Source organism: Thiothrix sp. UBA5583 (assembly GCA_002425225.1).
In the GTDB taxonomy this organism is placed as follows: Bacteria; Pseudomonadota; Gammaproteobacteria; order Thiotrichales; family Thiotrichaceae; genus Thiothrix; species Thiothrix moscowensis.
Genome location: DILV01000026.1, coordinates 1 through 55609 on the forward strand (window position 1 = coordinate 1; position 55609 = coordinate 55609).

The window sequence follows — 55609 nt, forward strand, 5'->3', positions numbered from 1 at the left end:
CCGAAACACATAATGAGCCAAAATGGAATATAAGAAGTCATTCCACTAGAAAAAGTTACTGCCTTAATGAACCATAAAGATAGTAACCAAATAGTTAGCACACCGCCAGCAACCGCAAGCGGCATAATAAATATTCCACTAAAATAAACCTTATCAACCACGTTAATGGAAATAGAGAGCGTCCAAATTATTGTACATGTAACAAACAAGTACTTATTTGGCATGATCTTCCATAAACGTCCTACACTAGCCATGATAGTCCTTATTTGTCATGCCCCGATGGATCATATCCCTTCAAGAAACTACCCGCTTTTCTAGGCAGGATGCAACGATCTCATCCAGCCTTTCCACCAGATACACCGGCATGGATAGTAGCCGGTAATGCACATCCCTGGTGGTATCGCCCTTACGGATGGTGGTGCTAACCTCAAAATCGTCCGGCAAGTTGGCATCAAAACGGATTGCCAGTGATTGCCCCTTTTCCCCCATAAACTGATGCAGGGATTTCATGCTGCCGGTAGCACCCGCCTTGATTTCTACCGGTAAAATCTGCCCTTGCAAGGCAATCACAAAGTCCACTTCCGCATTGCACGCACGGCCTTCCCGCAGCCAGTAGGTCAGTTCACGGTTCGGTGTATCCGCCAGAATGCCTTGCAGGTGCTGACCGATAAACTGCTCGGCAATAGCCCCTTCATTGATCAGTTTCATTTCATCCAGTTGGGAAAGCACGCGCCAGTTCAGGCCGCTGATGGCGTTCATCAAACCCACATCCAGAAACAGTAGTTTGAAAACTTTTTCTTCAATATCAGCCTGTAACGGCAAACCAGAACAATGGCTGTGCACGACTTTGCTGATAACCCGTGCCATCGCTAATAACTCTAGGTCTTTTTTCAGGGTTGCGCTCTGATCCTGCGCCGAAATATTGGCATACTTAACCTTCACGCCCACATTTCTGGCAGCGAAATTGAAGACGTTCAACATGCGCACAAGATTGCGCGAGCCTGCATATTTGGGGAAGTCTTCCCGATAGGTATCAATGATGGAATTATGCACATCGCTGACCTCACGATAACTCTTGGTATCGGCAAATACCGCGACCGCCTCAGGCATTCCACCGACAAAATAGTAGCTACGCAGCAGTTCCAGCAAGCGTTTGTGGGCGATGTCAGCCACGCTGTCGCCGTATTGATAATTCAGGATGAATTCGGCCAGTTTGGCTTCCCCAATAGCCAACAGAAATTCACTAAAGCGCATTGGCCCCATATGCAGGTACTGAACACGCCCAACCGGCATGGAAAACTGATGCTCACTCAGGGCAAATTCCAGCAGTGACCCCGCGCTGACAACGGGAAGCTCAGGCATATCCTCATAAAAATAGCGCAAGGCTGGAATAGCCTGTGGTACTGCCTGAATCTCATCCAGAAACAGTAATGGCTTTTCATTGACCAAAGGCATACCGGGTAAAAATTCGATCTGCGCCATGATCTGTTCCGGGTTCTTGCCAGCGAATACGTCAGCCAGTTCCGGGAAACGCTCCAGGTTGACGTTATGCAGATTATGTCCACCCTGTCTAGCAAACAGCTCAACCAGAGTTGATTTTCCGACTTGGCGAGCACCTCTGATAATCAGCGGTTTTCTGTTTTTCTTCTGTAACCAGTTTTCAAGGAAGTGGAGCTGATGACGTTGCATGATCGAGCCTGATCCATTGTTACCTATACAGGAATATAACATGGATTATTATTTTATGGGTGTGTTTCAATAATATGGCAATGATTATAATGGTGTGTTTTGCTGTTTAACTTGGCAACCAACCCCGGCAACGCCTGCGCTTTGGTGCAAAAATACGGCACGGTGGAGGTGTGGATCAACCCGCCGCCGATCCCGCTGACCACGCCGGAAATGGATTTCGTGTTCGGGTTGCCTTACGCCCGCCTGCCGCACACGTCGTACAACGGCGGACGCATCCCCGCGTATGAGATGATCCGTTTCTCGGTCAACATCATATGCGGCTGCTTCGGCGGCTGCACCTTCTATTCCATCACTGAACACGAAGGGCGCATTATCCAGAACCGTTCGCAGGAATCCATCATCCGCGAAGTCGAAGAAATCCGCGACAAAGTGCCGGGTTTCACCGGGGTGATTTCCGACCTCGGCGGCCCCACCGCCAATATGTACCGCCTCGCCTGCAAAGACCCGAAGATCGAAGCCACCTGCCGCAAACCCGCCTGCGTTTACCCCGATATTTGCCAAAACCTCAACACCGACCACGCCGCGTTAAAAGAACTGTACCGCACTGCACGTAATTTACCGGGCATTAAAAAGGTCTTGATTGGTTAGGGCTTGCGTTACGATTTGGCGGTCAAAGACCCCGGATACATCAAGGAGTTGGTCACGCACCACGTCGGCGGCTATTTAAAAATCGCGCCGGAACAGAAACCTGTCGCGGTTGCCAAACCGAATGCGGGTAAGTTGCAGGGTGGGAAAATCCTCACGCAGCATACGGGGTTGCCGCCGAAGCCACGGGCAGGCATAGGAGGAAAACCTAAGCCAGCCAGCAAACCCAAGCGTGGATGTTAAATGGCTAATCATCCAACAAGCGTAGTATTATCGTCCTGACAACAATTCATCAGGGCTGTTATGAGCGTAGACAATTACCTCCAATTGCTGAACGACCGTAAGAAAATCAGTGATGTAAAAGAAAAAATCATCCGGCGACTGTGGGGTAATGAATCTGACAGTTTCCCAAAACCTTGGGTATCTTCTGCCGAACTACTGGAACTGACAGGACAGAAATACTTTGACCGTCGCACCAGAGAACTCCGCGACCAACTGGGATGCGATATTGAAACGACTTACCTTGACGCATTTTCCGGTCACGCATGGCGCATCCGTTCTCCAAAACTGGCTGATGCGCAAGACCGTGAGTATTTGACCCAAAGTCAGAAACACAAGCTATTTCAAGACAATGGTTTCACCTGCGTCACCTGTGGCGTGCATATCCAACCCGGTGTCAGAGGTTTGCAAGCCGATCACAAAGTACCGCTCTCGCGTGGTGGCGGCAACGAACTCCATAACTGGCAACCCATGTGCAATAACTGCAATGTTGGCAAACGCCGAGCGTGTGAGGGGTGTTCGCTGGATTGCCAAACCTGTTCTTGGGCTTTCCCTGAAAAACATGGGGTACGAGCCATGTTTTCGATCAGTGAACAAACCCTAAAAAGAGTGACCAGATACGCAAACCGGACGGGCAAAAGCTGCGACCAAATCATAGAGTCTGCGGCTAATGAGTATCTGGACAAGTGGGAAAAAAACTAAGCGGCCAAGCGGCTGCTATTCGCCATATCAAGCGCATAAATAATTTGTCTGCCAACCGCTTCCGCCACAGGTGGTGGCAAAGCATTACCTACTTGTCTATAAGCTGGCGTTTTCTTGCCGTAAAACTCCCACCAATCAGGGAAACCTTGGATTCTGGCAGCCATCCTCACTGTCAATAACGGCATGTATTCGTAGCCAACCTTATTTTTGTAGCCGACAAAACCCTTTTCTGGTGGATGTTCCCCGACAAGATTACCGTTTACGTGCAAAGCCTGCCATGCGCGTCTGGCACGGGTTGGGCCGAGATCAGGTCCACCATGTTTTTTAGAGCCACCAACCAGAGTAGGGGCAATCTTGTTAGCCTTTTGTTTCCACTCTGCCGCATATTCCCAGCCTTGTGAGGCCATCAAGTCATACAGGGCTTCACCAACTGTCGGAGGAGTAATACTGCCATCAGGCCACGCAAAGTACCCCGCAAACTCCGCTTTTAACGCCACCAGAATGACCCGTGGACGCAATTGAGGTACGCCAAAATTACAAGCATTGAGCAATTTCCAGAAAATTTTATACCCCATGCGCTCCAATCGGGATTCAATTTCAGCGCGATAGGTATCAAATTTTACATCCAGCAAACCAGCCACATTTTCCAACATGACAGCTTTTGGCTGAGTGTTTTTCACAATATTTAATGCAGCAGGAAACAAATCCCGTTCATCCTGCTTGCCAAGTTGCTTACCTGCTGTTGAAAAAGGTGGGCAAGGGACGCCACCCGCAACCAGATCAATGCCCTTGTATTGGTGAGAGGAATATGTGGCGAATTCTTCTATGCAGCCTTCGACGATTTCACCCCAACCCAAGCCATGTAAGGCATTGTTATGTTTGAGTGTCTGACACGCTGGCTTGTCTATATCCATCAAAAGCTGATGCTGGAAACCTGCCAAGTGTAAACCAAGTGCCTGTCCACCTGCTCCGGCGCACAATTCGATAGAGGTATATTCGCTTTTCATCGTTCGGGCGTTCACTCCCAATCCTCCAACAACAACCCCTGTACCCGCTCAAACTCGCGGACATTATGCGTCACCAACGTCGCATTCACCGAACGGGCATGAGCGGCAATCAAGGTATCATAATGCCCAATCGGTTGCCCCAACTGCATTAATTCACAGCGCACCAACGCCGCTTCTTGCGATTGCTCTTCGCCCCAATCCAGCACTTGAATGTATTTGAGGAAATTATTGAGGTTGTCGCGGTTACGTCGCTGATGCTGTGAACGGCAGATACCGTATTCCAGTTCATACAATACCATCTGCGAAATGGCGACCTGCTCAACCGCGACCTGAAACAGCTTTTGCCGCAATTGTGCTGGCTTGTTGTTGATAATGCCGATGCAGGCGTTGGTATCCGGCATGTACAGCATCAGTAAAACCCACAGCGTTCAACATCGGCGGGCAATGCGTCACTGTTGATACTGAAATCATCGCTGAACCCCGTGCAACCTTGCATGAAACCTTCCCACGAATCCGGGTGAGGCATGATAAGAAGGTTATTGCCACTCCAGCGAATAAATACCTCTTTGACATCCAGCCTGAATTGTTTAGGCAAACGGATGGCTTGGCTGTTACCGCTGGTGAAAACTTTAGCGAGAGTGGCTTGCATCATGGTGAAGCTCCTTTACGAGACCTGTATATACATAAATATAAACGCCGTTTGTCATACCGTAAAGCCTTGAATCTCTGCATATACTTTGCGGCAGGAGAGTTGGGTGTAATTTCTCCATCTTCTTCAAGGATCTGTCCCATCCTCACCGACCGTTTTCTCCCTGAGTTGCAACTCCCACATCCGATGATACTGTCCGCCCAACGTGAGCAATTCTGCATGAGTCCCCTGTTCCACCACCTTGCCGCCATCCATCACCAGAATCCGGTCAGCATCAACAATGGTGGAAAGCCGGTGGGCAATCATCAGGGTGGTGTGATGTCCTGCGACTTCGTGCAGGGTTTGCTGGATGGCCTGTTCAGTAGCACTGTCCAGTGAAGACGTGGCTTCATCGAAAATCAGGATCGGGGGTTGCTTGAGGATAGCACGGGCAATCGCTACCCGCTGTTTTTCCCCACCCGACAGTTTCAGGCCGCGTTCGCCGACCATGGTATCCCAGCCATCCGGCAGGCTGTCGATGAAATGACGGATGTGTGCCATGTCCGCTGCCCGTTCCAGCTCGGCCTGAGTCGCGTGCGGGTTGCCGTATTGCAGGTTGTAACGGATGCTGTCATTGAACAGCACGGTATCCTGCGGCACGATGCCAATCGTCTTGCGCAAACTGGCTTGGGTAGCTTGGGCAATATCCTGCCCATCAATCAGGATGCGTCCCCCCGTCACTTCGTAGAATCGGTACAGCAAGCGCGACAGGGTGGATTTGCCCGCGCCGCTATGCCCCACCACCGCCACTTTCGCCCCGGCAGGTACGCTGAAACTGACCCCGTGCAAAATCGGGCGCTCTGGCTGATAGGCGAAATCAACGTTCTCGAAATGGATTACGCCCTGTTTGACCTGCAATTCCAGCGCATCCGGTGCATCCCTGACCTCCTGCGGGGTTTCTAGCAGGCGGAACACCATGTCCATGTCTGCCAGCGTGTATTTCACCTGTCGGTAGACAATGCCCAGTGTCCCCAAGGGCAGAAACAGTTGCAGCAGGAAGGCATTCACCATCACCAGATCGCCGATGCTCATTTCCCCCGTGACCACAGCATTCGCGGCAAAAAACATGATGAGGGTAACGCCAACCGCAATGATCGACGATTGCCCGAAATTCAGGATCGACATCGAAGTCTGGCTTTTGACGGCGGATTCTTCCCATTGTCCCAGCGTGCTGTTGTAGCGTTCCAGTTCCAGCTTTTCATTATTGAAATATTTGACAGTTTCGTAATTGATCAGGCTATCCACCGCCTGATTGCTGGCTTGCGAATCGAAACGGTTCATGGCGTGGCGGTGATCCATGCGCCATTCGGTAATCTTGACGGTGAAAATGACATACACCGCTACGGTAGCAAAGGTAATCAGCGCGAATACCGGCGAATAATTGCCAAGCAGAATCACAGCGACCAACCCGAATTCCACCGCAATCGGGATAATGCTGAACACCATGAAATTCATCAGGGTACTCACCGATGATGTGCCACGTTCCAGATCGCGGCTGATTGCGCCGGTTTTGCGTTCGAGGTGGAAACGCAGCGACAGGTTGTGCAAATGTTCCAGCACCCGCACCGACAGCTTGCGCATCGCGTGGTAACGTACCCGCGCGAACACTGTGTCGCGTAATTCGTTGAACAGCGCACTCGCCAGCCGTAACAAGCCGTAGCCCAGCAGCAGGATCACCGGCAGTACCAGCAACTGTTCCGGTTTGCCTTGCAAATTGTCCACGATGTCTTTTAGTACCACGGGAACGCTGACATTCGCCACTTTCGACAAAATCAGGCAAGCCAGCGCAAATAACGCACGCCCACGGTATTCCCACAGGAAGGGCAGCATGGATTTGAGGTTGTGCCAGTCGCGGCGGTCGCCGGTCGGGCGTTCGGTGCGTGAGACCATCATGTTAGCGGGCGCATCCTTTTTTACTGAGGTCGTGATAATATCCCATTCATGAAAGAACGCATCCAGAAAATCCTCTCGCGTGCCGGTTACGGTTCACGCCGCGAAATCGAGCGCCTGGTGGAAGCAGGCGAAATCCTTGTTAACGGGCGGCCTGCCGAAGCCGGACAATCGGTCGACGAACGCGACCAGATCAGCTTGCGCGGGCAACGCCTGTATCTTGGTTCCCGCTTGAATGCCACCCCAAAAGTGCTGATGTACAACAAGCCTGCGGGTGAAGTCTGTACCCAAAGCGATACCGAAGGCCGCAAGACCGTGTTTGAAGCCTTACCCAGCATCCGTGCCGGGCGCTGGATCATGGTGGGGCGGCTCGACATCAATACCGACGGTCTGCTGCTGTTCACCACCGATGGCGAGCTTGCCAACAAGCTGATGCATCCGTCTTCCGAAGTGGAACGTGAATACGCGGTGCGGGTGCTGGGTAAGGTCGAGCCAGAAATGCTGATCGCCTTGCAGGAAGGGGTGGAGTTGGAAGACGGCAAAGCCAATTTCCTGCGCATCAAGGATGCCGGTGGTGAAGGAGCCAACCACTGGTATCACGTGGTACTGGCGGAGGGCCGCAACCGCGAAGTGCGCCGTCTGTGGGAATCGCAAGGGGTGAAAGTCAGCCGCCTGATCCGTATCCGGTACGGCACGGTGGAACTGCCGCGCTTCCTGCGCACCGGGCATCACAAGGAACTGGATGTAAGGGAGCTGCGCAAGCTGTATGCTACCGTGGGCATGACGTTTGACGATGGTTCCGACTTCAAGCCGAACTTGGCACGCAAGCCAGCATCACGGTCTGCAACTGCGGTACATCGGCAGAAGCCGTCGCTGGGTAGCAAGCCTGAGCCACGTCCTGCTGGAAAGACAGCGCGTCCGGCAGGTGCAGGAAAGCGTCCACCACCGAGAGGGCGGACACGCTAACCTCAATATCGGGTGGGAAAACAAAATCTGGCGATGGCAGGTTCCGGTTTCTTAATCCGTATCTGTCATTCTGTTTGCACAAAGCAAGATCCTGATCTATAACAACCAGTGTCATTTTCTTTCTCAACGACTGACAAGGGCTGTATTGTGATGAAAATATCCTGCCACAAAGGGTTGCTCCCCTGTGTTTTGGTTTTTACCTTGCTTTTGAATGGCTGCGTTTCCAGTGCAGCAAAAACGGCTGACAGCAACGCGGGCAGCGTTAACCCCAATACCCAGTCAGCCGCTCAACAGATGCCTCAACCTTTGCCGCAACGCCAGCAGCAGGCGGGTACAATCGTGCAGCTTCCCGCCATGCAAAAAAACCGTATTGAAAGTGCCGTAAGGCAGACAATGCCCGAGGAAACCCGGTTGAATACCATCGTGGACGTGATTCAGAAACCGAACCTGAAATACCCGACTGTGATCATTTCCCATTTGTTGGAAGGGCGTTCGGCGGATGACTCTGACAATACTGTGCGTGGCGATTATCATACCATTCCCAAATTGCTTGCCTTGTCACAACAGCGCTCTTATGACATTTTGCGTGCATCCCTTGACGGCGTAGATACCAACAACACCAGTGAAGTTATTGCCAATATCAATCACGGTGTCGGACATCGTTACGGTGAAATGGTCAACGGCAAGGAGGTGGTCAAATACGTGAAAAATATTGCCACTAACATTTACTCTGCCAGCATCGACTTTGAGCGTATCCCGTCGGAAAAATGGGCGAGTATGGGGCAATCTGCCTTCACCCAGAACTGGCTAGTCGAGCATGATGAGACCCCCAATCTGCTGATCACAGCCAAGGATGCTACTGCCAGTTCCCCATGAAATGGCTAATTCCTGTTACGTCGCCGACCCCACCGACTTCAAATACCCTGACGGACGTATCGCCACCACGCACACCACTTTGGTACACAGCCGCCCATGGCTGTCGTACAAACCATACTCAAAACTCGGGGTGCTGCGCCCGCGCCGCGCCAGTTCCTCCCGGATTGCCACTTCCTTTTCCGGCGGGAAATCAAAGCGCAATTCCATGTCGGTAATGCCGGGGCGCACAAAATCCACACTCAGATGGCGTGTCCACACGTGATATGCCGGGAACACTTTCGCACACGCCAGCGGGGCAATCGGGTCAGCCAGCGATGCCTGAAAGCCGCCGAACATGCTGCCGCCCATGTTGCGCGAAGCCCAGGTTAGCGGTAGGCGGATACGGATGTGCCGCCAGTCGTTTTCCAGCTTCAGCACCTTGATACGCATCATCCACCACGGCGGGTAAAGCTCCAGCCGACGGCTATCCGGCAGGAATTTCAGCCAGCGGCGGGAAAATTTGACGACGTTGAAAGCCATCAGGCGAGCAAAGCGTCTAGCAGTGCCTGATGCTGCTGTTGCTGGCGTGCCCGTTGCAGGCGTTCGCTGTGGAAGATGCTGAGCAAATCGTCCAGCGCCGTATTGAAATCATCATTGATGACCAGATAATCGTATTCGGGGTAATGCGACATTTCGCTTTGCGCATCCCGCATCCGCCGCTGGATGGTTTCCTCGCTGTCTTGCCCGCGCCCTTGCAGACGTTCGCGCAAGGCCGTCACGCTGGGGGGCAGGATGAAAATGCTGACAACGCTGCTGGCGCGTTCCCGCACCTGATGAGCACCCTGCCAGTCGATTTCGAGGATGACATCTTGACCGGTAGCCAGTTGCGCATCCACCGCTAGGCGGGAAGTGCCGTAGAAATTGTCAAAGACTTGTGCGTATTCGAGGAAATTGTTGTCAGCAATCTGTTGGCGGAAGTTGTCCACGTTGGTGAAATGGTAATGCACACCATCCTGTTCACCTGGTCGCGGCTGGCGGGTGGTGTGTGACACGGATACCGCCACATCTGCCAAACGTCCGCGCAAGGCATTCAGTAAACTGGATTTGCCTGCACCTGACGGGGCTGACACGATATAAAGCTGGCCTGTTGGTTGGTTCATCTGAAAATCCGCCCCGATTCACTGGCAAATATGCGATTATAGAGGCTCGTGCATTATTCTTGAAATGCAAGAAATCGAGAGAGGTGTGCCGTATGATGCAGGTGATCCCCGTACCCGCGTTCACAGACAACTATATCTGGCTCATCAGCAATGAAGAGCGCAAGCAGGTTGCCATCGTTGACCCCGGTGATGCTGCGCCCGTACTGGCAGAATTGCAAAGCCGTGATATGCAGCCGCTTGCCATCCTGATTACCCACCATCACCGTGATCATGTCGGTGGCATTGATACCCTGCTGGAAGCGTACCCCGGTTTGCCGGTCTATGGCCCCGCCAGTGAAATGATCCCGCACATCACCCGTGCCTTGGGGGAAGGGCAACAGGTGCATCTGGAACAGCTTGGCCTCAGTTTCGAGGTGCTGGACGTGCCGGGGCACACCGCTGGTCACATTGCCTATTATGGCGAGGGCAGCCTGTTTTGTGGTGATACCCTGTTCGGCAACGGTTGCGGGCGGGTATTCGACGGCACGCTGGAAGACTTGCACCATTCCCTGCACCGTATTGCACAATTGCCAGCCGACACGCTGGTGTATTGCACCCACGAATACACGGTCGACAACATCGGTTTCGCCAAATGGGTGGAGCCGGATAACCCGGCTCTGGATGCGCGTCTGGAAGAATGCTGGGAATTGCTGGATTCCGGGCGTGCTACCGTACCGTTTGAACTGGGGCGTGAATTCGACACCAACCCGTTCCTGCGTACCCACATCCCGGAAGTGATTGCCCGTGCCGAGGAAATTGCCGGACGGGCAACGCACACACCTGCCGACGTTTTTGCCGTATTGCGTATCTGGAAAGATAGCGAATACGATTAAAGCCGGATGAAATGCTCCCGGTAGAATTTCAGTTCGTCGATGGAATCGCGGATGTCGTCCATCGCCAGATGTTTTGATTCCTTCTTGAATTTGTCAGTCAGGCCGGGAACCCAGCGGTTGGCAAGCTCTTTCAGCGTGCTGACATCTAGGTTGCGGTAATGGAAAAACTTTTCCAGCTCCGGCATGTGGCGGGCAAGGAAGCGACGATCCTGACAGATGCTGTTGCCGCACATGGGGGATATGCCAGCAGGCACATGTTGTCGCAGGAATTCGAGCGTTGCTAGCTCAGCCTGTCGCTCATTCCAGGCGCTGGCTTTGATGCGGGTCACGAGGCCGGAACCGCCATGTTGTTTCTGGTTCCAGTCATCCATTTTGGCGAGGATGGCCTCATTTTGGTGGATGGCGATGACCGGCCCTTCCGCCAGCACATTCAGGTGCTTGTCGGTGACGAGGGTGGCGATTTCGATGATGACATCGTTGAAACTGTCCAGACCTGTCATTTCCAGGTCGATCCAGATCAGATTTTCCTTGTTTTCACTCATAAAATTGCTGCTTGGGTTACACTTGCTTAGACTTTGACGGAATTCGGAATAGTAACAGAAATATCATGCACACATTTACCTACCTCTTTCTCGCTTTTTTACTGGCTTCCACGCTGGTGCAAGTGTACTTGTCGCTGCGGCAGAAACAGCACGTCAGCCAGCACCGCAGTGCCGTACCCGACCCATTTGCAGGCAAGGTAACATTGGCAGAACACCAGAAAGCCGCCGATTATACGCTGGCAAAAGGCAGTGTGGGGCGCATTGACTTGTTGTTGGGGCTGGTAATCCTGCTGGTCTGGACGCTGGGTGGCGGGCTAGATTGGCTGGACAAACTGTGGCGCAGCATGGGCTGGAGCGAGTTGTATACCGGCACGGCGGTCATTATCAGTCTGATGCTGATTGGCAGTCTGCTGGAAATACCCGTGTCGTTGTACCGTACCTTTGTGCTGGAAGAGCGCTTCGGTTTCAACAAGATGACTCCGGTCATGTTTGTGACCGACCTGCTGAAAGGGACTGCCCTGACCTTGTTAATCGGTGTGCCGCTAGTGATGTTGATCCTGTGGTTGATGGAATCTGCTGGAAGCGGCTGGTGGTTATACGCCTGGGCTGCCCTGACGGCTTTTTCCCTGCTGATGACTTGGGCGTACCCGAAGTTCATCGCCCCCCTGTTCAACAAGTTCAGCCCACTGGAAGAGGGGGAAGTGGCAGAGCGTTTGAATGCCTTGCTGACACGTACCGGCTTCAACAGCAAAGGGGTGTTCGTGATGGATGGCTCTCGTCGTTCTGCGCATGGCAATGCCTATTTCACTGGCTTTGGCAAAAACAAACGCATCGTGTTTTTCGATACCTTGCTCAAACACCTGACGCCTGCGCAAGTAGAAGCGGTGTTGGCGCATGAGCTGGGGCATTTCAAGCGCAAGCACATCCTCAAGGGCATGGTGCTTTCCATTAGTATGACACTGGCAGGTTTTGCCCTGCTGGCGTGGCTGATGCAGCAGGCATGGTTTTATACTTCGCTGGGGGTCAGTCAACCGTCAACGTGGATGGCGCTGGTTCTGTTTGTACTGGTTAGCCCGATATTCACCTTTTTCATCGGCCCGTTAATGGCCTGGTGGTCACGCAAGCACGAGTTTGAAGCCGATGCGTTTGCAGCGGAACAATCCAGCAGTGCGGAACTGATTGCCGCCTTGGTAGGTCTTTACAGGGAGAACGCGAGTACATTGACACCTGATCCGCTGTATTCTGCGTTTTATGATTCGCATCCGCCCGCAGCGATACGGATTGCGCATTTACAACAACGATCCTGAGAAGAGTAGTGAAATGAAAGCTGTTTTGTTTGTCATGAGCGCCTTGTTGCTGGTTCAGTCTGCTTGGGCAGCGCCTGATCCGGTTAACGGGCAAAAACTGTTTGCGGCCTCCCAATGTCTCAACTGTCACGGTACGGAGGTATTTTCGCGCCCTGACCGCAAGGTGAAAAGCCTTGCTGAACTGGAAAGTCAGGTGCGCCGGTGTGATGCCAATCTCCCTACCAATTGGTATGACGATGAAATCCTGGATGTGGTCGCTTACCTCAATAAAACCTACTACAAGTTTGCGGCTCCGGCTGCCAACACGGGTGCTGTACCCGCAGCAGGTAATACTCCGGCTGCCCAGTGAGGTTTGCGCTACGCAAACGTCACGTTTTCCGTCAGAATAGGCATCCATGACGGAACACTTATCTTTACCTCCATCCTCCGGCATCGGGCAGGTCATTACCCGCTTCGGTGCCGATCTTCTGGTTGAAACCCCTGACGGTTTGCTGCGTTGTACTGCGCGGCGCAAGCTCGACCATCTTGCTTGTGGTGATCAGGTGCAATGGGAACGGCAAGCGCAAGGCAATGCGGCTGTTACCCGGATCCTGCCACGTCACAATGTGCTGGAGCGACCCGATTTCCGGGGCAAGCCTCGTGCCATTGCCGCCAACATTAACTTGCTGGTGGTGGTAACAGCTTGGCAGCCAGCGCCGCTATGGGACATGCTCGATCGTTACCTGATTGCCGCCCGCCGTTTGTCTGCTGATGTGCTGCTGGTGATGAATAAGGCCGATCTGCGGGCGAGTCACGCTACAGCGGAAGATGAAGCCTGTCTGGAAGAGTTCCAGCGTATCGGTTTGCCCATCCTGCATGTGTCGGCAGCGCAAAATGAAGGTGTTGGCGAGATTCTGCGAGCAATCAATGAGCGGACTGCCATTGTGGTAGGGCAGTCGGGTGTGGGGAAATCTTCCATCGCTGTCCAGCTATTGCCGGAAGAGGATATTCGGGTCGGGGCAGTGGCAGATACCGGGGAGGGGCGTCATACTACCACTTCTGCCACCTTGTACCGCCTGCCGTCAGGCGGCACGCTGATTGATTCGCCGGGTGTGCGTGACTTTGGTTTGACGGGGCTGGATTTTGCTGCACTGGAACGCGGTTTCCCCGAGTTCGCGCCGTTTCTCGGTGAATGCCGCTTCAACAACTGCACCCACCAGCATGAGCCGGGCTGCGCGATTAAAGCTGCGGTAAGCGCAGGCGAAATTCCGGCACGGCGTTTCAGCCGCTATCTGGGTTTGCTTGCCGGTTTGTGATTGGCCTTTTCGCTGCCGGTACAATTGCTGGTTGCGGTATTCCTGATAGCAAAGGATATTGCCGAGCTGGAACAGCAGTATGCCTGCCAGCAAACAGATGCCGACAAACAGCCAGTTAGTGTTCAATCCATGCTGGTATTGCAGCAGGCTGTCAGCCAGCGCTATTCCCGCAAACAACCCCAGCGGTAGCCAGCGTATCAGTCGCAGGTAGTGGAAGGTGAAGCCGAGCGTAGGCAGTCCGGTTTGATGATGGTTATGAGACATGATTATTTTATTCTCACCCGCCTGTCTATGTGGAGGCGGCAGGATACAAGTTTATTCTGTTTTGCTGGAAGTTAATGAATGCCAGAATGTTACCAGCTTTTGTCGGATACGTTGCCTGTCAATACCGGGTGACTGTACAAGGGTTGCCACGAGGTAGCCACAGGTAAAAGCGATAGCCCATGAGCCGATGGCAGCAATCAGGATAGCCGCAATCAACAGGATAACGGCAATTTTGAGATGTTCATCCATGACTAGCGCGGCTGGTATTCTCCGGCCTGGGTATGACTGAGCCGTTGTGCTTGTTCGATCTGGTAATAACGGTAGCCTGCCTTGCCGAAAGGATGGTCACTGACACTGGCATCACCCCTGCGCCCACGACGGTAGAGTTCCCGCTCGTTCAGGTCGCTATGTGCTGGGACGGGTTCGCCCTGTTTGCTCGTCTGGATTGTTGTCATCATTGTTCTCCCGCACTTGTTGTTTTTAAAGTGTTGTGTGCATTATTTCTGCTATCCTGTTCAATTGCAATATGAATTTGTACTCATGGTTATCAAGTGTTTTTGGGTAGGGACAGACAGATGGTGGTCAGTTTGTCGATAATTGCTACCGTTTTTCCCAAAGGTTTGGGATTGTTCGGGGGGTAATGTAAAATACACCGCGTACTTCGGACTTTTCGGAATGCATCCAGCAGCATGTTGAACGTTGAAATCTTGCGTTTTTTGCATCGGCTTTCCTTCCTGTCTGCTATCGGCGTGATGCTGTTGGGCGGTATGGTACTGTTTGGTTGGGTAAACAATCTGCCAGCCCTGTACAGCATTGCTCCGGGTTTGCCGCCCATGACGCCCGCCACAGCCTTTTCTTTTGTGTTTGCCGGTGGTGCGTTGCTATTGTTGCAGCCTGCCAACCCTGCACCCTTCCGTTTGGCAGTTGCACAAGTATTGGCAGCAGGCGGTATCCTAGTTGGTTTGCTGATGCTGCTTAGCCCTCTGCACGCAATACCCGCTTATGTGCTTCAGCAAGGTTTGATCTGGTTGGGATTGCATGGTTTTGCTGCTTCGGCAGGTTCACCGTTGATTGCCGTGGCTTTCATCATGACGAGTGTTGCTCTGTTGCTGCTGAGTCTGGAGCGGCAGTCTTTGATCAAGTTGGCACAATTGATGGCGCTTGCAAGCGTGATGTTGCTGGTAATGGTCTTTTTCGGCTATGCCCATCAGGAGCCCCTATTTACCCTGAAGCTGGATATGGCGTTGCATACTGCAACCGCTTTTTCCCTATTGGGCTGGGGCATTATTTTGGCAAAGGTGGAAAATGGCCTGTTCAGCATCATGGTCAGCGCCCGTGCAGGCGGTTTGGTCATGCGCAAGGTCATGCTGTTGATGGCTCTGTTTCCCCCGGTGCTGGGCTGGTTGCCGATCCTGCTGGGGCTGGCAGGTTTGCCTCACCGGGAATTTGTGCCACTGCTGGCTACCATGATGGTACTGGGGGTTATTGTGATTGTGATCCGGCTGGCTTTCCGGCTGGACAAGGCGGAAGCCCTGCGCGAACAGGCAGAAGATGTTTCCCGCCAGCATCAGGCTGACCTTGCTCACATGGCACGGCTCAACAGCATGGGGGAAATGGCTTCCGGTATTGCCCACGAAATCAACCAGCCACTAACTGCCATTGCCAATTATGCCAGTGCTTGCCAGCGTTTCATCCATGCAGGTCAGCAGGACAGCAAACGTTTGCTGGAACCGTTGGGGGGTATCCAGAAGCAGGCAGTACGTGCCTCAGAAATTATCCGGCGTTTGCGTGAGTTTGTGCGCAAGCAGCAACCGAATAAAGCCAGGGTCGATTTGCATGACCTGATTCATGACGGCCTGATGTTGCTCAAGGGAGAGTCAGTCAAGCATGGTGTGCCGATTCTGCTGGAATTGGATAACAACATGCCGGATGTTTATGTGGATGCTATCCAGATTGAGCAGGTTATTCTCAATATCGTACAAAATGCGCTTGATGCTGTCAGGGCTGCGGATGCCCATCGGCGGCAGGTGGTGGTACGGTGTTACCCGCAGGGTGCTGAGGTGCAAGTCGATATTACCGATACAGGGCCTGGGATGGATGAAGAACTGAGACAGCGGGTATTTGACGCTTTCGTCACTACCAAAGGGGCGAAAGGGATGGGAATCGGCCTGTCATTATGTCGCTCGATTGTGGAATCCCACGGCGGACAATTGTGGGTAGTATCGGAACCGGGGCAGGGTGCAACGTTTTCATTCACCCTGCCTATCGGCAAGATTTAGCTTAGTTGAAAGCGCAGCCTGACTGGAAGCCCAGTTTTTTCAGGACGATAGCCAGTGGGCAGAAGCCAGTGAATGCAGATTGCAGCAGGTTCAGGCCAACAAACGCTAGCAGGATGACGCTAACGGTAGGGAAACCGATATAGCCGAGCAGCAGCGCGAACAGGATCATGCCGCCAGCGAAAGCCAGTACAACGCGGTCAATACTCATGGTGTATTCCTCTTTTATGTGGGTGGTCAGGTTAACGGTTTTGTTGCGATGAGTATATTAGTATTTATTAATAAACGCAAAAAAATGCGGGCCAAAGGCCCGCACCGGATCGCACCTGAAGAGAGGCAGGTATGTTTCAGGCGACTTCACAAAGTGGATGGCGTACCGCTGGTTTGGTGGGGCGGTTACGCTTGAGGAACCCAGAAATCAGCTCAAGACCGATTTCATCACGGTATTGTTGCAGCCAGCGGCGGGCTTCACGGCTGATGCTGCGCCCGATCACGAAGCCGGTTGCGCCGTAATTGCGGCTAACCAGTGCTTGCAGCAGCAGGCAGCGGCTTTCACCCAACCCTTTTACGCAAGGCAGCAGCGACAGTTTGACCTGACGGGCAGCATTACACTTGGCTTGGCTACGCAGTTTGCGCATTTGCTCGTGGAAATCAGGGGCAGTTTCATCTGCACCGACTTGTACCAGTAAGCCGCCGCCTACCTCAGTGGCTGTCAGCCATTCGCACGCTTGTTCCAGATCGGCGGGATCCAGTTCCGGGGCGGCTTGCACGGCAACAATGCTTTTCCAGCCCTGTAAATGCTGGCGCAGGGTAGGGACATTGAAGCGGATGCTGTTGAAAGCCGGGTGCAGTATTTTCTGCAAAGGCTGTACTGTGCCACTGGCATACCAGGTATCCGCTGTACGGGTCGGGTCAATGGCTTCTGCCAGCTCTACCACGTCATTGGGCAGGCGGTAAAAACTGTCAACGGTCACTTCGGCAACCGCACGGCGCTCTGCCGCGTCAACCAGCACAATCCGCCCGCTCAGTTGAGCTTCACGTTTTTCAGTCGCAGTGAGAGGCAGTACCAGCGGCAGGGGCCACAGATGACCACTTGCCAGACGGCTGCGTTGCAAAACACTTACATGGTCAGCCTGATTCAGGTAGCCGCGCAAAGGCTCAAACGCGCCGTTGAGTAGCAGTTCCAGTGTGCTGATTTCACTGGTGTTCAGGATTTTGTGCAGAATACTCATCGAGGTTTCCCTCCGCTAATTCATTCAATGGAGGCGAGTATGCAGTATCACTTTAATAATGAAAAACGCTATAATTCGATATGAATATCTAAATATGAGATAAGCTATGAAGCTGTTCCAGTTACGTTTGCTGAAGACGCTGCTCAACAATGGCATGAATGTGTCGCGAGCAGCCGATCAGCATTACATCGTGCAATCTGCCGTCAGCCGTCAACTGGGCTTGCTGGAAGAGGAACTGGGGATGCAGTTGTTCGAGCGCAAGGGGAAACGATTGGTGGAGTCAACCCCGGTGTGTAGAGCCATTGTGCAGGAACTCGACCGTATTGAGCAGGCGATGGAAAACATCCGTGCGGTGGCGGACGATTATCGCCTGCAAACCCGTGGCGAAATCCGCATTGCCACCACCCACACCCAGGCCAAGTATTTCCTGCCGGAAGTGATGCTGGAATTTCGCCAGCGTTACCCGGATGTTGCCATCCATTTCCTGCAAGGTACGCCAGTGGAACTGGTACGGATGCTGCACGACGGCAAGGCCGATATTGCGGTATGTACCGAGGAGCTGGGTAATGATTCTGCACTGGATAGCCGCAAGTGTTACGACTGGAACCACGGGCTGGTGCTGCCGGACGGGCATCCGTTATCTGACGGCAAGCTCACGCTGGAACGTATCGCCCAATATCCGGTGCTGACCTATATCTTTGGTTTTACCGGGCGTTCCAAAATCCATGAAACTTTCCGTAACGCCGGGCTGAATCTGGATGTGACGTTTGCCGCCACCGACACTGACGTTATCATCAGCTACGTGCGGCTTGGGTTTGGTGCGGGCATCATTGCCAAAATGGCCTATTCCCACATCCACGACGACGACCTGACCCTGCGGGATTTGTCACACCTGTTCCCAGTGTCTACTACCCGTGTAGCCTGGCTGAAAAACAAATACCTCAAGCAATACATCATGGAAATGGTGGATTTGCTGGTTGAACAGGGCGAAAGCGAAGAGTGGTATGCCTGAGCGTGAGACTATATGATTGCAGCTCATTGCAACGTGAAGGCTTTTCCATGAAATCTATCCGCAGTAGCTTGCTTGCTCTAATGCTTGGCATCAGCATGATCGCTTGCGATCAATCCGCCCAGCCTCCCGAAGATCTGCCGTGGCAAATAAATATCAGTGCGGAAGGCAACCCGCAGGTGTTCCACATGGAGGTAGGTAAATCTACCCTCAAGGACATGATTGAATATTTCCGCAACTTCCCGGAAGTAGCGGTGTTTGCGCACGAAAGCCGCAAGCGCACACTGGAAGCCTACTTCGGCAAGCAGCGTATCGGCCTGTTTGAAGCCAAGCTCATTGCCGAGTTGCAAGCCGATGATGCGATGTTCGACAAATTCCAGAATGAAGCCAGCAAGCGTGAAGGCATGGCTAGCGGGCAATGGAAACATACCCTGTCGGAGGCTAACCAGACCATTGCCAACGGGTTAGTTGTGAGCAAGCTGGTTTACCTGCCTTCCATCAATTATGAGTCGGAAGTCGTTGCTGCCCGGTTCGGTGAGCCTGCGGAACGCTTGCCTGCCACCAAGACCGGCGTGGAATTCTGGTTTTACCCCCAACAAGGACTGGCAATCATGTTGGATGTTAACGGTGGTGAAATCCTTTACTACACCACCCCTGCGCTTTATCCTGCTCTGAAACAGGAACTGCTGGAGGCCAAGCCCAAGAATGCCGACTGATACCCGCAAACAGCCGTGGTGGAAACAGAAACCGCTGGCGGAGATGAACATGGCGGAGTGGGAAAGCCTGTGTGACCACTGCGCCAAATGTTGTCTGATCAAGCTGGAAGACGAGGAGGACGGCACGGTCTATTACACCGACGTGGCTTGCGACCTGTTGGATGGCTCAACCTGCCAGTGCAAGGACTACCACAATCGTGAAACTCTCGTTCCTGAGTGCCTGCGCCTGACCCCGGATAATCTCGACCAGCTTTACTGGATGCCCCCCAGTTGTGCTTACCGTTTGCTGTATGAAGGCAAAAACCTGCCGTCATGGCATCATCTGGTATCCGGTGACAAGCAGAGTATCCACCGCCTGCAACAATCCATTACCGGGCGTTTTACCTATGCCGCTGAGGTGGGCGAAGCAGACTGGGAGGAACGGGTCGTTTCATGGCCACTGAAGCGGAAGCTGTAAGTCAACGCCTCGACAAATGGTTGTGGGCAGCGCGTTTCTTCAAAACCCGCCCGCTGGCAGTGGAAGCTGTCGAGGGCGGGCATGTGCATGTCAACGACGAGCGGGTGAAACCGGCGCGACAAGTGCGCCCCGGCGACAAAATTCGCATCAAGAAAGGTTTTGAAACCTGGGTAGTGACAGTCAAGGGCTTGAATGAGCAACGACGCCCTGCCACAGAAGCCCGTTTGTTGTACGAGGAATCCGATTATCACCGTGAGCAGCGCGAAGCCGTGATTGAGGAACGCCGTTTGCACGGTGTCAACATCAAGGTGCGCAAGCCCGATAAACGTGAACGCAGGTTGATCGACGCATTCAAGCAAACCTGGTAGGAGGGTGAAATGGCTGTTTTCCGTCCATTTGCATGGCTGCTGGCTATCATGTTGGTTGTGTTGGCAGCGCTGGTTGTTTTCATCCTCACCTTCGATGCCAACCGCTACAAGCCTGACATCGTGTCACTGGTCAAAGCGCAAACCGGGCGCGATCTCGACATCCAGGGTGACATCGGCCTGTCGGTTTACCCGGATATTGCCTTGCAATTGGGCAAAGTCAGTCTGGGTAATGTTGCCGGTTTCAAAGGCGAAACCTTCGCGGCGGCTGACAAGGCGCGGGTTTCCGTCCAGCTCATGCCGCTGCTGCAACAACAGTTGCGCGTCAATGAAGTGACCCTGCAAGGCTTGAATTTCAACCTGCAACGCAACCAGCAGGGCAATACCAACTGGGCGGATTTGCTGCCCGCTGCTTCCAACCAGCAAAACGATGATGTGGGGCAAGTGATTGCGCGGTTGTTGGGCAATTTCATGATTGCGGGCATCAGCGTGCAGGATTCACAAATCCGCTGGCAGGATGGGCTTAACGGGCAAAACCTGACGCTTGCCCCGCTTGACCTCAAAACCGGTACATTACGCCCCAACAAGCCAGTCAACATCACGCTGGCAACTCGCCTGCAACAGAACTCCCCGCCACTGGATGTGACACTGGATGGTTCCACCACTGCCAAGCTGGCGGACAATCGGGAAGATTTTAGCCTGTCTGACCTTCAACTCAAGGCGCAACTGGCAAACAAACCGGAGGCAGGCGATACCCTGAGTATGAGCCTGACGGCGGATGTGAATGGCAATTTGTCCAGCAAGGCACTGGCTTTCAGTGGGCTGGTGGCAGCGGTGGATGTCGCCAGCAAGGCACAAGGCAATCTCCATGCGGATGTGAAAGGTACACTGCGCGGTGAAACTGGGGCGCAGCAGTATTTCATGCCTGATTTGCAGGCACAGGTTCAATTGCCACAGAGCGGCAATGTGCAACTGAGCGGGCGGATGCAGGCCAATCTGGCACAGGATGCACTCAGCATCGGTGGGATGCGCTTGCAGGGCAAATTCACTCATGCAAGTGCCGGGCAGGTCGACCTCAATCTGACGGGGGATACCCATCTGGATTTGGCCAGCAAGCTGCTCAAAATTGATGGGATGCAACTTCAGGCCAATACTCAGGGCGGTTCCTTGCCGATGCAGACGGCCACTATCCAGGCCAGCGGCTCTACCCGTGTGCAGTTGGCGCAGCAGCAACTCAGTATCGGCGGTTTGCAACTGACCACCAACTTGCAAGGTGACAAGTTGCCCGGTGGCAGTTTGCAGCAACAGGGCAAGGGGGAACTGAACCTCAACTGGGGCAGTGGTAAGGGCGTGATTGATCTGCCGCAAACCAGCCTGACCTTGCTGAAGCACCAGTTGGCGGGTCGTTTACAAATCCGTGACCCAATGGCAGCGCTGGTGCTGGATGGCGAGTTCAAGGCGGCTGCTCTCCAGTACCCGCCATTCGTATTGCAGAATGCACTGCTGGGGGTACAGATGGCGAATGGCATTCTTACCTTGACCCCACGCGGAACTCTGTTCAAGGGTGGTTATCAGGGCAATATCCAGATCAACACACAGCAGACGCCGCCTGCGTTGAAAATGAACCATAAAACCAGTGCCTTGCGTACTGAAGAACTGTTTTTTGCCCTGACACAGGATCGACTCGTGACCGGCGCACTGGATCTGAACGCCGACCTGACATCGGTAGCGGGTGATGCCGCCGCTTTCAAGCGCAATCTCAACGGCAATATTGGTGTTACCCTGAAAGATGGCACGATCCGCGATGCTGGTTTTGCACAAAAAACCAAGGAAGTGGTCAGGCTGTTTGAAAAAGAGCGCGTCAACGAACTGGGTGAAAAGGAAGTGGCTTTCACCACATTGGGCGGCAACTGGCAGGTGCGGCAAGGCACCTTCCATACCGACGAAAACATCATGACGGCTCCGCATTTTCAGATTAAAGGTGCAGGGGATGTGAACATCGTCGACGAATTACTGAACGTCAAACTGCGGGTTGGTGAAAAGCCTAAGCCTGACAAGCCGGAAGGGCTGTTTGCCCCGCTACACATTCACGGCCCGTGGAAAAACCTCAGTTATGGGCTGGAGCTGGATGTGCTGCTCAAAGAGCTTGCCAAACGCGAACTCAACAAGGAAAAGGCCAAATTGCAGGAACAACTGGAAGCCGAAAAGCAAAAGCAGCTTGATGCCCTCAAGCAAAAGGTCGATGCGGAAAAAGCCAAGCTCCAGGATAAACTTCAGGCTGAAAAGGACAAGCTGGAACAGCGCCTGCAAGACGAATTGCAGAAACAGTTGGGTGGCTCATCCTCTTCTGGTGCTGCCGACCCCGTTCAAGGGGCTGGCAGCGTCGAAGATCAGCTCAAACAGAAGTTGGAGGATGAGTTGAAGAACAAGTTGAAGGGGTTGTTCTAGCCGGTTACAGGGCTTTCCCGCCCTCAGTTGCCGCTTGTCGCTGCGTTTGCCCCAGCTCCGCTTCCCATTTCGCCACGTCATCCGACTGCGGTTTCTGGATCAGGTATTTGTCGAGCAATGCCTGATGCCCGCTTTCGGCTTGCTGGCGATTGATGGCAAGCTGTTTACCGCTGTTGTCTTCCAGCAGGATGGAAGGCGACTTGTCGGTTTTCAGCAGGGTGAAGAATTCCTTGAAGGTGTTGAATTCCTTGCCGTTGAGCTTGTCGATGTAAAAACCGTTGGTGTCATGAAAGCCGATGTTGTCGGGGGAAGCCAGCACTTTCACCACCTTGGCGTATTCCTTGATGTCCTTGCGTTCCTGTTTGTCGAAATCCTTGCGGGACAGGCAGTAGTCCTTGCGTTCCATTGCACTGAAAACAAAGCCGCCATAGACGAAATACACCGGTGTTTTGTCGTAGTGGTTGTAAACGCTTTCTGCTGTTTTGGTCAGCGGTACGGCCACTTGCATGGGTTTGCCCGCCCGTACAATGTCGAGTTTGAGGGAGCCACCCACCTGATGTAAATCAACGTGATACAGGTAGTTGATCTGTTTTTTGGGAGTGAGAATGGTCATGCCGTTGTCTTCGATCTTTTTGCCGTCGATGTGGGTAATCACGTCGTAGGGCTGGATGACACTTTCGGTCGGTGTGTTGGCGCACACCTTGGTGACAAGCACACCGGATTGTTCATCGGTAAGCTGGTAATGTTTTTTCAGGGTTGGGTTGAGTAATTCCTCGGTATAGAGGGAGAGTTCCGGCAGACCATCCAGCTTGCCATCGGCAATGTCGGTGAGGAAGCGTTTTACCATCGTGACCGGGATGATGTAGCCGATGTTCTCATCATCTGCACCGCTAACTTGCATGGCGACCCCGACCACTTTGCCGTTGGAAATGGCTGGGCCACCGCTGTTGCCGAAATTGATGGCTGCATCAACCTGGATGGCTTGCATTGACAGGCCGCTGTGGGCATAAGTCTGGAATTCGATGCGTGACACGATACCCTTGGTAATGCTGAGGCTGTCGCCCCCAACCGGATAACCGTACACCGCAATTTCCTGATGCACTTCCGGTAAATCGCCCAGCGGCAAGGAGCGGCTGTGGGCAAAGAAACTGCTGTCCTTGACCTTGAGGACAGCCAGGTCAGTGATATGTGCTACCGCTTCTACCTCCGCCTGGTAGCGTTTGGATTCGCCATCGCGCTGCACTTCAATGAAGGTTTGGTCTGCCACCACATGGGCATTGGTCAGGATGCGATTGCCTTCAATGATGAAACCTGAGCCAGTAGAACTGACAATGCTGGAATTCCACGGCGAAGCACTTTCGTGGCTTTTGCTGGTGACATGCACCTTGACGATGCTGGTTTCCACATCATTGTGGGCGTTGCTACTCTCAGCCAGCAACAGGGCAGGGATTGTTGCCAGCAAGCAAGCCAGCAGGGGCAAAACAGGGCGCAGCAAGCCACTCAGGATACGGTTCATACGTTACAGCTCAGTTGAGGGAAGTTGGTGTGTAAATAGTCTAATACAAAATTTCCGCAGAAATACGATAAATGGTCTACGTTTAGGGTTATCGTAAACATCAGGGCTGTGGTTTAAGGGGGCTTCATCATGAGCGAAACCGTGCAAAATCTACTGGGCAAGGCACAGGCGTTGCGTACCCAGGCGCAGGACATGCAGCTTAAGGCTGACAAGGCACAAGAATACCTCAGCCAGCAACAGACCAGACGTGCCAGCTTGTTGCAGGAGCGTGAGCAATACATTGCCACCAATCCATCTGCTGCTGGGCTGGTGATTCCTTCGGTAGAAGTGCCGCCTGCCCAGGCTAAGGAGCCTTCCGGTTGCCTGTTTGCGGGTTCTTCCGGCAACAAACAGTCTGCCACTCCGCCACCGGTTAATGCTGAAGCCCATCCCCGCCTGGCCTACCTGAATACGCAGATTGCCGACTGTGACAACCTGTTGGGAGTCTGGAGGGGGCGGCTTGCCGAGTACCAGGGTATGGCGACAAAGCTCAAGGCAGATGCTGATACCCTGGAACAACGCGCCAAGGAACTGCAACAATCAACACCGCAACCCCAGCCAAACCAGCCGGTTTACAAAAGCACGCTACGCCGTACCGACATTGAAACCCCGCCGACAGGGGAAACGCTGGACGAACCGTTTACTGCTGATGCCATTCATGTGCGCACCAGCAACCAGCAAATCAGCGGCAATACGATCCGTGACACCATTCTGGATACCGCCTACGGGCAGACCAACAATCTGGCGGAAATGGCGCACCGTGATGCCATCCAGTTGATTCCAGCCAACCAGTTCGCTGCCGGTGAGTTGGAAAAGCTGTTCATTACCGGCAACCGTATCCAGTCGGCAGGCAAGTTGCAGGGCATTTTTGGTTCGGATGGCATCTTTCGCAACCTCACCATTACCTTCAACACTATCAATACCCAGTCAGACCACAAAATCACCCTCAACGGTCTGGTCGGGCAATATAACCATATCGAAGGCAACCGCGACCAGCGCGGCGATCTGGTGACAGTGCAACTCAACCCGATCCGGCTGGGCGGCAATCTGGCGACCGGCAATGTGTGGATTTTGTCGGTAGTAGCTGCTGATGAGGATTTGTACGGTTACGGCGACATCAATATCGGCGGGGACATTGCCAGTGGCGCGAATCCGTATCGGCACATCCAGGATCAGCGCAGTATGGTGCAAGCCCGCGACAAGATGAATGGTGATGTAAATCTGAGTAATTTCCCCATGCGCGAATACAAGCGGCAATTGCAGACCATGACTCTGGGCGAGCTGATTAGCCGCTACGCCGGGCTGGAAACGGAAATGGCACTCTGGTTGAAACGGGTAGGGGAGTTGTTGCCGGGTTCCGCCAATCTGCTAGCAAGGGTAGAGCAGGCGCAGACAGCCGCGCAGATGCAACGCCATGTCAGTATTCTGGAGTTGGTGCAGCACAGCCCTGACTTGCATAATTTCTGTATTCAGGCACTCGCCAAATGGATGGCGCGGGAAGCAGGGCAGGCATAAGCCCACCCGCGTTGCGTTTCCTGAGCGGTTAGCGTGCTTGATGGCGGGTTAATTGCGCTTCCACTACCTCACCGTCTTCGTTATGGCGGATTTTGACAATGCCGTAGTTGAGTTCAGGGGCCAGCCAGACCGTAGTTTGGCGGTTGCCTTCCGGGTCATTACGCTGGATTTTTTCACATGCAAACTGGCCTGCTGACGTTTGCAGGGTTTCCTTGCCCAGTTTGTTGAAGGTGTAAGTGTGCAGTTTGCCCTTGTTGGTGACTTTGTAGCTGAGTGGCTTGCCTGCTGCCAAATCGTCGATCAGGTAAAGTTCCAGCAAGGCCGGGTCAATAGTGCCAGCGGGTACCTCCAGTTTGTAATCCGTACCAGCATATTCCCCTTTGACCTGGGCAGGGGAGACAAAGCTGAATTCGTCACGTTTGTCCTTGCGCTTGTTTTTATGGTGGTGCAAATAGCTTTGTGTTTGCAATTTGTCGCCTTGGCGGCTGCCGATGCTGCGTTCCGTGAGGGTGTCGCCACTCAGCATGGCGGCTAGACCATTGGCTTTGGTGACTTTCTGGTAGGTATAACCATTGGCTGTGTAGTGCAGGCTGATCTCCATGTTGCCGAGGGTCAGCCCGGCCTTGCTGACGCTGAAACTGGACTCAAAGCCAGCCGGGGCAGCCTGGGCGGATGATAAGGCAAACAGCAAACTTGCTGCCAGCACGGTATATTTCATTGCGGGTAATCCTTCTGTTTTTTCCATGTACCGCATTAGACTATAGATGCTGTTCTGTGTTCACTGGTCAGATGCAATCTGTGAATGCACATAAAACATCAGGACATGCACACCAATACTATAAAGATGGTTTAAAATATTGGAAAATCTACCCAGCGAACCCAGCATGGTGGGTTGGTGCATTCTGGCAGGCAGATGCCGACAATTGCCGGGTAAATGCTGTAACGCAATGAATTTTTTAGGGAGACCCCTTCTGTGAGTACAAATATGATTCAACTTTCCGATGCGACCTTTGAACAGGAAGTTCTGAAATCCACTGTGCCGGTATTGGTAGATTACTGGGCTGAATGGTGCGGGCCATGTAAAATGATTGCCCCTTTGCTGGATGAAATTGCTACAGAATTTGCAGGCAAGCTTACAGTTGCCAAGCTGAACATTGATGAAAACAAGGGAACACCGCCACGTTATGGCATCCGTGGTATTCCAACCCTGATGCTGTTTAAAGATGGCGCGGTTGCAGCCACCAAAGTCGGGGCATTGTCCAAGTCACAGTTGGTCGCATTTCTGAACCTGAATCTGTAAGCGGTTTTTTTGCTGGTGTCATGCGAGGTATTTTCCCGCATGACACGCTCAAACCTGTTATTTTGCTGGACTCTGCATAATTCGCGTGCTAATTTAAGCCGACTTGAATCTGTATCCAGATTCATTCCTGCGAATCCTGTCTCGTTATTCCTTGATCGTAGACTCCTGTTTAAACGCCAATCTGTAGGCTTACAAGCCTCATGTTCCATGGCTGTAAAGCGTTTCCGGCAAACATCTTCCGACCGGGCGCAGAGAGGCTCCGACGAGAGGGGTTTTCTGTTCATTGATACGATATTTCTTGTACAAACCTCATCAATTTATGAATCTGTCTGAATTAAAAAAGAAATCCGCTGCTGAAGTCTTTGAAATGGCTCAGGCTTTGGGTATTGAGAGCATTTCCCGTACCCGCAAGCAAGACATCATTTTCGCCCTGTTGAAAGCCCACGCACAAAACGGCGAGGACATCTACGGCGATGGCGTACTGGAAATTCTCCAGGACGGTTTTGGTTTCCTGCGTTCCCAGGACTCCAGCTACCTTGCAGGGGCAGATGACATCTATGTTTCTCCCAGCCAGATCCGCCGTTTCGGTCTGCGCACGGGCGATACCATTGCGGGGAAAATCCGCCCGCCCAAGGATAATGAGCGTTATTTCGCTCTGTTGAAAGTGGATAACATCAACTATGAACCACCGGAAAGCGCCCGCAACAAGATTGCCTTTGAAAACCTGACACCACTGCACGCCGATGAGCGTATGCGTATGGAGCGGGGTAACGGCAGTCGTGAAGATATTACTGCCCGCGTCATTGATATTGTCTCCCCTTACGGTAAAGGTCAGCGTGGTCTGATTATCGCGCCGCCCAAGGCCGGTAAGACCATCATGCTGCAAAACATTGCGCAGAGCATTGCCTCCAATTACCCGGAATGTTACCTGATCGTCCTGCTGATCGACGAGCGCCCGGAAGAGGTGACGGAAATGCAGCGTATGGTACGTGGCGAGGTTATTTCCTCCACGTTTGACGAGCCAGCCGCCCGTCATGTGCAAGTGGCAGAAATGGTCATCGAGAAAGCCAAACGTCTGGTCGAGCACAAGCGTGACGTGGTGATCCTGCTGGACTCGATTACCCGTCTGGCGCGTGCCTACAATACCGTGGTTCCGTCATCCGGCAAGGTATTGACGGGTGGTGTGGATGCCAATGCCCTGCATCGTCCCAAGCGTTTTTTCGGTGCAGCGCGTAATATCGAGGAAGGCGGTAGCTTGACTATCATCGCTACGGCGCTGATTGATACCGGCTCCAAGATGGATGAGGTTATCTACGAGGAGTTCAAGGGAACCGGCAACATGGAAATTCATCTGGATCGCCGCATTTCCGAGAAACGTGTATTCCCTGCCATCAACATCAACCGTTCCGGCACGCGCCGCGAAGAGTTGCTGACTTCCCAGGAAGAACTGCAAACCTTGTGGGTATTGCGCAAGTTCCTGCATGGCATGGACGAGCTGGAAGCAATGGAACTGCTGTTTGACAAGCTCTCCAAAACCAAAACCAACAGCGAATTTTTCGACGTTATGCGTCGCGGGTGATTGTAGGGGCGCACCTCTGTGTGCGCCCTGTCTTGAAGAGGGTAGACACAGAGGTCTACCCCAGCAGGTCTGTCAAAGATAAGCCTTCTTCCCGTAGGTATTGATCCAGCCGTCGCTGGTCAATCGCCACGTTCAGGCAGAAATTACCTTCATCTGAAATCTGTTCCTGTTGAATGGCCTTGTCCGCGTATAGCCGGGCACGTAGGCGTGCATGTTTGGGAGAGATGTGTAGCTCGCCGTGGAACATTTGTCCGGCGAAATAATTACCGAGATATTCCAGCAGGATGTCCAGTCCCCAGTGTTGTTGAGCGGAAACATAAACACGGGTAGGGTTGGTTCCATTGCCTTCTTCAATGTGGGGTGTCTGCCCGCCAAGGTCGATCTTGTTCATGATTTCGATTTGCGGCACGTTTTCTGCACCAATTTCGGCAATGACCTTGTTGACCTGTTCACGGTACAGCTCAAGCTGTTCGTCGTGGCTGTCGATCACGTGCAGCAACAGGTCGGCATCAACCGTTTCCTGCAAGGTGGAGCGGAATGCCGCCACCAGATCGTGGGGCAGGTGGCGGATAAAACCGACTGTATCGGCAAGGATGATTTCCTGCTGATTGGGTAATTGTACCCGGCGCAAGGTGGGGTCAAGCGTGGCAAACAACTGGTCGGCAGCGTATACGTCTGCCTGTGTCAGGGCATTGAACAAGGTAGATTTGCCCGCGTTGGTATAGCCAACCAAGGAAACCGTGGGAATTTCAGCCTTTTTGCGGGCTTGTCGCCCTTGTTCGCGCTGGTTTTGTACTTTTTCCAGACGTTTGTTGATCTGTTTGATACGTTCACCTAGCAAGCGGCGGTCGGTTTCGAGCTGGGTTTCCCCTGGGCCGCGCAAGCCGATACCGCCTTTTTGGCGCTCAAGGTGAGTCCATCCGCGCACCAAGCGGGTTGACAGGTGTTTTAACTGCGCCAGTTCAACCTGAAGTTTGCCTTCATGGCTGCGGGCGCGTTGGGCAAAAATATCCAGAATTAGGCCGGTACGATCCAGAACGCGGCATTGCAGCAGCTTTTCCAGATTGCGTTCTTGGGCAGGTGAAAGGGAGTGGTCGAAAATAACCAGATTGGCATCATGGGCGAGTAGCAAATCACGTACTTCCTGTGCTTTGCCTTCGCCAATAAAGTAACGCGGGTCAGGGCTTTGCCGTGAACCGCTGAGAAAACCTGTTACTTTTGCGCCAGCCGAAGATGCCAGCTCGATGAATTCCTTTTCATCCTGAACGGATTTTGCCGAATTGAAACTGATCTGAACAAGTACGGCATGTTCACCGCCTCCGGGACGTTCAAACAGTTCCAATCGGCAACCTTCCTGTTTTCTGTGTGGATATTATTCCGGAGCGAGTGCCAGCTTGATCGGGCGAGCAGGCACGATCGTGGAAATGGCGTGTTTGTAAACCAGTTGGCTAACGGTATTTCCCAGCAATACAACGAACTGGTCAAAAGACTCGACATGCCCCTGTAATTTGATGCCATTGACGAGGTAGATAGAGACAGGAATCCGTTCCTTTCTCAGAGCATTAAGGAAGGGTTCTTGTAATGTGTGCCCTTTCGACATGAGCTTCTCCTAAAAAATATACTCGGGTTTGTGGTTGTTATGGTCTCACACCTAAAAGCTAGGGGTTGGTGGTGAGCCAGTCGCTTCTTTCCTTCGACGCCTAAAAGCTTATCAGTTCTGTCGTCCCGCAAGAATGCCAGTTTGTCGGACGTATCCGTTCATCTGCCAATAAACGTTGAAACGTTGCTGATGACCGATGAATGGCTGAGTTCTGCGGGGTCATACACTGAAATGCCTCTTTCGGAACGCAACCACGTCATTTGACGTTTAGCAAGCTGCCGTGTAGCGACAATAGCACGATCGCGCATCTGATTGTAGTCTATTTCGTTAATTAAATAACCCCAAATTTGCCGGTAGCCCACAGCACGAATGGCTGGCAGGTGCGTGTCCAGATCACCACGGAGTAACAGTTTGCGTACTTCTTCGATGACACCCTGTTTTAGCATCTGCTCGAAACGCAGGGCGAGGCGTGCGTGTAGCCATGCCCGGTTTTGCGGGATCAGGGCAATTTTCAGTAGCTGATAAGGGCAAGCATCGTACCACTGCGCCTGTTGCAGTTCGGTCAGGGATTTGCCAGTCAGCTCGTAAACTTCCAGGGCACGTTGCAGGCGTTGTGGGTCATTGGGGTGGATACGTTGGGCGGCGATGGGATCAATACTTGCCAGTCGATCATGCAGTGCCTGCCAGCCGTGCTCGGCGGCTTCGGCATCGAGGCGGGCGCGGATGACCTGATCAGCTTGGGGCAGGTCTGACAGGCCGTATTCGAGAGCGCGGAAATACAGCATGGTTCCACCGACCAGTAACGGGATGCGCCCGCTGGCAGTGATGTCAGCCATTTCACGCAGTGCGTCTGCGCGGAAGTCGGCGGCAGAATAGGGTTGGGATGGGTCGAGGAAATCAATCAAGCGGTGTGGGGCTTGCGCCAGAGTGGCAGCATCCGGCTTGGCGCTGCCAATGTCCATGCCTTTGTAAACGAGGGCGGAATCGACGCTGATAATTTCCAGCGGGAAATGTTTGCGCAGTTCCACCGCTAGATCGGTTTTACCCGTGCCGGTCGGCCCCATGAGAAAGATGGCTTTGTCCATCAGCGCCCTCGCAGGAACAGTTTGTCGATTTGATCCAGGCTCATTTGTGTCCAGGTGGGGCGTCCGTGGTTACATTGTCCGCTGCGTTCGGTGCGTTCCATGTCGCGCAGCAGGGCGTTCATTTCCGGGATACTGAGCTTGCGATTGGCTCGTACCGAGCCGTGGCAGGCCATCGTTGCCAGAATTTCATTCATGGCGTGCTGGATGCGGTTGCTTGTACCGTGGGTCATCAGGTCGGCGAGTACGTCACGAACTAATGCTTCGCTATCGCCATCTTTCAGCAGGCTGGGAACAGCGCGGATCACCAGCTTTTCCATGCCCATCCTTCCCAGTTCAAAGCCAAGTGCGCGGAAGGTGTCGGCGTGTTGTTCGGCGTAATCGGCTTCTTTCTTGCTGACATTGAGACTGTGCGGCATCAGTAATGGCTGGGAGCGGATGGCATCTTCCGTCATGCTTTGCTTGAGGTATTCGTAGGTAATGCGTTCGTGGGCGGCGTGCATGTCCACAATTACCAGCCCGGCAGCGTTCTGGGCGAGGATGTAGATGCCGTGTAGCTGGGCGATGGCATAGCCGAGGGGGGGGGCCTCACCCCCAACCCCCGCACCCAGCCACTGTTCGTGTCGTCCCTCAAGGGGCGAGGGGGCTAAAGAGGGAGGTGGTTCTACTGGCTGGTATAGCTGCTGGTAAACGGCCATCTGTTCGCGCACGGGCATCTGTAAGCGCGTTTGGTATTGTGCCTGATACGACGGTTGATACGCCGGGCGCACCTCTTCGCTTCCCCCTTGGCAAAAGGGGGGCTGAGGGGGATTTTCTTGCAAAGGGGGGATGGCGGCGGTGGAGGTGGGCAATTGCGTCGGCGCTGCTGTTTCATCGCCCGGTCTGATGTCGGCAATCGCCTGATGCAAGGTGCGGAACAAGAAATCATGTACCAACCGCCCTTCGCGGAAGCGTACTTCCTGTTTGGTGGGGTGTGCGTTGGCATCCACCAGTTGTGGATTGAGTTCGAGGAACAAAATGAAGCCCGGATGCCGTCCGTGGTACATCACATCCTGATAGGCTTGCTTGACGGCGTGCGAAATCAGCTTGTCGCGCACATTGCGCCCATTCACATAGAAATACTGCAAATCCGCCTGTGAGCGCGAAAAGGTCGGCAAGCCTACCCAGCCCCACAAGCGCATTCCGGCGGCTTCATAATCCAGATACAGGCTTTGTTCGGTAAATGCACTGCCGCAAATGTCGGTAATACGTCGTTCCGCACCCATGCGGTCGCTGGCAGGGCGCAGTTGCAGGGTATTTTTCTGGTTGTGGTTGAGTTCAAAGCCTACATCGAAGCGGCTCAGTGCCATTTTGCGCACAATATCTTCGATATGCCCGAATTCGGTTTTTTCGGTCTTGAGGAATTTGCGCCGCGCCGGAGTGTTGAAAAACAGGTCAGTAACATCCACGCTTGTGCCGGATGCGTGGGCGGTGGGTTCGGGTTCGCCGAAAATCTCCTGCCCGTCACCGAACAGTTTCCAGCCTTGTTCACCCTCTGTTTGACGGGAACTGAGGGTCAGGCGGGAAACCGAGGCAATGCTGGGCAAGGCTTCACCGCGAAAGCCGAGGCTGCGTACCTGTTCCAGATCGTCCAGACTGGCGATTTTGCTGGTGGCGTGACGGCTGAGGGCAAGGGCAAGTTCGTCGCGTGGGATGCCGCAACCGTTATCGCGGATGCGGATACGTTTGATGCCGCCTTGTTCGATGTCGACCCCGATGCGGGTGGAACCCGCATCCAGGGCATTTTCCAGCAGTTCCTTGACCACCGAGGCGGGGCGTTCAACAACCTCGCCAGCGGCAATCTGGTTGATCAGGTGGGCAGGAAGCTGGCGTATCGGCATTAGTGCGGCTGGCCTCCTGCGGGGGGAACAACGGCTTGTGGTGCAGGAGCTGCCGGGACTGGTTGTACGGGGACGGGCGTTGCAGGCATTGCCGGTACAGGGGCTACGCCCGTTGTAGTCGGAGTAGCCGGAGTGGCTGGTGCAACTGGAGTCGCTGGTACTGGTTGTGCTACGTCTGCCGGTTTGGGAGCGGTAGGTACAGCCGGAATTGGTTCGCTGGCTGCTGGTGCAGACACCTGTGTTGCCGGGGTGCTGGCAGGTGCAGCGGTTGGTGTGGTAGCAGGTGCAGCTTGCTGGATACCTGTCAGATCCTTGGAGCGGTCATTGGTAATGCCGTAACGTGCCAGAATGCTGGCCTGGCTGTTCACGGCTTCCTTGCGGTCAATGACAAGCTGGTAGGCATCTGGGGTTTCCAGCGTGATGAAATCGCTAGTGGCTGACTGGATTTTGTCAAAGAACTCACGGAAGTTGCGAATGCTTTCGCCGTTGATTTTTTCGATCAGCAAATCGGTGTCGTGATGGTAGTCCTTGTTAATATCAGCAGGCAATACCTTGGTCATGATGACAGGTTCGCTGCGCTTTTCATCCGGGGATTCGTAAGTCAGTGCACCGATACGGGCAGGAGTACCTTCCATGCCGTCAATCACATCCTGATTCAGCGGCATGAAGACCAGCCCGCCAAAAATGAAATAGGACGGCTGTTTGTCATACTGCTTGGGTTTGACCAGCAGGTATTCCTTGCCGGGTTTGTCCAGATGGATACTGATCTCCATCGGTTGACCCTTGCGCAGGATTTTGAATTTCATGTCCTCGCCAATCTGGTGCATGTCGATGTAATGGGTGTGGTCGATGAACTCACCGGGGCGGAATTCGACCGTGCCATTGTTTTCAATCTTGTGCCCGTCGATTTCGGTCACGATGTCACCTACCTGTACTTTGCCGTCAGCAGGTGACTGTTTGTAAATCTTGTGTACCAGAATGCCGGTATGCTCATCGTTCATGCCGTATTTGCGGCGCATGGCGGGGTTTTCCAGAGATTGTGTCATGAAACCGTGGAAACCGTAGCCGTCGATCTTGCCATCTTTCATGTCATCCAGCACGTGGCGGATGATGGGGGTAGGGATCATGTAGCCAATATTTTCGGTCAGGAAACCGGATTGCATGGCAACACCTACCACTTTGTCACCGGAAATGACCGGGCCGCCGCTGTTGCCAAAGTTGATGGCGGCATCGACTTGTGCAGCCATCAGGTTTTCGCCGGTATGCACGTAATTCTGTTTTTCAATGCGCGAAACCACGCCGCGTGTAACACTCAGGGTGTTGCCACCAATCGGGAACCCGTAAACTTCCACGGATTGCTGCATCTTGGGCAGGTCGCCAAGTTCCAGCGGCTTGATGCCTTTGTAGGCGTTGGCATCTTTGGTGCGCAGGATCGCCAGATCAGATTCGTGCGAAATATATACAACGTCAGCTTCATAACGTTTGGTTTCGCCATGACGCTGGATTTCTATGAAAGTCGCATCAGCGGCAACGTGGGCATTGGTCAGAATCAGGTTGCCCTCGATCAGCAGACCGGAGCCGGAGCCTTTGCGTGAATCGGAATTCCATGGTGACAGGGCTTCATAGATGTGTTGGACAACGTGTATCTTAACAACCGCATCCTTGATTTTTTCGCGTAATTCATCGCTGATGGTCGCACTGTCCAAGGCAGTTGTCACCGGTTCCAGCGCAGGCGGTGGTGCTGTTGCGGGAACGGCGGGTTCTGCGGCTGGCTGGGGTGTTGGTGCAGTGGCTGGCTGGGCGGCGGTGGCAGGTGGATTCAGTGCAATTTCAGCGAATAAAACAGGCGAAGCTGTCAGGCCGAGGCATAACAGGCTCGTCATGAGAGTGGTTGTATGACGCATATGGGGAAACCCTTATTAATTAAATCATTGCCCTTTGATGAGAGGGAGTCTAGTCCTAAGTTACATATCTTATCTGTAATTATGCTGCGAAAACATCTTGATCTATCGGTTTTTAGGGTAAAAGTTGGTATTCTTCGCCATCTTGATAGAGCAGCGAATAACTGTCAGCGACAACAGGACAGACAATGATGGACTATAAGCACACACTAAATCTGCCAAATACACCTTTTCCCATGCGCGGTGATTTGGCAAAACGTGAACCGGGCATGTTGGCGGATTGGGAAAATCGCCAGATTTACCAGCAATTGCGTGAATACGCCGCCGGTCGCCCCAAATTCGTGTTACACGACGGGCCACCCTATGCCAATGGCAACATTCATATCGGTCATGCGGTCAACAAAATTCTCAAGGACATCATCGTCAAAAGCAAAACCCTGAGTGGTTTTGATGCTCCTTATGTGCCGGGCTGGGACTGTCACGGCTTGCCTATCGAACTCAAGGTTGAGGAAAAGCTGGGCAAGGTGGGTGACAAGGTGGATGCGTTTGCTTTCCGCAAAGCCTGCCGTGATTACGCCAGCGAACAGATTGACCTGCAACGCAAGGATTTCAAACGGCTGGGGGTGTTGGGTGACTGGAAAAACCCGTACCTGACCATGGATTTCCAGACCGAAGCCGATATTGTGCGGGCGTTGGGGCGGATTGCTGCCAACGGGCATCTGCACAAGGGCGCAAAGCCGGTGCATTGGTGTACCGATTGCGGCTCGGCGCTGGCAGAGGCGGAAGTGGAATATGCTGACAAGACTTCCTTCTCCATCGACGTGCGCTTTACCGTTGCGGACGAAGCTGATTTGCTGCAACGAGTGCCGCAAGCGGCTGGTAACGGTGAAATCGCTGTAGTCATCTGGACAACCACACCGTGGACATTGCCTGCCAACCAGGCGGTTGCCCTGAACCCGGAACTGGAATACGTGGTGGTGCAAACCGCTTCCGAACGTCTGGTGCTGGCAGAAGCCCTGTACGAATCTGTCTTGCAACGCGCTGGCATCAGTGATTTCAGCATCATTGCCCGCTGCATGGGTGACGTGCTGGAAGGCTTGCAGTTGCAACACCCCTTCTACGCCCGTCATGTGCCGGTCATCCTCGGCGATCATGTCACCACCGATGCCGGTACAGGTGCTGTCCATACCGCACCCGGTCACGGTCAGGAAGACTTTGTGGTTGGCATGAAATACGGCCTGCCGGTGGATAACCCGGTCGGTGGTGACGGTTGTTTCCTGCCCAACACCGAATTGTTTGCGGGTGAATCCGTCCACAAGGCCAACCCGCATGTGCTGGACGTGCTGACCGAACGCGGCAAGCTGCTGAAAGCCGACAAGCTGCGCCACAGCTACCCGCATTGTTGGCGGCACAAGACCCCGCTGATTTTCCGTGCTACCCCGCAATGGTTCATCAGCCTGGAACAGAACGGCCTGCGTGCCAAGGCGCTGGAAGCAATCCAGGGGGTGAAATGGGTTCCCGACTGGGGCAAAGCACGGATCGAAGGCATGGTACAGAACCGCCCCGATTGGTGTATTTCCCGTCAACGTAACTGGGGTGTGCCGATTGCGCTGTTCATCCACAAGGAAACGGGCGAATTGCACCCACAAACTGACGCCCTGATTGAGGCGGTAGCGCAGCGGATTGAGCAAGAGGGTATTGATGCCTGGTTCCGCCTGCAAGCGGAAGAACTGCTGGGTAAGGATGCGCCCAATTACGATAAGGTAAGCGACACGCTGGACGTGTGGTTTGATTCCGGTGTCACCCATGCTTCGGTATTGGAACGGCGTGCCGACCTGCAATTCCCGGCGGATGTGTATCTGGAAGGTTCTGACCAGCACCGTGGCTGGTTCCAGTCATCCTTGCTGTCGGCGATTGGCACGCGCGGCGCAGCGCCTTACCGCACCGTGCTGACCCACGGTTTCACGGTGGATGGCAAGGGCGAGAAAATGTCCAAGTCCAAGGGCAATGTGGTCATTCCGCAGAAAGTGACCGATTCCCTGGGGGCAGACATCCTGCGTCTGTGGGTGGCTTCCACCGATTACAGCCGCGAAATGTCAGTGTCCGACGAGATTTTGAAACGCACGGCGGATGCTTACCGGCGTATCCGCAATACGGCGCGTTTCCTGCTGGCGAACCTGAACGATTTTGACCCGGCAACGGATGCGCTGGCGGCGGCAGACATGTTGCCACTCGACCGCTGGGCGGTGGATCAGGCAGCACAAGTGCAGGCTAAAGTGTTGTCGGCTTACGACAAGTTCCACTTCCACCTGATTGCACAAGAGGTGTTGAACTTCTGTACGGTGGAACTGGGCAGCCTGTTCCTCGACATCACCAAAGACCGCCAGTACACCATGCAGGCTGGCAGCCGGGGGCGGCGTTCCGCACAAACGGCGGCCTGGCACATCCTCAATGCGATGGTGCGCTGGCTGTATCCGGTGCTGAGCTTTACTGCGGAAGAAATCTGGCAACACCTGCCGGGTGGCAAAGCAGTGGATTCGGTGCTGTTCACGGAATGGTACGATGGCCTGTTTACGTTGGATGCCTCTGACAAGCTGTCTGCCAGCGAGTGGAATTATGTGTTCAACCTGCGTGAACTGATCAGCAAGCAACTCGAAGAGGTGCGCGTCGCCGGTCAAATCGGCGCAGGTCTGGATGCGGAAGTCGATATTTACTACCGTAAAGAGGCACGTGAGTCAGGTGCTGATCCACTGGTAAAACTGGGCGAGGAACTACGTTTCGTGTTGATTACCTCCGCAGCTCGTTTACACGGTTTGGATGCTGTGCCGGAAGGTGCTGCCGAAGTGATGGATGGCGTATTTGTGCAGGTAACGCCTTCCGCGCATCGCAAGTGTGTACGTTGCTGGCACCACCGGGAAGATGTGGGGAGTCATGCCGAGCACCCTGAATTATGCGGGCGTTGTGTTGACAATGTAGCTGGAGAGGGTGAGGTGCGTGAATATGCGTAGTTTTCGTTCCTTGTCGGCGGATACCGGCATGTTGGCGTGGCTGTGGTTGTCAGCAGTCGTCATTTTTTTCGATCAGTGGACGAAATGGTGGGCCGAAGCCAATCTTGAGCTGCATCAGCCTGTGGCTGTCATGCCTCACTTGAACATGATGCTGGCTTACAACGAGGGGGCTGCTTTCAGTTTCCTTGCCGGGATGGGTGGCGTGCAACGCTGGATTTTTGCAACGCTGGCCATCGTTGTTAGTATTTTCATCATCAATTGGCTGCGCAAATTACGTAAGGAACAGGTTTGGGCTGCGGTAGGGTTGGCACTGGTGCTAGGTGGTGCGATTGGCAACCTGATCGACCGCCTGATGCATGGAAAGGTCATCGACTTCATTGATTTTTATGTTAATTTCAATGTGCCGTTGCTGCTGAATAACGGACACTTTGCCACATTCAATGTAGCGGATATTGCCATCACCATCGGCGCAGTGCTGTTAGTCGTGTTGAGCCTGTTTGCCTCTGACCAGATAGAATAACGTTTGCCCCTCTCCCCTTGAGGGAGAGGGGGTAAGGGTTTAGCCCAGTAAGGTGCGAGCTACTCCCGCCTGCTTTCTGACCTGATCGGGTGCTGTGCCACCCAGATGGTTACGGGCAGCAACGGAGCCTTCCAGCGTCAATACCGCAAACACATCATCGCCAATGGCCTCGGAAAATGCCTGTAGTTCGATCAGTTGCATTTCGCTGAGGTCGCGTCCGGTTGCCACACCTAGGGCGACGGCTTTGCCAACCACTTCATGTGCATCACGGAATGGCAAGCCTTTGCGTACCAAATAATCAGCCAGATCGGTGGCAGTCGAGAAACCTTGCATGGCTGCACGGCGCATTTTGTCCGGTTTGGGCTGAACGTGCGGCATCATGTCGGCAAAGGCTCGCAGACTGCCAAGCAGTGTATCCACCGTATCAAACAGCGGTTCCTTGTCTTCCTGGTTGTCCTTGTTGTAAGCCAGTGGCTGACCTTTCATCAGGGTTAACAGGGAGAACAGGTGACCAAACACTCGCCCGCTTTTGCCCCGCACCAGTTCCGGCACATCTGGATTTTTCTTTTGCGGCATGATGGAAGAGCCAGTGCAGAAACGGTCGGGCAGGCGGATGAAATCAAATTGTGCTGAAGTCCACAGAACTAGCTCTTCTGAAAAACGTGACAGGTGCATCATGATCAGCGAGGCAACTGAGGTAAATTCGATGGCGAAATCACGGTCGCTGACGGCATCCAGCGAGTTGCGGGCAGGGCGCTCGAAACCCAGTAGTTGCGCTGTGTAGTCGCGGTCGATGGGGTAGGTTGTGCCAGCTAGTGCTGCTGCACCCAGTGGCATGATGTTGATGCGTTTGCGGCAATCCTGCAAGCGCTCGAAATCGCGTTGCAGCATTTCAAACCACGCCAGCATGTGATGCCCGAACGTGATCGGTTGCGCTACCTGCAAGTGGGTAAAGCCAGGCAGGATGGTGTCTGCTTCGCGTTCTGCGACCTCTACCAAAGCGTGTTGCAGGCGACGCAGCTCATGGCTGATACCGTCGACCTGTTCACGCAGCCACAGGCGTACATCGGTGGCTACCTGATCATTGCGTGAGCGTCCGGTGTGCAGTTTCTTGCCAGCTATACCGATCCGGTCGGTGAGGCGGGCTTCCACGTTCATGTGCACGTCTTCCAGAGCGACTTTCCACTCCAGCTCACCGTTATCTGCCATTTTTTCAATAGCATCCAATCCGCTCAGGATTTGTTCAACTTCACTGGCGTTTAATATCCCTGCCTTACCCAACATGCGGGCATGGGCGCGGGATCCCTGGATGTCGTGCTTGTACAGACGTTTGTCAAAGTTGATGGAGGCGGTGAATTCTTCGACGAAAGCGTCGGTGGATTCGCTGAAGCGTCCACCCCAGGGTTTGTCCCTGGTAGAGTCTTGTTGCTGTTGGCTCATGGGTTAGTACTGATTTTTCATCAAGTTGCTAAAAAAAGTTGCCAGACATTATCACATTGTGGAAGAATTAAAAATGCAGTTCATATGTGGTACTACGGCAACGTTGGTTGCAGATAGTATACATAATTGCTCAGCCTGCTAGTCAGGCCAGCTAATGAATAAAAATTACAAACGATAAAAACTGGATCAGGTTCCAAACGTTAACGCCCGTTACGGGTTGGCCTGATTGAGAGCAAGAGATGCCATCATTCAATGGAAAAACGTTAGGTTACTTGCCCAATCTCTGTGTGCCACAGGCATTGTTGCGTGCTGTGTTGGCTGCGGAATTTCTGGCAGTTGTGCTGGCGTTGACGGTTGCCAACGATCTGAGCGATTTCTTTGTTAACCTTGGTTTGCATTCGCTGTTTGTGCAGTGGGTGACACTGGCTTCCATTTTTTCCCTGTGTTTCATCGGTCGTTTTGTGGAAAAGCCTTCGGTTGCGCGTGCTTCGGTGATTGTGCTGGCAACCGTGGCGGTGTTTACCTTGGCGGCTTCCATCTTGGGACTGGAATTGTCGGGCAGGACAGGTGTTGTGAGCGACGCGGTGGTCAGTACCCTGTTCATTTTCAAGAATCTGGTCATCAGTCTGGTTATCGTGCTGGTGTTACTGCGGTATTTCTATATCCATAGTCAGTGGGAAGAAACCATCGAAGCGGACTCCGCTGCCAAATATGCTGCCTTGTCTGCGCGGATGCGCCCGCACTTCCTGTTCAACAGCCTGAATACCATTGCTCATTTGGTGCACATCAAACCGGACAGGGCCGAGGAGGCATTGCTGGATTTGTCTGACATCATGCGCATGACCTTGGACAAGCGTTCCCGTATCCCTCTCAAGGAAGAGCTGGATTTGACACTGGCTTATTTGCGTATGGAAGGTTTGCGTCTGGGCGAAAAACGCCTGCATGTCAATCTGGATATGGATCGCAATAGTCTGCCACTGGATATGGAAATTCCACCGTTTATCTTGCAGCCGCTGGTTGAAAACGCCGTTTATCATGGAATCCAGCCACGTCAGGATGGAGGGCTGTTGACAGTCAGCCTGTATGACGCAGGTAATCGTCTGGATGTGTCTGTTACCAACCCGTTGCCCCCGACGGGTGTCAGTACCCACACAAAAGGAAACCACATAGCTCAGGAGAACATGACCAGCCGTTTGAAGCTGGCTTATGGCGACCGGGCTAATTTGAAGATTCAGAAGGGTGTCCAGCAGTACCGGGTCTCATTTTCCATCCCCAAGGAGTAGAAGAACTATGACATTGAAAATATTGGTTGTTGATGATGAGGAGTATGCCCGCGAGCGTATCAAGGGATTATTGGCCAGTCAGATCGACTACGGAGTTTGTGCAGAAGCCGAAAACGGGGTGGATGCAGTGCTGATGACAGAACGTTATCAGCCGGACATTGTGCTGATGGATATTTCCATGCCTGGAATGGACGGGCTGGAAGCCGCGCGGCACATTTCGGGCATGGACAGCCCTCCTGCCGTCATATTCACCACAGCGTATGGTGAATATGCTTTAGAAGCCTTTTCAACAAAAGCAACAGGGTATCTTATGAAACCGATTAGACAAGAACAATTATTACAAAGTCTGGAACAAGCCCGCTCCCTGAACCGTGCCCAACGCATGGAGGCTCTGGAAAACCGCGATGGTCGCAATCTGGCATCACGCAAGCATATCTGCGCCCGTATGCGCGGTAATCTTGAGTTGATCCCGATTGAAGACGTTGTGTACTTCCAGGCAGACCAAAAATATGTGACCGTGCGCCACAAGAAAGGCGAGGTCATTATCGAAGAGTCGCTGAAATCTTTGGAAACCGATCTGGCTGACCGTTTCATCCGTATCCACCGCAATGCGCTGGTGTCCAAAACAGCTATTTCCGGTTTGTCCAAGTCATCCATTGGTCGCACTCAGGTGGTGCTGGATAACGTCAAGGATCAACTGGAAGTCAGCCGCCGCCATCTGGCGGAAGTGCGCCGTTTTGTCCGCGCCCGCTAACCCTGCTGTTGGGGGTGTGTTCTGCACGCCCCGCTACATTTTGCCATTGACTGCCTTGTATGCGGCGTCAATGGCGCTTTCCAGATAGCTGCCGTAAAAGTCCGGGTTGCTATAGCCCAGTAGCCGTTCTGCTACTTCCTTGCCGTCGGCATCCAGAAAAACCAGTGTTGGCGTGAGTGAAGCGCTGTAACGGTTGGTGAATGTTTCGGCCTCCAACTTTTTCCCGTCAAAATCGGTTAGTGTTTCTGTTGCGCCCAACGTGAATGAGCGAATCAGGATACGCTCGGTGTAGCGTTGATCCTGCTGCATGGGAATTAGGTATTCGTTTTCTAATTGTCGACAGAAGCCGCAATATTCAGCACGAAATGCAAGTAATAATGGCAGTTTCCTGCTGCGCATTTCTGCACTGATGGTCTGGAAATCATTTGCTTCCTTTGTGCTGGGCGGCTTTTCGCTGGCACTGCCCGTGAATGGCATAAGCAGCAGAAATGTCGACAATATCAGTTGCAAGCACTTCCCAAGAGGGGGTATCATCGCGTTCATCCAGTGGTTGACCCTATATTAGTATATCTTTATACTCCCCGGATTCGCGGACAAGGCTTAGCCAGGTAACGACCAAGGAGCAGATGCGCAACGTACTTATCATTCAGGCGATCCTGATACTGGCGGGAGCAGCAGTTTCCCGGTTTTATCAAGGTGATGCGGCGTTGCTTCCTGCATTCTATGGTGGTGCGGTGGCACTTGCCAATACCATGCTGCTTTCCCGGCGCGTCGCAGTGGCAGGGGAAATAGCCAAAACAAACCCGGAGCGTAGTGTGTATGCGCTGTACTTTGGGGTTGTACAACGATTTGTATTTGTGCTGGTTGCGTTGGGTTTCGGTCTTGGCTACCTGGAACTGACCCCAGTTCCCTTGTTGGGAACGTTTATGGTGGCGCAACTGGCTTATATGCTGATGGGAACCCGCCAGGCCGGGTGATTCCAGCAAAGGTTTTTTAACTTTAGTGTACGGGGTGAATTGTGAGCGAGTCTAACGCGCCAGCAATCTCAAAACCTGTTGAGTATATCCAGCACCATCTGACCAACTGGAGCGTTGGCGTTGAGCACGGGGAAGCAGTCAAAATTGTTGACTTCAACGTGTTTCACGTAGACGTTTTCTTGTTCAGTGCGCTACTCGCAGGGTTGTTTGCTTTCTTTGCCTGGAAAGTTGGCAAAAATCTCAATCCTGATGCGCCTACAGGGGCGCAGAATGTCGTGGAAACTCTGGTTGAATTCGTCAACCAACAAGTCAAAGACATTTTTCCGAATGCCGACCGTTTGGTTGGTCCTTTGGCGTTGACCATCTTCGTCTGGGTTCTGTTGATGAACTCAATGGACTTCCTGCCTGTTGATTTGTTGCCTGCTTTGGCTGGTGGCATTGCTAGCTTGTTTGGTGCTGATCCGCATCACGTTTACCTGAAGGTTGTTCCAACCACCAATCTTGACACCACGTTTGGTTTGGCCTTGTCCGTGTTTGCGCTGATTTTGTACTACAACATCAAAAGCAAAGGGGCAGTGGGATACTTTACGTCCTTCTTCTTCCATCCGTTTTCAGCAGAAAATGTGGTGGTGAAAATCATTCTTGCCCCGATCAACTTCGTGATGACCCTGATTGAAGAGGTTGCCAAACCCATCAGTCTTGGCCTTCGTCTCTTCGGAAACATGTTCGCGGGCGAATTGCTGTTCCTGTTGATTGCACTGCTGGCGTTTTCTGTTTGGGCAATGCCTGCGCAGGTAGCACTGGGGTCATTGTGGGCACTCTTCCACCTGTTGGTTGTGCCATTGCAGGCGTTCATCTTCATGCTGCTGACCATTGTTTATCTGGGTCTGGCAAGTCAGGGCGGCGAACATCACTAAGCGTTACGGTTTTATTTTTACTTTTTTGATTTTTAACTTTTCTGGAGACTGAAACAATGGAAGCAAATCTTGCAATGATCTACGCATACACTGCGGTTGGCGTTGGTATCATCCTGGCGGCTGCTGGTCTGGGTTCTGCACTGGGCTGGGGTATGATCTGTTCCAAATTCATCGAAGGCATCGCACGTCAACCTGAAATGCGTGCGCAATTGACTGGTCAAATGCTGTTCACTGGCGGTCTGATGGAAGCATTCCCAATGATCGTTCTGGGTATCTCTATGTGGTTCATCTTTGCTAACCCTATCGCAGGTGCATTCACCGCAGCGATGAAAGCAGCGGGCGGTTAATCATCCGATTGTTACACGTTGTTACTAACATTCGGAGGTTAAACCCATGAACGTAACTGCAACCCTGATTGGTCAGATGATCGTTTTTTCGATCCTGATCTGGTTTATCAAGGGCGTTCTGTGGGAGCCAATGCTGAAAGTGCTGGAAGATCGTAAAGCGCGTATCGCGGACGGTCTTGCTGCTGCCGAAAAAGGCAAGCACGAAGAAGAGTTGGCTCGCCAGAAAGCACTGGACGAACTGAAAAAGGCCAAGGCTGAAGCTGCCGAAATCGTCGCACAAGCGCAAAAGCGTGCGGCTGAAATCGTCGACGAAGCCAAGAATGCCGCTGTGGAAGAAGCAGGTCGCGTGAAAGTGGCTGCTCAGGCAGACATCGAGCAGGAAGTTTCCCGCGCTCGTGAAAGCCTGCGTTCACAGGTCTCTGCACTGGCTATTGCTGGGGCTGAGAAAATTCTTGGTCGTGAAGTCGATGCTAAAGCACACGCCAAAGCATTGGACGAACTGGCCGCACAAATCTGAGGAATGAACCATGTCTGAATTGACAACCGCTGCCCGTCCTTACGCCCGTGCGGTGTTTGAGATGGCTCAGGAAGCCGGGAAGCTGCCCCAGTGGTCAGCACAACTGGCAGCCATGTCTGCGGTAGTCGCGGCAGAAGGTTCAGCTTCCTTGCTGGCCCATCCTCGCATGAGCAAAGAGCAGAAAGCAGACATTTTCGCCGAGATTGCAGGTGATGCGCTCGACGATCAGGGTCGCAATTTGCTTAAGACTCTGGCGGAAAATGACCGTTTCGCACTGTTGCCGGAAATGGCGACCATCTTCGAGCAATTGAGGGCGGAAGCAGAAGGTGCGATAGAAGCGGAGATTGTTTCTGCACAGGAAATGAGTGATGACCAGCAGCAGAAGATCGCTGCGGCTCTCCAGAAACGCTTGGGACGTGAGATCAAGCTCGTTACCAAAGTTGACCCAACCCTGATGGGAGGCGCGATTGTCCGCGCGGGTGACTTGGTGATTGATGGCTCGATCCATAGCAGGCTGAAAGATATGAAGGCGGCGTTGGCGCGTTAAGCCCAGCCGATAGATTGAGGAATAGCATATGCAACTTAACCCAACTGAAATCAGTGACCTGATTAAAAAGCGCATCAGCAGCTTTGAATCTGGCGCTGAAGCTCGCACTGAGGGTACGGTTGTCTCCGTTACGGATGGTATCGTCCGCCTTCACGGGCTTGGCGATGTAATGTCCGGCGAGATGATCGAATTCTCCAACGGTTCTTACGGTCTGGCTTTGAACCTGGAACGTGATTCCGTCGGTGCGGTTGTCCTCGGTGACTACAAAGGTATCACTGAAGGCGACACCGTAAAATGTACAGGCCGTATTTTGGAAGTGCCACACGGTCGTGGTTTGCTGGGTCGCGTCGTAGACGCACTGGGCAACCCGATTGACGGTAAAGGTCCGGTCGATAACGATGGTTTCGCACCTATCGAACGTGTAGCGCCGGGCGTTATTGAACGTAAGTCCGTTGACCAGCCGGTACAAACCGGTGTGAAAGCGCTGGACTCCATGGTGCCAATCGGTCGTGGTCAGCGCGAACTGATCATCGGCGACCGCCAAACTGGTAAAACTGCCGTAGCAGTCGATGCAATCATCAACCAGAAAGGCAAGAACGTAAAATGTATTTACGTTGCCGTCGGTCAAAAAGCCTCTTCTGTTGCCAACGTAGTTCGCAAGCTGGAAGAGTACGGCGCACTGGAATACACTACCGTGGTGGCTGCAACAGCGGCTGACCCGGCTTCCATGCAATACCTCGCGCCTTATGCGGGTTGCACCATGGGTGAATACTTCCGTGACCGTGGTGAAGATGCCCTGATCGTATACGACGACTTGACCAAGCAGGCTTGGGCTTACCGTCAAGTTTCCCTGTTGCTGCGCCGCCCACCGGGTCGTGAAGCCTACCCAGGGGACGTATTCTACCTGCACTCCCGTTTGCTGGAGCGTGCGGCGCGTGTAAATGCGGAGTACGTTGAAGAATTCACCAAGGGTGAGGTGAAAGGTCAGACAGGTTCATTGACTGCACTGCCAATCATTGAAACCCAGGGTGGTGACGTTTCTGCGTTCGTTCCGACCAACGTAATCTCGATCACTGATGGTCAGATCTTCCTGGAAAGCGACCTGTTCAACGCCGGTATCCGCCCAGCGATCAACGCAGGTTTGTCAGTATCCCGTGTAGGTGGTTCTGCACAAACCAAGATCATCAAGAAACTTGGTGGTGGTGTGCGTTTGGCACTGGCGCAGTATCGTGAACTGGCAGCATTCTCCCAGTTTGCCTCCGACCTTGACGAAGGTACACGTAAGTCCTTGGCTCGTGGTCAGCGCGTTACTGAACTGATGAAGCAGCCGCAATTCTCCCCACTGTCCGTGGCAGAAATGGCATTTTCGCTGTATGCCGCCAACGAGGGTTTCCTCGATGACGTAGACGCGAAGAAAATTGTGGACTTTGAAGCCGCGATGCTGAGCTACCTGCGCTCTTCCCAAAAGGAACTGCTGGACAAGATCAACGAGAAAGGTGATTTCAACGACGAGATTGCTGGTGCAATGAAAAAAGCACTGGAAACATTCAAGTCAACCAACACCTGGTAATGGGAGGTCATTACTATGGCAGTTGGTAAAGAAATACTGACCCAGATCAAGAGTATCGGCAATACCAAGAAGATCACCAAGGCAATGGAAATGGTGGCTGCATCCAAAATGCGTCGTGCGCAGGATCGGATGAAAGCCAGCCGCCCTTATGCTGACAAAATGCGCCAAGTGGTAAGCCACGTGGCCTATGGTCATCTTGAGTACAAACACCCTTATACCCAGACGCGTGAAAACGTGAAACGGGTTGGCTACATCATTATGTCCTCTGACCGGGGCTTGTGTGGTGGTTTGAATGTCAACCTGTTCAAGCGTGCGTTGCAGAGCATGGCAGAATGGAAAAAACAGGATGTCGAAGTCGACATCTGTGTTTTCGGTGCCAAAGCGGCTGCGGCGTTCCGTCGTTACGGGATCGTTGCCCAGAAAACCCACATGGGGGATACCCCCAAAGTGGCGGATATGATTGGTACGATCAAGGTGATGCTGGATGCTTACGAGGAAGGCCGGATTGATCGCCTTTTCCTGGTTGAGAATGAATTCGTCAACAGCATGACGCAAAAGCCGCAGGTGACACAGCTCATCCCGGTGGTTGCTTCTGGCACGGATTCAATCAAGCACCATTGGGACTATCTCTACGAACCTGAGTCGAAAGAAGTCATTGATGCGTTGATGCAGCGGTATATTGAATCGCTGATTTACCAAGGCGCTGTTGAAAACGTTGCCTGTGAAATGGCAGCGCGGATGGTTGCGATGAAAAGCGCCTCCGACAACGCGGGTAAAATGATCGGCGAACTGAAGCTGATCTACAACAAGGCGCGTCAGGCGGCAATCACCCAGGAAATTTCCGAGATCGTTGCAGGTGCTGCGGCTGTCTAAGGCTGTTACGGATTTTAAATTTTAGTGAGGTACTGAATAATGAGTACTGGAAACATCGTTCAAGTTATCGGCGCGGTTGTCGACGTGGAATTCCCACGCGCCAACGTTCCGGCAGTCTACGATGCGTTGACAGTAGCCGACCAGGGTCTGACCTTGGAAGTCCAGCAGCAGTTGGGTGACGGCATTGTACGCGCTATCGCGATGGGGGCTTCTGATGGTCTGCGTCGTGGTATGCAAGTGGCGAACACAGGTGCGCCAATCTCTGTTCCGGTAGGCCCTGGTACACTGGGTCGCGTGATGAACGTACTGGGTGATCCGGTAGACAACGCAGGCCCGGTTGCTTGCGAAACCAAAATGCCAATCCACCGTGCGCCGCCTGCGTATGATGAATTGTCATCCGGTATCGACATCTTGGAAACGGGCATCAAGGTTATCGACCTGATCATGCCAATCGCCAAGGGTGGTAAAATCGGTCTGTTCGGTGGTGCGGGTGTAGGTAAAACCGTAACCCTGATGGAACTGATCAACAACATCGCCAAGCAACACAGCGGTTTGTCTGTATTCGCAGGTGTAGGTGAGCGTACTCGTGAAGGGAACGACTTCTACCACGAAATGACTGAAGGCGGCGTTATCGACAAGGTAGCACTGGTTTACGGTCAGATGAACGAACCACCTGGCAACCGTTTGCGCGTAGCGTTGACTGGTCTGACCATGGCGGAATACTTCCGTGACGAAGGTCGTGACGTTCTGATGTTCGTTGACAACATCTACCGTTACACCCTGGCGGGTACAGAAGTATCAGCACTGTTGGGTCGTATGCCATCTGCGGTAGGCTATCAGCCAACACTGGCGGAAGAAATGGGCGCACTGCAAGAGCGTATCACTTCCACCAAGACTGGCTCGATTACATCCTTCCAGGCGGTTTACGTTCCTGCGGATGACTTGACTGACCCATCCCCTGCGACCACCTTCGCCCACTTGGATGCGACTCTGGTATTGTCACGTAACATCGCGGAACTGGGTATCTACCCTGCGGTAGACCCGCTGGATTCCACCTCCCGCCAGCTTGACCCGCTGGTTGTTGGTCAGGAACACTACAGCATCGCGCGTGGTGTCCAGGGTATCCTGCAACGTTACAAAGAACTGAAGGACATCATCGCGATTCTGGGTATGGACGAACTCTCCGACGACGACAAACAGGTCGTTGGTCGCGCACGTCGTATCCAGCGCTTCCTGTCCCAGCCGTTCTTCGTGGCGGAAGTATTTACCGGTTCACCGGGCAAATACGTCACCCTGAAAGACACGCTGAGCAGCTTTAAGGCAATCCTCAACGGTGAATACGACCACCTGCCAGAACAGGCGTTCTACATGGTCGGCGGCATCGAAGAAGTGGTCGAGAAAGCTACGAAGCTCTGATAGGAGGGCATCATGGCGATGACATTTCATTTGGATGTAGTGACGGCAGAACAGTCCTTGTTCTCCGGCACGGTCGAAGAAGTGATTGCACCGGGTGTCATGGGTGACTTGGGTATTCTCCCGCGTCACTCCCAGTTGATTTCCAAGCTGCGTGCAGGCGAGTTGCAGTACAAAACCGAAGAAGGCGCAATGGCATCGCTGTTCGTCTCCGGTGGTGTACTGGAAGTCCAGCCACACGTAGTGACGGTATTGGCTGACACCGGGATGCGTGCGGAAGACCTCGATGAGGCAGCCGCCCGCGAAGCGATGAAGCAAGCCCAGGACGCGCTGCAAGGCAAAGACCCGGAAGACCTCGACTATGAGGCGATCCAGGCTGAGCTGGAAGCCGCCAAGGCGCAGATCGAAATGCTGCACCGGATCGGCAAGATGCGCGGTCACTAAGTTTCGGCAAGTCCGCATCAAACAGAAAGGCTCCTTCGGGAGCCTTTTTGCTTTAAACTGCAATTCATTATTTCATCAGGCAGGATTACCCCGTGCACTACACCGACCAAGACGATGAAGACGACGATTTCATCAGCAAAAGCGAAATCAAGCGCGAAGCCGAAGCAGCGCAAGCCTTGGGTGAGCGCCTGATTGAGCTGCGTCAGGAACAACTCGACCAACTGGGCTTGTCGGAAGTCCTCTACGATGCGGTCATGCTTGCCAAACGCTTGACGGCTTACGGCGCTATCCGTCGCCAGAAGCAATACATCGGCAAGCTGATGCGCAAGGAAGAGCTGGAACCGATCCAAGCCAAATTCGACGAATGGGATCGCACTGCCCGCAGCCAGAATGCAAAATTCCATCAGCTTGAACGCTGGCGTGACCGCTTGCTGACTGATGATGACGCCATCGGCGAGTTCATGCAGCAATATGCGGAGGTGGATGTGCAGCGCTTGCGTACCCTGATTCGCAACGCCCGCAAGGAACAGGCTGCCAACAAGCCCCCGAAAAGCAGCCGCGAACTGTTCAAACTGTTGCGTGATCTGGCAAGCATTTAACCGACCAGCGGTCGCAAGCCAATAGGCAAGCCTGCCACACTGGTGTAAAGTCGTTTCCCATACCCAATGCATAACAATAATGGAAACGTACATGACAACGGCTGCCCCGCAACTCATCCAGGCAACGCTTGCCCAGTTGAACAAAGTCATTCTCGGCAAGGAACAACCCGTGCGGCTAGCGCTGACCTGCCTGCTCGCCAACGGTCATTTGCTGCTCGAAGACCTGCCCGGCATGGGCAAAACAACCCTCGCACATGCGCTTGCCCAGGTTTGTGGTCTGGAATACAAACGGGTGCAATTCACTAGCGACCTGTTGCCCGCCGACCTGATCGGTGCATCGGTGTTTGAAAGCCAGAGCAGCAGTTTCCGTTTTCACCCAGGCCCGGTGTTCAGCCAGTTGTTCCTTGCCGATGAACTCAACCGTGCCACCCCCAAGGCGCAAAGCGCCCTACTGGAAGCGATGGAGGAAGGGCAGGTGAGTGTGGATGGCACAACCCATCGTCTGCCCAGCCCGTTTTTCGTGATTGCTACCCAGAACCCGCAAAGTCAGTCGGGAACCTTCCCCCTGCCGGAATCGCAACTTGACCGTTTCCTGCTGCGGGTATCGCTGGGCTATCCAGGCCCACAGGTGGAGCGGGAATTGCTGAAAGGCCGCAACGGGCGGCAGGCGCTGGCAAACTTGCCGCAAGTGTTGAATGGGCAACGCCTGAAGGCCCTGCAATCGCTGGTTCCACAGGTCAAGCTGTCAGACAACCTGCTGGATTACATTCAGCGGTTGATTGCACATACCCGGCAAAGCGACGTATGCCATTTGGGGCTATCACCACGCGGGGCACAGGCATTGGTGAAAAGTGCACAAAGCTGGGCATTGCTGCAAGGGCGTGGGCATGTGCTGCCGGAAGACGTGCAAGCCGTGTTTGTGGCAGTGGCAGGCCATCGGTTGGTCGGGCGCGAGGAAACACAGGGTGAGCAACTGGCGCGGCATATCCTCGACAAAGTGGACGTGATTGGCAGCGGTCATGGTTGAAGCCTTGCAAGCCCGGCTGGATGCCTGGGTAAAACAGCGCTTGCCACAAGCCCGCGAAACCACCCTTGACCAGCGCCGCATTTTCATCGTTCCCAGCAAGACCGGGCTGGGGCTGCTGCTGATGGTCTTGCTGCTGTTTCTGCTGGGGATCAACTTCCAAAATTCGCTGGTCTATGCCGTCTGTTTCTGGTTGCTGTCGTTGTTGTTGCTCAACATTTTCTACACATGGCGCAACCTGTCGGGGCTGACCATCAGTGCCATTGGTGTGGAACCCTGTTTTGCCGGGGAAAAAGCCGTGGTGGAAATCGGGCTGGCTTGCCCTGACACCCAGCGCAAATTTGCCCTGCATCTGGGCTGGCCGGGTGAGGATGCCGTGCAGGTCAATCTGGCGACAGTCAGCAGTACCCGCGTGAAACTGTCCCACAGTACCACGCAACGTGGGCGTTTCCAGCCACCGCGCATCCATGTTGCTACCCGCTATCCTGCCGGGCTGGCACTGGCCTGGTCATATGTGACGCTGGATATGCAGGGCATTGTTTATCCCAAACCCGTGGAAAAAAACTGGCAGGCGCAAGGCAAGGCGGCGGTTGTCAGCAGTGAAGACGGGCTGGAAATTGCCGGGGGCAGCAGTGATTTTGGCGGTATCCGTGACTATCGTCCCGGTGATGCGCCCAAACATATCCATTGGGGAAAATATGCCCGCACCGGCAAGCTGCATACCAAGGTGTTCGCCGATTATGCCAGCCACGACCTATGGCTGGACTGGGACGAGCTGCCCTTGCCGGGGATTGAGGTACGCCTGTCACACCTGTGCAGCAAGGTGCTGGAATTCCATCAGGCTCAGCGTTGCTACGGCTTGAAACTGCCCGGTAAAACCATTGCGCCCGGCAAGGGTGAAGGCCACAAGGCACAGTGTTTGCGGGCATTGGCATTGTACGGGGTGACAGATGGGTAACGGATTGGGGACGGGGGGGAATAATTACATCACTTACTCCGGCATGATCTGGTTACTGGCGGCGCAACTGGTGGTGATGTTGCCCTTTGCCCTGCATTTGCCGGTGTGGCTGATTCCGCTGGTGCTGTTTGCGGCGGGCTGGCGCTTGTGGGTCTTGTCAGGCGGGGCAAGCCAGCCGGGAACCCTGCTCAAGCTGGGCTTGATGCTGTTTGGGATCGGTGGCCTGTTCCTGAGTGGTTTGAAGTTCCCTTCGCTGGAAGCCATGTCAGCGCTGTTGCTGCTGGGGTTTGCCTTCAAGTCGCTGGAAGTGATCCAGCGGCGGGATGCGCTGGTGGTGGTGTTCATCGGTTATTTTCTGGTGGCGCTGCATTTCCTGTATACGCAAAGCATTCTGGCGGGGTTGTATGGGGTGGTTTCGCTGGTGGTGCTGACCGGCGCATTGATTGGCACACAGCAAACCGTGGCGGAATTTACCGCTGTGCAAAATGTACGTTTCAACCTGCGGCTGGCAGCGGTGATGTTGTTGCAGTGTGTGCCGTTGATGCTGCTGCTGTTTGTGTTTGCGCCACGTTTGCAGCCGCTGTGGTCATTGCCGATGCTGACGGATCAGGCCAAAACCGGCATTTCCGACCGCATGACGCCGGGGGATATTGCCAGCCTCAGCCAGTCGGCGGAACTGGCTTTCCGGGTGACATTCAAGGGGGAACGCCCTGCGCAGAACCAGTTGTACTGGCGTGGGCTGGTACTCAACCATTTTGACGGGCACGAATGGCGGCAATTCGAGCAAACCCCGGATTTGTGGCAAATGAAGGAACTGGTAAGGCAGGAATATGCTTTCCGCCCTGATGCGGTGCAGGTGGCGGGGACACCCATTGAATACGAGGCGGTATACGAAAAGACCGGGCAGCCTTGGCTGTTTACCTTGTCGCCAACCCTGAAAGTGGCTGGAGACGTGTTGCAGGCGGCTGATTTCCGGGTGATGGCAGCGCAGGAGCTTCAAGCTCCCCTGTTGTTGAAAGCCACCAGTTATCCGCAAGCCCTGCGTGATGTACAACTGGCGTCTTCCTTGCGTGAGCTGGCCTTGCAGTTACCTACGGATGGCGACCTGCGCAGCCGGGAACTGGCGCAACGCCTGCGGCAAGAGACGGGGAGCGAGCAGGCGTATATCGACAAGGTGCTGGCACGTTTCCGTGAGCAACAGTTTTTCTACACCCTGCGCCCGCCCACGCTGGGCGACAGCAATACCATTGATGAATTCCTGTTTGAATCACAGCGCGGGTTTTGCGCCCATTATGCCGGGAGTTTCGTGTTCCTGATGCGGGCAGCGGGCATTCCGGCGCGGGTGGTGGCTGGCTATCAGGGTGGGGAATGGAATGCGCAAGGGCAATACCTCGCGGTTCACCAGTACGATGCCCATGCCTGGGCGGAAGTCTGGCAGCAAGGCAAGGGCTGGGTGCAGATTGACCCGACAGCGGTGATTGCCCCGCAACGGGTGGAGCAGGGGCTGGAAGCCGCCGTACAGGCAGAAGGCAGTTTTCTGCAAGGCCAGTTGCTCAGTACCCGTCACCTGCCGTGGCTGAATGGTTTGCGCCACAAGCTGGATGCAGTGCAATACGGTTGGCAGCGCTGGGTTCTGGGTTATGATCAGACGACGCAGATGGATTTGCTGCACGCCATTCTGGGTGAACTGACCTTGCTGCGGGTGGCGACGCTGGTGGGGGGTGTCCTTGTTGTCATTCTGCTGGGTTGGCTGCTGATGCTGGGGTTGGCACGCCGTCATGCCCGCGAAGCACTGGAACACCAGCTCTACCGGCGTTTTTGTGCAATCCTGGCGAAACGCGGGGTAGTGCGTCAGCCGGGGCAGGCTCCGGGGGCATTTGCGCAACAGGCAGCGGCAGCCTTGCCTGCGCAGTCGGACAACATCCGTGCCTTTACCCAAGTGTATGAAACGCTCTGTTACCTGCCGGATGCCAGCGGGTATGCCAAGCACACCCGCCAGTTGAAGGCATTGCTGGGTAAGCTCAGCTAGCCTGACGGAATTTGCCGATCAGGGCGGAAACTGGCGCAACCACTGCCAGTACCAGACCACCCGCCAACACCCCGAACAGACCGCTCAGCAAGATCGGGGCAATCGCTGCCAACACGCCACCCAGCCAGCCGACCTGTTGCACGAACAGTTCCGCCCCATGCAGAAAATCATGCGAATGCGGAATGCCGTGCAGCAGGATGCCACCGCCGACCAGAAACATCGCGGCAGTACCAACCACCGAGAGCGCTTTCATCAGCCAGGGCGCAAACGCCAGAATGCCATTGCCGATGGCTCGGCGGAAACCACTTGCCCCTCTGGTCAGGTATAAACCGAGATCGTCCAGCTTGACGATGCCTGCCACCAGCCCGTACACACCCACAGTCATCAGGATGGCGATGGTGGACAGGGATAGTACCTGTTGCAGAAACGGCATTTTTTCCACCACACCCAGCGCAATCACAATGATTTCAGCCGACAGCACAAAGTCGGTGCGGATAGCCCCTTTGATCTTGTCCTGCTCGAAAGCCACCATGTCCATGTCAGGGTTACGTGCCACTTCCAGTAATTCTGCTTCCTCTTGGGCAGCTTCGTGGTGGTTGTGCAGCAGCTTGTGGGCGATTTTCTCGAAACCTTCAAAACACAGGTAAGCACCACCGATCATCAGCAGCGGGGTAATCAGCCAAGGGGCAATGGCACTGATCAGCAAGGCTGCTGGAACCAGAATCAGCTTGTTGATGAAAGAGCCTTTGGCAACCGCCCATACCACCGGTAATTCACGGTCGGCCTGTACCCCTGTCACTTGTTGGGCATTCAGGGCAAGGTCATCGCCCAACACGCCTGCCGTTTTCTTCGCCGCCACTTTGGTCATGACGGAAACATCATCGAGGACGGTGGTAATGTCGTCCAGTAAGGCTAAAAGGCTGCCACCCGCCATTGCAAACTCCTTGATTTAGGTTTTATTTATACGGGCGGTATGCTACACGGATGGGGCTAGCTGGTCTATGAGGGTGTTCAGCTCTGGTCACACGGGATGTCAGGTTGTTTTTCTCAGGGGTTTGAAACCGGGGGATGTGTGGTATCACAAGCTGGAGTTTGAACTCGAAAGCAGCGATGTGATGGTGCTGGTCGTTTCCGAAAAAGTGCGTACTTCCAAGTGGGTACACAATGAAGTCAGCATGGCGGAAGACATCGGTATTCCGGTGATCCCGGTACTGGCTGAAAAGGTGCGTCACCCGTTGTGGTTACGGCATTTACAGGTGCTGGATTTTTGCGAGGAGCTTCATTGGGCTTCGTTGTTGGGTGCGATTGGGCAT

The 55609-nt window shown here is 53.7% G+C and carries 58 protein-coding genes and 1 pseudogene (1 of these 59 cut by a window edge); 36 read left to right on the plus strand and 23 right to left on the minus strand.

What is annotated here, in order from left to right; all coding sequences use genetic code 11:
* On the minus strand, positions 1–254 hold a 254-nt coding region (locus B2U47_RS08740), incomplete at its 3' end, for a hypothetical protein (protein ID WP_296688325.1).
* A gap of 40 nt (positions 255–294) precedes the next feature.
* Positions 295–1689, minus strand: coding sequence for an ATP-binding protein (locus tag B2U47_RS08745; protein WP_296679791.1), 1395 nt, complete (start codon positions 1687–1689; stop codon positions 295–297).
* A 102-nt stretch (positions 1690–1791) separates the two neighbouring features.
* Between B2U47_RS08745 and B2U47_RS08750 the strand changes: the two are divergent.
* Positions 1792–2466 (plus strand): annotated as a pseudogene (locus B2U47_RS08750) (YgiQ family radical SAM protein); the annotation flags it as partial.
* 171 nt (positions 2467–2637) lie between these two features.
* A complete protein-coding gene (locus B2U47_RS08755) occupies positions 2638–3315 on the plus strand; it encodes an HNH endonuclease (RefSeq protein ID WP_296679789.1) in 678 nt (225 codons plus the stop codon).
* On the opposite strand, the gene B2U47_RS08760 is transcribed toward B2U47_RS08755, so the two are convergent.
* The 4 genes from B2U47_RS08760 to B2U47_RS08775 form a co-directional block, all read right to left on the minus strand.
* Positions 3312–4322 carry a DNA cytosine methyltransferase gene (locus tag B2U47_RS08760; protein ID WP_296679788.1) on the minus strand — a complete coding sequence of 337 codons (1011 nt, stop codon included), beginning with the start codon at positions 4320–4322 and terminating at the stop codon, positions 3312–3314. The genes B2U47_RS08755 and B2U47_RS08760 overlap by 4 nt on opposite strands.
* 11 nt (positions 4323–4333) lie before the next feature.
* Entirely contained in the window at positions 4334–4732 is a 399-nt protein-coding gene (gene vapC, locus B2U47_RS08765; protein WP_296679785.1) for a type II toxin-antitoxin system tRNA(fMet)-specific endonuclease VapC, read from the minus strand.
* Positions 4732–4974: an antitoxin gene (locus B2U47_RS08770; RefSeq protein ID WP_296679783.1), complete on the minus strand. Its 243-nt coding sequence runs from the start codon at positions 4972–4974 to the stop codon at positions 4732–4734. Before B2U47_RS08770 ends, vapC begins: the two co-directional genes overlap by 1 nt.
* 123 nt (positions 4975–5097) lie before the next feature.
* Complete coding sequence (locus tag B2U47_RS08775; protein WP_296679811.1) at positions 5098–6900, minus strand: ABCB family ABC transporter ATP-binding protein/permease; 1803 nt, start codon at positions 6898–6900, stop codon at positions 5098–5100.
* Positions 6901–6951: 51 nt separating this feature from the next.
* Here B2U47_RS08775 and rluB point away from each other — a divergent pair, with 51 nt between their 5' ends.
* Positions 6952–7866 carry a 23S rRNA pseudouridine(2605) synthase RluB gene (gene rluB / locus B2U47_RS08780; protein ID WP_296679782.1) on the plus strand — a complete coding sequence of 305 codons (915 nt, stop codon included), beginning with the start codon at positions 6952–6954 and terminating at the stop codon, positions 7864–7866.
* A 201-nt stretch (positions 7867–8067) separates the two neighbouring features.
* Positions 8068–8742 (plus strand): hypothetical protein, encoded by a 675-nt coding sequence (locus tag B2U47_RS08785; protein WP_296679780.1) that lies wholly within the window; start codon positions 8068–8070, stop codon positions 8740–8742.
* A gap of 15 nt (positions 8743–8757) precedes the next feature.
* Here B2U47_RS08785 and B2U47_RS08790 read toward each other — a convergent pair whose 3' ends face one another.
* On the minus strand, positions 8758–9261 hold the full coding sequence (locus tag B2U47_RS08790) for a PaaI family thioesterase (RefSeq protein WP_296679778.1): 504 nt from the start codon (positions 9259–9261) through the stop codon (positions 8758–8760).
* Positions 9261–9881, minus strand: a complete 621-nt coding sequence (gene gmk / locus B2U47_RS08795) for a guanylate kinase (RefSeq protein ID WP_296679776.1) — start codon at positions 9879–9881, stop codon at positions 9261–9263. Before gmk ends, B2U47_RS08790 begins: the two co-directional genes overlap by 1 nt.
* 92 nt (positions 9882–9973) lie before the next feature.
* Here gmk and gloB point away from each other — a divergent pair, with 92 nt between their 5' ends.
* Positions 9974–10753 carry a hydroxyacylglutathione hydrolase gene (gloB, locus tag B2U47_RS08800; protein WP_296679773.1) on the plus strand — a complete coding sequence of 260 codons (780 nt, stop codon included), beginning with the start codon at positions 9974–9976 and terminating at the stop codon, positions 10751–10753.
* On the opposite strand, the gene orn is transcribed toward gloB, so the two are convergent.
* Entirely contained in the window at positions 10750–11295 is a 546-nt protein-coding gene (orn, locus tag B2U47_RS08805; RefSeq protein ID WP_296679771.1) for an oligoribonuclease, read from the minus strand. The genes gloB and orn overlap by 4 nt on opposite strands.
* A 65-nt stretch (positions 11296–11360) precedes the next feature.
* On the opposite strand from orn, the gene B2U47_RS08810 reads away from it, so the two are divergent.
* From B2U47_RS08810 to B2U47_RS08825, 4 genes are read left to right on the plus strand one after another with little or no spacing between them, the layout of a single operon-like run.
* Entirely contained in the window at positions 11361–12602 is a 1242-nt protein-coding gene (locus tag B2U47_RS08810; RefSeq protein WP_296679769.1) for a M48 family metallopeptidase, read from the plus strand.
* A gap of 13 nt (positions 12603–12615) precedes the next feature.
* Positions 12616–12951, plus strand: a complete 336-nt coding sequence (locus tag B2U47_RS08815; protein WP_296679767.1) for a hypothetical protein — start codon at positions 12616–12618, stop codon at positions 12949–12951.
* A gap of 46 nt (positions 12952–12997) precedes the next feature.
* Positions 12998–13897, plus strand: coding sequence for a ribosome small subunit-dependent GTPase A (rsgA, locus tag B2U47_RS08820; protein WP_296679765.1), 900 nt, complete (start codon positions 12998–13000; stop codon positions 13895–13897).
* Positions 13898–14086 (plus strand): hypothetical protein, encoded by a 189-nt coding sequence (locus B2U47_RS08825; protein ID WP_296679762.1) that lies wholly within the window; start codon positions 13898–13900, stop codon positions 14084–14086.
* A 126-nt stretch (positions 14087–14212) separates the two neighbouring features.
* On the opposite strand, the gene B2U47_RS08830 is transcribed toward B2U47_RS08825, so the two are convergent.
* A complete protein-coding gene (locus B2U47_RS08830; protein WP_296679760.1) occupies positions 14213–14410 on the minus strand; it encodes a hypothetical protein in 198 nt (65 codons plus the stop codon).
* Between the two features lie 2 nt (positions 14411–14412).
* Entirely contained in the window at positions 14413–14616 is a 204-nt protein-coding gene (locus B2U47_RS08835) for a hypothetical protein (protein WP_296688327.1), read from the minus strand.
* A gap of 234 nt (positions 14617–14850) precedes the next feature.
* Between B2U47_RS08835 and B2U47_RS08840 the strand changes: the two genes are divergently transcribed.
* Positions 14851–16440, plus strand: coding sequence for a sensor histidine kinase (locus B2U47_RS08840; protein ID WP_296679755.1), 1590 nt, complete (start codon positions 14851–14853; stop codon positions 16438–16440).
* A gap of 1 nt (position 16441) precedes the next feature.
* Here the strand turns inward: B2U47_RS08840 and B2U47_RS08845 are convergent, their stop codons facing one another.
* Positions 16442–16648: a YgaP family membrane protein gene (locus B2U47_RS08845; protein WP_296679753.1), complete on the minus strand. Its 207-nt coding sequence runs from the start codon at positions 16646–16648 to the stop codon at positions 16442–16444.
* A gap of 136 nt (positions 16649–16784) precedes the next feature.
* Positions 16785–17669 (minus strand): hypothetical protein, encoded by an 885-nt coding sequence (locus B2U47_RS08850; protein WP_296679752.1) that lies wholly within the window; start codon positions 17667–17669, stop codon positions 16785–16787.
* 106 nt (positions 17670–17775) lie between these two features.
* Between B2U47_RS08850 and B2U47_RS08855 the strand changes: the two genes are divergently transcribed.
* From B2U47_RS08855 to B2U47_RS08875, 5 genes are read left to right on the plus strand one after another with little or no spacing between them, the layout of a single operon-like run.
* Complete coding sequence (locus tag B2U47_RS08855; protein WP_296679750.1) at positions 17776–18681, plus strand: LysR substrate-binding domain-containing protein; 906 nt, start codon at positions 17776–17778, stop codon at positions 18679–18681.
* A 47-nt stretch (positions 18682–18728) separates the two neighbouring features.
* Entirely contained in the window at positions 18729–19394 is a 666-nt protein-coding gene (locus tag B2U47_RS08860; RefSeq protein WP_296679749.1) for a hypothetical protein, read from the plus strand.
* Complete coding sequence (locus B2U47_RS08865; RefSeq protein ID WP_296679747.1) at positions 19384–19851, plus strand: YcgN family cysteine cluster protein; 468 nt, start codon at positions 19384–19386, stop codon at positions 19849–19851. The genes B2U47_RS08860 and B2U47_RS08865 overlap by 11 nt, the downstream gene beginning before the upstream one ends.
* A complete protein-coding gene (locus B2U47_RS08870) occupies positions 19827–20219 on the plus strand; it encodes an RNA-binding S4 domain-containing protein (protein WP_296679745.1) in 393 nt (130 codons plus the stop codon). The genes B2U47_RS08865 and B2U47_RS08870 overlap by 25 nt, the downstream gene beginning before the upstream one ends.
* A gap of 9 nt (positions 20220–20228) precedes the next feature.
* Positions 20229–22664 (plus strand): AsmA family protein, encoded by a 2436-nt coding sequence (locus tag B2U47_RS08875; protein WP_296679743.1) that lies wholly within the window; start codon positions 20229–20231, stop codon positions 22662–22664.
* Positions 22665–22668: 4 nt separating this feature from the next.
* On the opposite strand, the gene B2U47_RS08880 is transcribed toward B2U47_RS08875, so the two are convergent.
* Positions 22669–24180 (minus strand): S1C family serine protease, encoded by a 1512-nt coding sequence (locus tag B2U47_RS08880; RefSeq protein WP_296679741.1) that lies wholly within the window; start codon positions 24178–24180, stop codon positions 22669–22671.
* A 129-nt stretch (positions 24181–24309) separates the two neighbouring features.
* Here B2U47_RS08880 and B2U47_RS08885 point away from each other — a divergent pair, with 129 nt between their 5' ends.
* On the plus strand, positions 24310–25734 hold the full coding sequence (locus B2U47_RS08885; RefSeq protein WP_296679739.1) for a hypothetical protein: 1425 nt from the start codon (positions 24310–24312) through the stop codon (positions 25732–25734).
* A 28-nt stretch (positions 25735–25762) separates the two neighbouring features.
* On the opposite strand, the gene B2U47_RS08890 is transcribed toward B2U47_RS08885, so the two are convergent.
* Entirely contained in the window at positions 25763–26452 is a 690-nt protein-coding gene (locus B2U47_RS08890; protein ID WP_296679717.1) for a DUF3108 domain-containing protein, read from the minus strand.
* 267 nt (positions 26453–26719) lie between these two features.
* Between B2U47_RS08890 and trxA the strand changes: the two genes are divergently transcribed.
* Together trxA and rho are read left to right on the plus strand one after the other, a co-directional pair.
* The gene (trxA, locus tag B2U47_RS08895) at positions 26720–27034 is read left to right on the plus strand and encodes a thioredoxin TrxA (protein ID WP_414717830.1); all 315 of its coding nucleotides are present in this window, start codon (positions 26720–26722) and stop codon (positions 27032–27034) included.
* A gap of 319 nt (positions 27035–27353) precedes the next feature.
* Positions 27354–28613, plus strand: coding sequence for a transcription termination factor Rho (gene rho, locus B2U47_RS08900; protein WP_296679710.1), 1260 nt, complete (start codon positions 27354–27356; stop codon positions 28611–28613).
* Positions 28614–28668: 55 nt separating this feature from the next.
* Here the strand turns inward: rho and hflX are convergent, their stop codons facing one another.
* The 5 genes from hflX to B2U47_RS08925 all read right to left on the minus strand — a co-directional run bounded on the left by hflX (position 28669) and on the right by B2U47_RS08925 (position 35079).
* The gene (gene hflX / locus B2U47_RS08905; RefSeq protein ID WP_296679707.1) at positions 28669–29955 is read right to left on the minus strand and encodes a ribosome rescue GTPase HflX; all 1287 of its coding nucleotides are present in this window, start codon (positions 29953–29955) and stop codon (positions 28669–28671) included.
* Positions 29956–29985: 30 nt separating this feature from the next.
* Positions 29986–30213, minus strand: coding sequence for an RNA chaperone Hfq (gene hfq / locus B2U47_RS08910; RefSeq protein WP_296679705.1), 228 nt, complete (start codon positions 30211–30213; stop codon positions 29986–29988).
* A 158-nt stretch (positions 30214–30371) separates the two neighbouring features.
* Positions 30372–31298, minus strand: coding sequence for a tRNA (adenosine(37)-N6)-dimethylallyltransferase MiaA (miaA, locus tag B2U47_RS08915; RefSeq protein WP_296679701.1), 927 nt, complete (start codon positions 31296–31298; stop codon positions 30372–30374).
* Positions 31298–33175 carry a DNA mismatch repair endonuclease MutL gene (gene mutL, locus B2U47_RS08920; RefSeq protein WP_296679699.1) on the minus strand — a complete coding sequence of 626 codons (1878 nt, stop codon included), beginning with the start codon at positions 33173–33175 and terminating at the stop codon, positions 31298–31300. Before mutL ends, miaA begins: the two co-directional genes overlap by 1 nt.
* Complete coding sequence (locus B2U47_RS08925; protein WP_296679697.1) at positions 33175–35079, minus strand: S1C family serine protease; 1905 nt, start codon at positions 35077–35079, stop codon at positions 33175–33177. Before B2U47_RS08925 ends, mutL begins: the two co-directional genes overlap by 1 nt.
* Before the next feature lie 185 nt (positions 35080–35264).
* Between B2U47_RS08925 and ileS the strand changes: the two genes are divergently transcribed.
* A complete protein-coding gene (gene ileS, locus B2U47_RS08930; RefSeq protein ID WP_296679694.1) occupies positions 35265–38084 on the plus strand; it encodes an isoleucine--tRNA ligase in 2820 nt (939 codons plus the stop codon).
* The gene (lspA, locus tag B2U47_RS08935; protein WP_296679692.1) at positions 38077–38604 is read left to right on the plus strand and encodes a signal peptidase II; all 528 of its coding nucleotides are present in this window, start codon (positions 38077–38079) and stop codon (positions 38602–38604) included. Before ileS ends, lspA begins: the two co-directional genes overlap by 8 nt.
* A 39-nt stretch (positions 38605–38643) precedes the next feature.
* Here lspA and argH read toward each other — a convergent pair whose 3' ends face one another.
* Positions 38644–40044, minus strand: a complete 1401-nt coding sequence (gene argH, locus B2U47_RS08940) for an argininosuccinate lyase (protein WP_296679690.1) — start codon at positions 40042–40044, stop codon at positions 38644–38646.
* Positions 40045–40283: 239 nt separating this feature from the next.
* Between argH and B2U47_RS08945 the strand changes: the two genes are divergently transcribed.
* The gene (locus B2U47_RS08945; RefSeq protein ID WP_296679688.1) at positions 40284–41327 is read left to right on the plus strand and encodes a sensor histidine kinase; all 1044 of its coding nucleotides are present in this window, start codon (positions 40284–40286) and stop codon (positions 41325–41327) included.
* A gap of 7 nt (positions 41328–41334) precedes the next feature.
* Positions 41335–42081 carry a LytR/AlgR family response regulator transcription factor gene (locus B2U47_RS08950; protein ID WP_296679686.1) on the plus strand — a complete coding sequence of 249 codons (747 nt, stop codon included), beginning with the start codon at positions 41335–41337 and terminating at the stop codon, positions 42079–42081.
* A gap of 33 nt (positions 42082–42114) precedes the next feature.
* On the opposite strand, the gene B2U47_RS08955 is transcribed toward B2U47_RS08950, so the two are convergent.
* Positions 42115–42591: a thioredoxin family protein gene (locus B2U47_RS08955; RefSeq protein ID WP_296679684.1), complete on the minus strand. Its 477-nt coding sequence runs from the start codon at positions 42589–42591 to the stop codon at positions 42115–42117.
* A 116-nt stretch (positions 42592–42707) separates the two neighbouring features.
* Here B2U47_RS08955 and B2U47_RS08960 point away from each other — a divergent pair, with 116 nt between their 5' ends.
* The 13 genes from B2U47_RS08960 (at position 42708) to B2U47_RS09020 (ending at position 54296) form a co-directional block, all read left to right on the plus strand.
* The gene (locus B2U47_RS08960) at positions 42708–43058 is read left to right on the plus strand and encodes an ATP synthase subunit I (protein WP_296679681.1); all 351 of its coding nucleotides are present in this window, start codon (positions 42708–42710) and stop codon (positions 43056–43058) included.
* A gap of 41 nt (positions 43059–43099) precedes the next feature.
* On the plus strand, positions 43100–43975 hold the full coding sequence (gene atpB / locus B2U47_RS08965) for a F0F1 ATP synthase subunit A (RefSeq protein ID WP_296679679.1): 876 nt from the start codon (positions 43100–43102) through the stop codon (positions 43973–43975).
* A gap of 56 nt (positions 43976–44031) precedes the next feature.
* The gene (atpE, locus tag B2U47_RS08970) at positions 44032–44322 is read left to right on the plus strand and encodes a F0F1 ATP synthase subunit C (protein ID WP_296679676.1); all 291 of its coding nucleotides are present in this window, start codon (positions 44032–44034) and stop codon (positions 44320–44322) included.
* A 46-nt stretch (positions 44323–44368) separates the two neighbouring features.
* Positions 44369–44839 (plus strand): F0F1 ATP synthase subunit B, encoded by a 471-nt coding sequence (locus B2U47_RS08975; RefSeq protein ID WP_296679675.1) that lies wholly within the window; start codon positions 44369–44371, stop codon positions 44837–44839.
* Between the two features lie 10 nt (positions 44840–44849).
* Positions 44850–45386, plus strand: a complete 537-nt coding sequence (locus tag B2U47_RS08980) for a F0F1 ATP synthase subunit delta (protein ID WP_296679672.1) — start codon at positions 44850–44852, stop codon at positions 45384–45386.
* 28 nt (positions 45387–45414) lie between these two features.
* Positions 45415–46956, plus strand: coding sequence for a F0F1 ATP synthase subunit alpha (gene atpA, locus B2U47_RS08985; RefSeq protein WP_296683348.1), 1542 nt, complete (start codon positions 45415–45417; stop codon positions 46954–46956).
* A 15-nt stretch (positions 46957–46971) separates the two neighbouring features.
* Positions 46972–47829, plus strand: a complete 858-nt coding sequence (atpG, locus tag B2U47_RS08990; RefSeq protein WP_296679668.1) for a F0F1 ATP synthase subunit gamma — start codon at positions 46972–46974, stop codon at positions 47827–47829.
* Positions 47830–47868: 39 nt separating this feature from the next.
* Entirely contained in the window at positions 47869–49245 is a 1377-nt protein-coding gene (atpD, locus tag B2U47_RS08995; protein WP_296679666.1) for a F0F1 ATP synthase subunit beta, read from the plus strand.
* 12 nt (positions 49246–49257) lie between these two features.
* Positions 49258–49686 carry a F0F1 ATP synthase subunit epsilon gene (locus B2U47_RS09000; RefSeq protein ID WP_296679663.1) on the plus strand — a complete coding sequence of 143 codons (429 nt, stop codon included), beginning with the start codon at positions 49258–49260 and terminating at the stop codon, positions 49684–49686.
* Positions 49687–49778: 92 nt separating this feature from the next.
* Positions 49779–50285, plus strand: coding sequence for a ribosome biogenesis factor YjgA (gene yjgA, locus B2U47_RS09005; protein WP_296679661.1), 507 nt, complete (start codon positions 49779–49781; stop codon positions 50283–50285).
* 91 nt (positions 50286–50376) lie between these two features.
* Positions 50377–51312, plus strand: coding sequence for an AAA family ATPase (locus tag B2U47_RS09010; protein WP_296679659.1), 936 nt, complete (start codon positions 50377–50379; stop codon positions 51310–51312).
* The gene (locus tag B2U47_RS09015) at positions 51293–52267 is read left to right on the plus strand and encodes a DUF58 domain-containing protein (RefSeq protein ID WP_296683351.1); all 975 of its coding nucleotides are present in this window, start codon (positions 51293–51295) and stop codon (positions 52265–52267) included. Before B2U47_RS09010 ends, B2U47_RS09015 begins: the two co-directional genes overlap by 20 nt.
* Complete coding sequence (locus tag B2U47_RS09020) at positions 52260–54296, plus strand: transglutaminaseTgpA domain-containing protein (RefSeq protein ID WP_296679654.1); 2037 nt, start codon at positions 52260–52262, stop codon at positions 54294–54296. The genes B2U47_RS09015 and B2U47_RS09020 overlap by 8 nt, the downstream gene beginning before the upstream one ends.
* On the opposite strand, the gene B2U47_RS09025 is transcribed toward B2U47_RS09020, so the two are convergent.
* Positions 54289–55230 (minus strand): DUF808 domain-containing protein, encoded by a 942-nt coding sequence (locus B2U47_RS09025; protein ID WP_296679653.1) that lies wholly within the window; start codon positions 55228–55230, stop codon positions 54289–54291. The two genes, B2U47_RS09020 and B2U47_RS09025, sit on opposite strands and share 8 nt — an antisense overlap.
* A gap of 67 nt (positions 55231–55297) precedes the next feature.
* On the opposite strand from B2U47_RS09025, the gene B2U47_RS09030 reads away from it, so the two are divergent.
* Positions 55298–55609 carry the 5' portion of a toll/interleukin-1 receptor domain-containing protein gene (locus tag B2U47_RS09030; RefSeq protein ID WP_296679652.1) on the plus strand. 159 nt of this gene lie beyond the right edge of the window, so 312 of the gene's 471 nt are visible here — the first part of the coding sequence; its start codon is at positions 55298–55300; its stop codon lies beyond the right edge, outside the window.

Coding starts and splice junctions, on each gene's coding strand:
- rsgA (WP_296679765.1), top strand. CDS start 12,998: ATGACGGAACACTTATCTTTACCTCCATCCTCCGGCATCGGGCAGGTC.
- B2U47_RS08790 (WP_296679778.1), bottom strand. CDS start 9,261: ATGGCTTTCAACGTCGTCAAATTTTCCCGCCGCTGGCTGAAATTCCTG.
- B2U47_RS08845 (WP_296679753.1), bottom strand. CDS start 16,648: ATGAGTATTGACCGCGTTGTACTGGCTTTCGCTGGCGGCATGATCCTG.
- hfq (WP_296679705.1), bottom strand. CDS start 30,213: ATGTCGAAAGGGCACACATTACAAGAACCCTTCCTTAATGCTCTGAGA.
- B2U47_RS08860 (WP_296679749.1), top strand. CDS start 18,729: ATGAAATCTATCCGCAGTAGCTTGCTTGCTCTAATGCTTGGCATCAGC.
- B2U47_RS08770 (WP_296679783.1), bottom strand. CDS start 4,974: ATGATGCAAGCCACTCTCGCTAAAGTTTTCACCAGCGGTAACAGCCAA.
- B2U47_RS08855 (WP_296679750.1), top strand. CDS start 17,776: ATGAAGCTGTTCCAGTTACGTTTGCTGAAGACGCTGCTCAACAATGGC.
- B2U47_RS08870 (WP_296679745.1), top strand. CDS start 19,827: ATGGCCACTGAAGCGGAAGCTGTAAGTCAACGCCTCGACAAATGGTTG.
- B2U47_RS09010 (WP_296679659.1), top strand. CDS start 50,377: ATGACAACGGCTGCCCCGCAACTCATCCAGGCAACGCTTGCCCAGTTG.
- B2U47_RS08840 (WP_296679755.1), top strand. CDS start 14,851: ATGTTGAACGTTGAAATCTTGCGTTTTTTGCATCGGCTTTCCTTCCTG.
- B2U47_RS08755 (WP_296679789.1), top strand. CDS start 2,638: ATGAGCGTAGACAATTACCTCCAATTGCTGAACGACCGTAAGAAAATC.
- B2U47_RS08945 (WP_296679688.1), top strand. CDS start 40,284: ATGCCATCATTCAATGGAAAAACGTTAGGTTACTTGCCCAATCTCTGT.
- atpE (WP_296679676.1), top strand. CDS start 44,032: ATGGAAGCAAATCTTGCAATGATCTACGCATACACTGCGGTTGGCGTT.
- orn (WP_296679771.1), bottom strand. CDS start 11,295: ATGAGTGAAAACAAGGAAAATCTGATCTGGATCGACCTGGAAATGACA.
- B2U47_RS08890 (WP_296679717.1), bottom strand. CDS start 26,452: ATGAAATATACCGTGCTGGCAGCAAGTTTGCTGTTTGCCTTATCATCC.
- B2U47_RS09000 (WP_296679663.1), top strand. CDS start 49,258: ATGGCGATGACATTTCATTTGGATGTAGTGACGGCAGAACAGTCCTTG.
- argH (WP_296679690.1), bottom strand. CDS start 40,044: ATGAGCCAACAGCAACAAGACTCTACCAGGGACAAACCCTGGGGTGGA.
- B2U47_RS08960 (WP_296679681.1), top strand. CDS start 42,708: ATGCGCAACGTACTTATCATTCAGGCGATCCTGATACTGGCGGGAGCA.
- B2U47_RS08760 (WP_296679788.1), bottom strand. CDS start 4,322: ATGAAAAGCGAATATACCTCTATCGAATTGTGCGCCGGAGCAGGTGGA.
- B2U47_RS08980 (WP_296679672.1), top strand. CDS start 44,850: ATGTCTGAATTGACAACCGCTGCCCGTCCTTACGCCCGTGCGGTGTTT.
- B2U47_RS08745 (WP_296679791.1), bottom strand. CDS start 1,689: ATGCAACGTCATCAGCTCCACTTCCTTGAAAACTGGTTACAGAAGAAA.
- B2U47_RS08775 (WP_296679811.1), bottom strand. CDS start 6,900: ATGGTCTCACGCACCGAACGCCCGACCGGCGACCGCCGCGACTGGCAC.
- atpD (WP_296679666.1), top strand. CDS start 47,869: ATGAGTACTGGAAACATCGTTCAAGTTATCGGCGCGGTTGTCGACGTG.
- B2U47_RS08815 (WP_296679767.1), top strand. CDS start 12,616: ATGAAAGCTGTTTTGTTTGTCATGAGCGCCTTGTTGCTGGTTCAGTCT.
- B2U47_RS08810 (WP_296679769.1), top strand. CDS start 11,361: ATGCACACATTTACCTACCTCTTTCTCGCTTTTTTACTGGCTTCCACG.
- B2U47_RS08975 (WP_296679675.1), top strand. CDS start 44,369: ATGAACGTAACTGCAACCCTGATTGGTCAGATGATCGTTTTTTCGATC.
- B2U47_RS08835 (WP_296688327.1), bottom strand. CDS start 14,616: ATGACAACAATCCAGACGAGCAAACAGGGCGAACCCGTCCCAGCACAT.
- B2U47_RS08880 (WP_296679741.1), bottom strand. CDS start 24,180: ATGAACCGTATCCTGAGTGGCTTGCTGCGCCCTGTTTTGCCCCTGCTG.
- vapC (WP_296679785.1), bottom strand. CDS start 4,732: ATGCTGTACATGCCGGATACCAACGCCTGCATCGGCATTATCAACAAC.
- B2U47_RS08850 (WP_296679752.1), bottom strand. CDS start 17,669: ATGAGTATTCTGCACAAAATCCTGAACACCAGTGAAATCAGCACACTG.
- B2U47_RS08830 (WP_296679760.1), bottom strand. CDS start 14,410: ATGGATGAACATCTCAAAATTGCCGTTATCCTGTTGATTGCGGCTATC.
- gmk (WP_296679776.1), bottom strand. CDS start 9,881: ATGAACCAACCAACAGGCCAGCTTTATATCGTGTCAGCCCCGTCAGGT.
- gloB (WP_296679773.1), top strand. CDS start 9,974: ATGATGCAGGTGATCCCCGTACCCGCGTTCACAGACAACTATATCTGG.
- B2U47_RS08875 (WP_296679743.1), top strand. CDS start 20,229: ATGGCTGTTTTCCGTCCATTTGCATGGCTGCTGGCTATCATGTTGGTT.
- B2U47_RS08950 (WP_296679686.1), top strand. CDS start 41,335: ATGACATTGAAAATATTGGTTGTTGATGATGAGGAGTATGCCCGCGAG.
- B2U47_RS09020 (WP_296679654.1), top strand. CDS start 52,260: ATGGGTAACGGATTGGGGACGGGGGGGAATAATTACATCACTTACTCC.
- B2U47_RS08865 (WP_296679747.1), top strand. CDS start 19,384: ATGCCGACTGATACCCGCAAACAGCCGTGGTGGAAACAGAAACCGCTG.
- atpA (WP_296683348.1), top strand. CDS start 45,415: ATGCAACTTAACCCAACTGAAATCAGTGACCTGATTAAAAAGCGCATC.
- mutL (WP_296679699.1), bottom strand. CDS start 33,175: ATGCCGATACGCCAGCTTCCTGCCCACCTGATCAACCAGATTGCCGCT.
- trxA (WP_414717830.1), top strand. CDS start 26,720: ATGATTCAACTTTCCGATGCGACCTTTGAACAGGAAGTTCTGAAATCC.
- atpG (WP_296679668.1), top strand. CDS start 46,972: ATGGCAGTTGGTAAAGAAATACTGACCCAGATCAAGAGTATCGGCAAT.
- lspA (WP_296679692.1), top strand. CDS start 38,077: ATGCGTAGTTTTCGTTCCTTGTCGGCGGATACCGGCATGTTGGCGTGG.
- B2U47_RS08925 (WP_296679697.1), bottom strand. CDS start 35,079: ATGCGTCATACAACCACTCTCATGACGAGCCTGTTATGCCTCGGCCTG.
- B2U47_RS09025 (WP_296679653.1), bottom strand. CDS start 55,230: ATGGCGGGTGGCAGCCTTTTAGCCTTACTGGACGACATTACCACCGTC.
- rho (WP_296679710.1), top strand. CDS start 27,354: ATGAATCTGTCTGAATTAAAAAAGAAATCCGCTGCTGAAGTCTTTGAA.
- B2U47_RS08885 (WP_296679739.1), top strand. CDS start 24,310: ATGAGCGAAACCGTGCAAAATCTACTGGGCAAGGCACAGGCGTTGCGT.
- ileS (WP_296679694.1), top strand. CDS start 35,265: ATGATGGACTATAAGCACACACTAAATCTGCCAAATACACCTTTTCCC.
- miaA (WP_296679701.1), bottom strand. CDS start 31,298: ATGGACAAAGCCATCTTTCTCATGGGGCCGACCGGCACGGGTAAAACC.
- rluB (WP_296679782.1), top strand. CDS start 6,952: ATGAAAGAACGCATCCAGAAAATCCTCTCGCGTGCCGGTTACGGTTCA.